The following is a 55135-nucleotide window of genomic DNA, read 5'->3' as shown; positions in this document are numbered from 1 at the left end:
CCGACCACGATCACGTCAAATTCCTGGGGGTAAACATAGGGTGAAGTCATCACACATCTTTCAATAAAGTGGCGTTCAGGCCAAGCGCTTGCGCGCCGTTGAACTGGCGAATGTCCGCCGTCACAAACAAATCCACCCCGGCCGCCAGCGCGGCGCCCACATGCATCGCGTCCATGCCGCGCATGCTGCTGACCTCGAGTGCGCGAATGGCGGACCGCTCCACATTGGCGGACAGGGGAACGACCTGCATTTCGGCAAAATTTTTCTCGATTTCGGCGCACGTGTCACGGTAAGACGCTTCGCTGGCCCGGGTTTCGCGCCGTACCCGGTTCAGCGCCGCATAAAGCTCCACCTTGCAATGCGGCGCTGCCACCACCGGCGCGGCCTGCGCCACCAGCGCCAGCACCGCGTCACGCCCGGTTTCAGGCAAATAGCGCTTGAGCAGCGCCGAGGTATCGAAAAGAATTTTCATGCCGGGATTTTTCACCACGGTGCGCTGTCGCGCTCATCAAGCAGCGCCTTGACCGCCGAATAGCCGGGTGGCAATTGCAGCAAAGGCTCGAACGGGCGCTGGTAGCTGGGCACCGGGGCAGACGGGTCGGGCTTGATGCCCACCAGCTCGGCCACCGGTTTGCCGTGGCGCAAGATGCGCACGGTTTCGCCTTGCTCGACCCGGTCGATCATGGCCGAGGCGTTGGCGCGGAATTCACTCAAGGAAATGGTGTGCATGGCTCACTTGTACAAAATAATAGTTTTGTACATTTTATGGGCTTTACCCCTGACCAGCGCCCTTCGGGGGTTTTCCTGCCGGCTGTGATGAAATCGGGCCATGAACCCATCCATACCCCGTCCCAAGCTGCTGGTGTTTGCCGGCAGCACCCGCATCGATTCCTTCAACCGCAAGCTGGCCGGCGTGGCTGCCACCCTGGCGCGTGCCAGCGGCTCCGAGGTCACGCACATCGAACTGGTGGACTTTGACATTCCGATGTACAACGCCGACCTGGAAGCGCGTGGAACGCCGCCTGACGTGATGAAGCTCAAGCAAATGATGCATGACCACCCGGCCTGGATCGTCTGCTCGCCCGAGTACAACGGCAGCTACACCGCGCTGCTGAAGAACACCATCGACTGGGTATCCAGCCCGGTCAAGGGCGATGCGCAATGGAGTGACGGCTTCAGGTCGTTCACCGGCAAGGTGGTGGGCGTGCTCAGTGCCTCGCCTGGCGCACTGGGCGGCCTGCGCTCGCAAAGCCACCTGGTGCCGCTGCTGTTCAATTCGCAATGCTGGGTGGCGCCCAAGACCTTTGCGCTGAACAACGCAGGCGCGGCATTCGATGCGCAGGGCGAACTGGTCAACGACAGCCACCGCCAGAACGTACAGGCGGTGATCGACCAGGTTTTATTCGCCGCGCAGCGGCTGGGGGCTTGACCGGAAAGACTTGGGTTGCTATATTTTTAATAGCTTTTTGCAAAGGCAGGTCGTACGTAAAAGCCTTTTTTATCTATAACTGATGCAGGTCAAGCGAATGCCTGGACCGTCTTCGCCATCAGTGCCATACTGATATTTTCCAGTTTCCGTGTCAGCCGGGCGTAGCCAAACCGGTTCACACTTCAAGCGGTTTTTTAAATACCAGGAGATATTCATGACCCGTGAAGTTGTAGTTGTCAGCGGTGCGCGCACCGCCATTGGAACCTTTGGCGGCAGCCTGAAAGACACGCCGCCCACCGCACTGGCTGCGCTGGTCGTGCGCGAGTCGCTCTCGCGTGCCGGCGTCGACGGCAAGGACGTCGGCCATGTAGTGTTCGGCCATGTCGTCAACACTGAACCGAAAGACATGTACCTGTCGCGCGTGGCGGCCGTCAACGGCGGCTGCGCCGAAGGCACGCCGGCTTTCAACGTCAACCGCCTGTGCGGCTCCGGCCTGCAGGCCATCATCTCGGCCAGCCAGTCGATCATGCTGGGCGACACCGACATTGCCATTGGCGGTGGCGCCGAGAACATGAGCCGTGGCCCTTACGCCAGCGCAGCCATGCGTTTTGGTGCGCGCCTGGGCGACACCAAGATGATCGACATGGTCGTCGGCGCGTTGCACGACCCGTTCCACACCATCCACATGGGCGTGACGGCCGAGAACATCGCGGCCAAATGGGGCATCACACGCGAAGAGCAGGACGCACTGGCCGTTGAGAGCCACAACCGCGCCCAGCGCGCCGTGGAAGCCGGCTACTTCAAGGAACAGATCGTCCCGGTCATGCTCAAGAGCCGCAAGGGCGAAGTCGCCTATGACACCGACGAGCATTTCCGCCCCAACTGCTCGATGGCCGACATGTCCAAGCTCAAGCCGGTGTTCCTCAAGGAAAACGGCACCGTCACCGCCGGCAATGCCTCGGGCATCAACGACGCGGCTGCGGCCGTGGTGCTGATGGAAGCCGGCGTGGCCCAGGCGCGCGGCCTCAAACCGCTGGCCCGGCTGGTGGCCTACGCCCATGCCGGCGTGGACCCGAAGTACATGGGCATCGGCCCGGTGCCCGCCACGCAAATGGCGCTGAAAAAAGCCGGCCTCACCGTCAATGACCTGGACGTGATCGAAGCCAATGAAGCCTTCGCCGCCCAGGCCTGCGCCGTCAGCCGCGACCTCGGGTTCGACCCGGCAAAGGTCAACCCCAACGGCTCCGGCATTTCACTGGGCCACCCGATTGGCGCAACCGGCGCACTGCTCACCGTCAAGGCCGTGTACGAGCTGCAACGCATTCAGGGCCGCTACGCGCTGGTGACGATGTGCATAGGCGGAGGCCAGGGCATCGCGGCGATTTTCGAACGGATGTAAGCGGTGGCGCATGCGCCACTGATAACTCGTCATTGAAAGCGCCCCGAGCCCGTTCCATGGGGCTCGGGGCGCTTTTTGCATGTAGTTCGTCCTTGCCTGCCCCGGGCTACGTATCGCACCGCACCGCACCGCGTGAAATTGCAACAATTGCTTTACATCAACACGGTAAAAAAGAGCCCCACTAGACTGACAGACGCATCTGGCCGCAGTCGCCAGAGCGCATTACAAGGAGACAAACCCATGCTGCCTGCCTACATCACCCACTCCGATTGCGCCCGCCACGAAATGGGCGCCCACCATCCCGAATGCCCCGAGCGCCTGGGCGCCATCAACGACATGCTGCTGGTCAAGGGCCTGCTCGACTACATGCATCCCTACGATGCGCCGCTGGCCACGCCCGAACAACTGGCGCATGCGCATTCGTCGCGCTATGTCAGCGAACTCATGGCCGCCTCGCCGACCGAGGGTTACCACAAGGTCGATCCCGACACCGACATGAACCCCTTCACCGTCACGGCCGCCCTGCGCGCGGCCGGTTCTGCGGTGCTGGCCACCGACCTGGTGCTGACGGGCGAAGCGCCCAGCGCCTTTTGCTGCGTGCGCCCGCCCGGCCACCATGCGCAGCGCGACGCCGCCATGGGTTTTTGCTTTTTCAACAACGTGGCGGTCGGCATCCGCCATGCACTCACGCAGCACGGCCTGCAGCGCGTGGCGCTGATCGACTTCGACGTACACCACGGCAACGGCAGCGAGGACATCTTTCGCGGCGACGAGCGCGTGCTGATGTGCTCGATCTTCGAGCAGGGCATCTACCCCTTCACCGGCGAAAACGCCACCGGAGCGAACATGGTCAACGTCGGCCTGCCGTCGCGCTCTGGCAGCGACAAGTTCCGCGAAGCCGTCACCACCCACTGGCTGCCCGCACTGAATGCCTTCAAGCCCGAGTTGATCTATGTTTCCGCCGGCTTCGACGGCCATCGTGAAGACGACATGGGCAACCTGGCGCTGGTCGAGGCCGACTACGAATGGGTGACCAAGCAGATCATGAAAGTGGCCGGGCAGCATTGCCAGGGCCGGGTCATTTCATGCCTGGAAGGCGGCTATGTCCTGAGCCCGCTGGCGCGCAGCGTGGCGGCCCATGTCAAGGTGCTGATTGGCGCCGACTGATGCCCTTGCCGACGCGATGCAGGCGCATCGTCTCGGTCGGAGCAGAGCGGGGCGGGCCACGGCCCATCGAATTTGAAACTAGCAATGGAACGAAAGCCCCTTATGGACAAACACTACCTCACCCCGCTGTTCGCGCCCCAGTCCATCGTCGTCTTCGCCGGCCAGGTCGATGACCCGGACAGCCTGACCTCGCGCGCCCGGGTGCTGCACCAGGCCCTGCGCGCCCAGAAATACACCGGCACGCTGCAGTTCCTGGATATCCACACCACCGGCACGCTGGCTGACCTGGCGCAGACCGGGGCCGACCTGGCGATCATTGCGCTGCCGCCGGAGGAAGTCGAAGCCGCGCTGGAGATTGCCGGGCGCATGACCTGCCGCTCGGCGCTGGTGCTCACCAGCGGCATCAATGCCGACGGTGCTGCCAGACTGAAGAAGATTGCGCGCCGCGAAGGGGTGTTCCTGATGGGGCCCAACGGCCTGGGCCTGCAGCGCCCGCACCTCATGCTCAACGCCAGCGCCGCCGGTCCGATGGCCAAGCCGGGTTCGCTGGCGCTGGTGTCGCAATCCGGCGCGCTGACGGCGTCCATTCTCGACTGGGCCAGCAAAAACGGCGTCGGCTTTTCATCGGTGGTGTCGCTGGGTCCGAACACATCGGTCGATATTGCCCAGGTGCTCGATTTCCTGGCCAACGACCGGCATACACAGAGCATCGTGATCTACCTTGAAGGCATCTCCAGCGCCCGCCGCTTCATGAGCGCGCTGCGCTCGGCCGCCAACGCCAAGCCGGTGGTGGTGCTCAAGGCTGGCCGCCGGCCGGCCGGCAACGAGGCGGCGCAAACCCACAGCGGCGCCATCGTCGGCAGCGACGATGTGTTCGACGCGGCCCTGCGCCGCGCCGGCGCGGTGCGCGTGCGCTCCTTTGTCGAGCTGTTTTCGGCCGCCAAGTGCCTGGCCTCGCGTTACCGCCCGGTCGGCAACCGGCTGGCCATTGTGACCAACGGCGGCGGTCCCGGCGTGCTGGCCGCCGACTGGGTGAATGAAATCCATCTGGAACTGGGCAAGCTGTCGCCTGAATCGACCAGCGCCCTGAAACCCTTGCTGCCCGAACTGGCGTCGCTGTCCGACCTGATCGACCTGTCCGAAGAAGCGGCGCCTGAACACTACAAGGCCGCCATCGAGGCAGCCGGCAAGGACCGGCAGATTGACGGCGTGCTGGCGATTTTCTCGCCCAAGGAAGGTATCGATGCCGCCGAGGTGGCGCGCGCGCTGGCCGAGGTCAAGCGCACCATGGGCAAGCCGCTGCTGTCGTGCTGGATGGGCGATGCGTCGGTGGTGACGGGGCGCGGCATTTTGAACGACGCGGCCATTCCCACCTTCCGCACGCCGGAATCGGCCGTCGGCGCGTTTGGCAACATTGCCTCCTTCTACAAGAACCAGCAACTGCTCCAGCAAACGCCGCCGCCGCTGTCCACGCTGGCCAAGCCCGACATCGAGGGCGCGCGCCTGATCATCGAGAACGTGCTGGCCGAACGCCGCAAGGTGCTGACCGAGATGGAATCGAAGACGCTGCTGTCGGCGTTCCACATTCCGGTCACCAAGACCATCCTGGCGCGCACAGCCAACGAGGCGATGATGATCGCCACGCAACTCGGCTTTCCGGTGGCGCTGAAGATCGACTCGCCCGACATCAGCCACAAGTCAGATGTCGAAGGCGTGGCGCTGAACATCCTGAACGCCACCGGCGTGCGCGACACCTTCACCGAGATGATGCAGACCGTGGCCCGCCTCAAGCCCAACGCGCGCATCAACGGCGTCACGGTGCAGACCATGGCGCGCGCCAAGCGCGGCCGCGAGGTGTGTGTCGGACTGGTCACCGACGATCCGTTCGGCCCGGTGATTGCCTTCGGCGCCGGCGGCACGATGATCGAGCTGATCGACGACCGGGCCATGGAACTGCCGCCGCTGAACCAGTTCCTGGCACGCCACCTGATCGGGCGCTCGCGCGTGGCCGAAACGCTGGGCGCCTGGCGCGGCGCCACCGCCGTCAACATGACGGCGCTGGAGCAGATCCTGCTGCGCGTCTCGGAAATGGTCTGCGAGCTGCCCCAGCTGCGCGAGATGGACATCAACCCGATCATCGTGGACGAATCCGGCGCCGTGGCGGTCGATGCCCGCATCGTGATCGACAATGCGCCGCAGGCCATCAACGGCCGCGCCAACACCTACAGCCACCTGTCGATCCTGCCGTATCCGGCGCGCTACGAGCAGGTCTGGCCGCTGCGCGGCGGCGGCGAATACACCGTGCGCCCCATCCACCCGGACGATGCCCAGATGCTGCAGGAAATGATGTCGCACCTGTCGCAGGAAAGCCGTTATTTCCGCTTCATCTCGTCCATTGTCGAGCTGCCGCCCAGCATGCTGGCGCGCTTCACGCTGATCGACTATGACCGCGAAATGGCGCTGGTCGCGGTGTTCAAGGAACGCCGCTCGGGCGCCAACGGCGAGGTGCCGGAAACCGAACGCATCGTCGGCGTGTCGCGCTACGTCACCAACCCCGACCAGTCAAGCTGCGAGTTCGCGCTGGTGGTCGCAGACGACTTCAGCGGCAAGGGCCTGGGCTCGCGGCTGATGCTCAGCATCATGGACGTGGCGCGGGAAAAGGGCCTGTCGGAAATCGAAGGCCTGGTGCTGGCGCAAAACCCCGGCATGCTCAAGCTCATGAAAAGCCTGGGCTACACCATCAAGCCATTTGCCGAAGACCCGGATTTCAGGCTGGTGACGCATACGCTGTAGGTGCGCTGCAGACACTTGCACAATGCTATTGTTTAAATAGCTGAAGGTGCACGTGCAGCAAGCGGGAAGGGCCGTTTTTATCAAAAAAACGTAACGGCTCACGTGAGCAGGTGGCACCTTCCCCGGTTCTGAATTCTTCTTCCCGCCTTTTGGGGGAAGGAGCCAGACGGGAAAGCCTCGGGTTCAAAGCAGCTTCATGCTCCGCGCGGCATCGCGCAGTTCGCCGCGAAAGTTGGGGTGCGCGATGGCGATCAGTGCCTCGCAGCGCTGCCGGGCGGTCTTGCCGCGCAGCTGGGCCACGCCGTACTCGGTCACCACATAGTTGATGTCATTCTTGCTGGTGGACACATGCGTGCCGGGCGACAGTACCGGCACGATGCGCGAGATGGTGTCGTGCTTCGCCGTCGAGGGCAGCACGATGAAGGCCTTGCCGCCGTTGGAGCGGTTCGCGGAGCGCACGAAGTCGGTCTGGCCGCCGGTGCCGGAGTAGGGCGTGAAACCCAGGCTTTCCGAGCCGCACTGGCCCATGAAGTCGATCTGCATCGTCGCATTGATGGCATGCAGGTTGTCGTTTTTTCCAGCCAGATACGCGTCATTGGTGAAATCGACCGGATGCATCTCGACGGCCGGGTTGCGGTGCAAAAATTCGTAGAGCTTTTTCGAGCCCAGCGCAAAGGTGGCGACCATCTTGCCGGGCAAATAATTCTTCTTGCGGTTGGTGATGGCGCCGGCCTCGACCAGCGTCATGATGCCGTCGCCGATCATCTCGGTGTGAACGCCCAGGTCGTGCTTGTGTGTCAGCTGCATCACCACCGCATCCGGAATGCCGCCATAACCGATCTGCAGCGTGGCGCCGTCCGGAATCATGTCGGCGACGTACTTGCCGATGGCTTCCTGCACCGGGCCTATTTTTGGCAGCCCGACTTCCATCAGCGCGTCTTCGCTTTCCGTCAGCGCGGTGACCTGCGAAATGTGGATGTGGCAGTTGCCGTTGGCAAACGGCACGTTCGGGTTGACTTCCAGCACCACCGCCCTGGCCTGTGCGATAGCCGCCATGGTGTAGTCGGGCGCCAGCGACAGCGAGAAAAAGCCGTACGCGTCCATCGGCGAGGCCATGGACAACACCACGTCGGCAGGCAGCAGCTTGCGGTTGAGCAGGTCGGGCAGTTCAGAGAAATTGGCCGAGATGAAATCGGTCCAGCCTTCCTGTCCACCGGCGCGTGAAATGCCGCTGAAGAAATAAGCGGCATGCCGCACATGGCCGGTGGTTTCCGGGTCGAAGTAGTCGTATTTGCGCACCGGCAGGATTTGCGAAACGGTCACGTTGCGGAACTCGCGCCGCGCGCTTGACAGCGCTGTGAGCAGGGCGGGCGGTTCGCCCACGGCGGTCGGCACCACCACCGTGTCGCCGTTCATGACGACCCCAATGGCGTCGGCGGCCGACATGCGTTTTTGCTGGTAAAGGGTCTGTACGGACATGGCTGCTTTCTGTTGGCTTCGGTCTGAATAACCATTCATTATCAAATAACACGGTACCCGAATACCTTGTTCCGTTTCTAAAACATTTCGAGATTAGGCGCGAAGCCGCAGACAGTGCTGTAGCACGGCAAGGCGAAGCAACGACATACCGGAATGATTTAAAGATGGAGTGCCAAGGATGCGCCAGGGGCCTGGCTGGCTTGAGTCGCCGCAATCGGCAGCAAGATGACCAGTGTGTCGGGTTCGGGAAGGTTGCCGCGCTGCGCAAATCCGGTAGAGCGGGCCGTTGCACAAGCCGCACTTTTGCACCTTGCCAGCTTCCTGTACACAGTGAATGCGGGCGGAACTGGTGGCAGCACCGGTAACCGCAAGCAATGCTGCCGGGCAGGTACATCCAAATCCAGGCCTCGCGGGCAGTACCTCTGTGGCCTGCAGAAACGCCACCGCCTTTCAAGCTTCTGAGGAACCCGATCATGCAAACTCCACGAGCTTTCTTCGTTCCGGCCCCGCTGGCCGTTGCCCCCCTTGACGCCTGCGGCAGCAGCGATGATGACCAGCCCGTGCCGCCCGTGGCTGTTCCCGTGGCCGTCGGCAACACCGTGGCCCTGACGGTTTCGGGCAGCGTGCTGTCCTTTGACCGGGCAACCCCCGCCACGCTCAAGGGCAGCATCGCCGTCAGCGGCCTGCTGCCGAATGAAAAACTGGTCGGCCTGCTGTATGCCCTGAGCAACCAGGCGCGGCCCTACACGCTGAACGCCGCCACCGGCGTGGCCACCTTCAAGGCCGCACTTGTTGCCGCCCCCGGAGACGACAACCCCTACACCGCACTCACGGGCAGGCAGTTCGGCGTTGACTTCAACCCCGTCGCCGACCGGCTGCGCGTCGTCAGCGACACCGGCCTCAACCTGCGCATCGACGTCACCACCGGTAACGCCATCAAGTTTTAGCAACTGCTCAGCTTCCTCCAAGCTGTTTGCATTCTCTTTTGTCATTGCGGACTTGATCCGGGGCCGGGATGACACAAGGGAACGGGGTGACAACAACACCGGTCATGCGCGCCAACCTGAAAATCGACTCAAATAGTTATTTTTTTAAGCCAAATCAGGCTTTTCCGCTCTCTGGGCGGGCACGAACAGCTATGTTTTCAGTAGCACTTAAGCATTTTCAGCTGCTCGCCCGCACCACCAGCTCGTAGCCCAGGTCAACGCAGGGCGAGGCCACAGGCTCACCGTTCATCAGCGCCAGCAGCATGCGCGCGGCGGCCGTGCCGATCTCGGCGCGCGGCGTTCGCACCGTGGTCAAGTCGCTGCCGGTCAGGTCGTTGAAGCCGGTCACCGCGACGCGCTGCGGCACGGCCAGCCCCAAGCGCAACGCGGCCAGCAAGGCGCCCTGCGCCAGGTCGTCGTTGCAAAAGAACACCGCATCCACATCGGGCTGCTTGCGCATGATCTGCCCGAACATCTGCGCACCCAGCGCCATCGACGACGGCGCCGGGTCCAGCCATTCCAGCGCCGCATCGTGCAGGCCCGCCGCGCCCAGTTCGCGGCGCCAGCCATCGAGCCGCTGCAGCGTGCGAGCATCAAGTTGCGCGGCGGCAAAGGCGATGCGCCGCCGGCCGCGTGCCAGCAGGTGCCGGGTCATCTCGGCGCCGGCTTCAAGCTGCGAAAAGCCGACGCTGTACACGCCGGGCGATTGCGACATTTCCATCAGGTGCACGCAGGGCACGCGGCTTTGCGCGATCAGCGCGCGGGCGGCGTCGCTGCGCGCCAGGCCGGTCACCAGCAGGCCGGCCGGGCGCTGCAGCAATTGCTCGCGCAGCAGCAGTTCTTCTTCGTCGAGGTTGTAGTGCGTCACGCCCATCAGCGTCTGGTAGCCGGCCGGCCGCAGGCTGCGCTGCACCGCTTCGAACACATCGACGAACAGCGCATTCGACAGCATGGGGATCAGCACCGTGACATGCGCGCTGCGCTGCGACGCCAGCGCGCGGGCCGCCGGGTCGGGCACATAACCCAGCAAGTGCGCCGCCGACCGGACCCGCTCGACCAGCGCCGGATCGACGGCGCGTTCGCCGCGCAAGGCGCGAGACACGGTGATCGGGCTTACACCGGCGGCCTGTGCCACATCGGCCAGGGTGACGCGTCCGGTGGCGCGGGAGCGAAGGGGTGCTGAAGTCATGAATCCTAGGGAAACTACTGAGAAGAGGGGGCTGATACTCGCATAGGATAGCGCTATCCCACGGTGACCGCCAGCCGGACAATCCCTGAGACGCCTTGGCAGGCGCTGATTGAAAAGATATTCCCGGCAGTCGCCTTTTATTTTGACTCGACAGGACAGCGCTGTCCAAGCGCTTTGAAAACATGACGGAATCTTTGGTGATCATGGGCGTGGCCGGTTGCGGCAAGTCCAGCCTGGGCGTGGCCGTCGCGCACGCCACCGGCCTGGCGCTGGTCGAAGGCGACGACTTCCACAGCCCGGCGAGCCGCGCCAAGATGAGCCAGGGCATCGCCCTGACGGACGCCGACCGCGACGGCTGGCTTGGCGTGCTGGGCGATCAGTTGCGCGCCCATCCGGAAGGCATGGTGCTGACCTGCTCGGCGCTGAAACGTTCCTACCGCGAGCGCCTGCGCCAGGCCGCGCCGGGCCTGCGCTTCGTTTTCCTCGACATCCCCCGCGAACAATCCCAGGCGCGGGTGTCGGCGCGGGCGCAACAGCATTTTTTCTCGACCACGCTGGTGGACAGCCAGTTCGCCACGCTGGAAGACCCCACCGGCGAAGCCGGCGTGCTGCGCGTCGATGCATTGAAACCGCTGGCCGCGCTGCAGGCTGAAGTCTGTCAATGGCTGGATGAAAAGGAGCAGGCATGACCAACGAAACCTTGATCGAAGTCCCCAAAAGCCGCTTCCAGCGCATCAGCAACATGCTGCTGGCCGGGTGCCTGGGCGTGATGGCGCTGGCGGTGTTCGTCAACGTCGTGCTGCGCTACGGCTTTGGCAGCGGCCTGCCCGCCAGCGAAGAACTGTCGCGCCTGCTGTTCGTCTGGATGGTCTTCATCGGCGCGACGGCTGCCTACCCGGCCGGCGAGCACATGGCCTTCACCAGCCTGGTCGGCATGTTGAAAAACCGGCCCGCGCTGTTCATGAGCGTGACGATCTTCATCCGCCTGCTGGTGCTGCTGGCCTGCGTGCTGATTGGCTGGGGCGCCTGGCAACAGGTGGCGGTCGGTTACGGCAGCCAGTCGGTGGTGCTGGGTTACTCGACCGCGCTGCTGCCGCTGCCGGCCTTTTTGTGCGCCACGGCCATCGGCCTGATGGCGCTTTTCGAGATCGTCCGGCGCACGCCGCTGGACCTGGGCCACAACGTGGAAGTCGAGTAACACCATGAGCAACGAAGGCCTCGCATTCATCGTTTTTTCCGTCGGCATGCTGACGCTCATGGGCATCGGCATGAACATGGGCCTGGCACTGGTGCTAACCGGCGCCGGCATGGCCTGGGTGCTGGATTTCTGGGACACCCAGCTGCTGGCGCAAAACCTGGTCGCCGGGGTGGACAGCTTTCCGCTGCTGGCCGTGCCGTTTTTCATCCTGGCCGGCGAGTTGATGAACTCGGGCGGCATCAGCCAGCGCATCATCGCCATGGCGCAGGCCTGGGTCGGCCACATTCGCGGCGGCCTGGGCTATGTGGCGATTGGCGCGTCGGTGCTGATGGCAAGCATGAGCGGCTCGGCGCTGGCCGACACCGCCGCGCTGGCGACCATTTTGCTGCCGATGATGCGCAGGCAGGGCTACCCGATGCACACCTCGGCCGGCCTGGTGGCTTCGGGCGGCATCATCGCGCCGATCATTCCGCCGTCGCTGCCGTTCGTGATCTACGGCGTGACGACCAACACCTCGATTTCGTCGCTGTTTCTGGCCGGCATCGTGCCCGGCATCATCATGGGCGTGGGCCTGATCGTGGCCTGGAAATGGGTGCTACGCAGCACCGACCTGCCCGAAGGCCAGCCGCTGCCGATGAAGGAACGGCTGCGCGCCACCGTCAAGGCGTTCTGGGCGCTCTTGATGCCGATCATCATCATCGGCGGCATGAAATCCGGCCTGTTCACGCCGACCGAAGCGGCCGTGGTGGCGGCGTTTTATGCGCTGTTCGTCGCGCTGTTCGTGCACCGCGAAATGAAGCTGCCCGAGATTCAAGGCGTGCTGGTGCGCGCTGCCAAGACGACTGCGGTGGTGATGTTTCTGTGCGCCGGAGCGCAGGTGGCCAGCTACATGATCACGCTGGCCGACCTGCCCAGCACGCTGACCGGCTGGCTCGGTCCGCTGGTGGACAGCCCGCGCCTGATGATGGCGGTGATGATGGTCGTGCTGGTCATCGTCGGCACCGCGCTTGATTTGACGCCGACCATTTTGATTTTTGCGCCGGTGATGCTGCCGATTGCGGTGAAGGCCGGCATCGACCCGGTGTACTTTGGCCTGATGTTCGTGCTCAACGGCGCGATTGGCCTGATCACGCCGCCGGTCGGCACGGTGCTCAACGTGGTGGCAGGCGTGGGCCGCATGCCGCTGCACCAGGTGATACGCGGCGTGAACCCGTTTTTGATCACCTACACGCTGATCCTGTTTTTGTTCGTGCTGTTCCCGCAGATCGTCACCGCGCCCGTTGCGTGGATGCGCTAAAAACCCTGTCCCTTTTTCCTTTTCCCATCACTCCAGGAGACTTCCCCATGACTTTTCTTCGCAGAACCCTTGTCGCCGCTGCCGCCGCCGCAACGCTGACCGCCTCGTTTTCCGCACTGGCGCAGGACATCAAGCCGCGCCTGATCCGTTTCGGCTACGGCCTGAACGAAGCCAGCAACCAGGGCCGCGCGGCCAAGGTGTTTGCCGACGCGGTGGAAAAAGCCTCGGGCGGCAAGATGAAGGTGCGCGCCATTGGCGCCGCCGCGCTCGGCCCCGACACGCAAATGCAGCAGGCCCTGATTGGCGGCGCGCAGGAAATGATGGTCGGCTCGACCGCCACGCTGGTCGGCATCACCAAGGAAATGGCGTTGTGGGACACGCCTTTCCTCATCAGCAACACGAAAGAAGCCGACATCCTGCTCGACGGCCCTATCGGCGACAAGATCAAGGACAAGCTGCAGGAAAAAGGCCTGGTCGGCCTGGTCTACTGGGAAAACGGCTTTCGCAACCTGACCAACAGCAAGCGCCCGGTCACCAAGGTCGAGGACATGGACGGCATCAAGCTGCGCGTGATGCAGAACAACGTGTTCCTGAACAGCTTCAAGACGCTGGGCGCCAACGCGATTCCGATGGCGTTTTCCGAATTGTTCGGCGCGCTCGAAACCAAGACGGTCGATGGCCAGGAAAATCCGTACAACACGATCTTGTCGAGCAAGTTCTACGAGGTGCAGAAGTACCTGACGGTGACCAACCACGTCTACAGCCCGTGGATCGTGCTGGTCAGCAAGAAGTGGTGGGACACCCTGTCGCAGGCCGAGCACAAGGTGTTGATGGATGCCGCCAAGACCAGCCGCGACTACGAGCGCAAGGACACGCGCGAAGAAGCCTCCAAGGCCATGGCCGAACTCAAGGCCAAGGGCATGCTGGTCAACGAGCTGTCGCCCCTTGAAGCCGAGCGCATGCGCAGCAAGCTGACCGGCGTGTATGCCGACATCGGCAAGGAAGTCGGCATGGACCTGTGGAACGAAACCCAGAAAGAGCTGGTGCGAATCCGCGCCGCGAAGTAACCGCCTGGACACGGTGTCAGGTGTTCCCCTCTGGTCAGGGCGGGTGCCTTGCGGATAGAGTCGCGCTTGACCTTCAGCGGGCCATTGCCTTGCGCAGCAGGAACCCTATTGATTTTCAAGCGAGTTGCTCATGAACACCCTGAAACCGAACCGCCGCGACCTGCTCAAGACCGGCGCGGCACTGGCCTCCGCCCTGTGGCTTCCCGGGTCACACGCCCAGCCGGCCTGGCCCAGCAAGCCGCTGCGGCTGGTCGTGCCGTTCGCACCGGGCGGCAGTTCCGAAATCGTCGCCCGCGCCGTCGCCAGCGAGATGGCCAAAACCATTGGCCAGAACGTGTTTGTCGAGAACAAGCCCGGTGCCGCCGGCAACATCGCCATGCAGGAAGTGGCGAACAGCACCGACGACCACACGCTGATCCTGGGGCACATCGGCACGCTGGCGGTGAACCCCTATATCTTTGCCAGGCTGCCTTACGACGCCGACAAGGACTTTGTGCCGATCACGCTGGTCTCCAAGGTGCCCAGCCTGTATGTGGTGCATCCCGACCTGCCGGTGAAAAACCTCAGGGAATTCATCGCCTATGCCAAAACCAAGCCCGGCCAGCTGAACTACGGCTCGGCCGGCAACGGCAGCGCCGGCCACCTGGCGTTTGAATACCTCAAGATGGTGAGCGAGACCTTCATGGTGCATGTGCCGTACCGGGGCACCGGGCCCATGCTGACCGACCTGATGGGCGGGCGCCTGCAGGCCGCGTCGGTCGGTGCGCCGGCGCTGCTGGCCTTCATCAAGGCCGGCAAGCTGCGCTGCATTGCCACCGGCACGGCGCAGCGCCTGCCGCAGCTGCCCGACGTGCCGACGGTCGCCGAGCAGGGCTTCAAGGGCTTCGAGATGACACAGTGGTACGGGCTGATGGCGCCAAGCAAGTGGCCCAGGGCTCATATCGCCAGGCTGGAGGACGAGGCCATCAAGGCCTCGCGCAGCCCGCAGGTCCAGGAAAAACTGGCGCAGGAAACCGCGCTGGCTGTGGGCAGCACGGGCGCGGAATTTGACGCTTTTATCAAAACCGAGCAGACGCGCTGGAAGGCAGTGATCGCCCGCGCACAGATCAAGCCCGACGGTGTGTAAAAGCTGGCGCATTTCATCACGGTCGCCGCTGGGGCCGGAAGGCGAGTCCGTGACATATTGCTACTGAATCCATAGCTGTCAGGGCAATAGCAGCCTGCGGAAACAGCTTTTTTAGCTTTATTTTGAATAGTCAGCTTGCCAAATGCAGTCCCGTTTGACGCCCTCTGCCTTTGGGAGAGGGCGGGGGTGAGGGCTACCCGATGGCGATTTTTGTGGCGGTAACCGCGCCCGCTGGCCCCCATCCCAACCTTCCCCACAGGGAAAGGAGTCATGCGGACTCGCAACCACAGATCACGGGCGATGCTGACCCGTTGTATGTGAACGGCATAAATCCCGCCCTTCAGGTCTAACCCTGTCGCCATGGCGACAACCAGGAGGCAGCCTGTCCCCAGAGATTTAGGCCATCAGTCCGGCAACCCGAAAGGCAATGCCATGCGCTTGCTGCGAAGGGACTGGCTTGTCGTGGAAACAAGCCAGCGATTGCCTTGCAGGCAGACGGGAACAAGCACTGCGGGCACCGGCCGGGAAGGGGCTTATAGTGGTATCACCTCGCGCTTGCGGCCCTGCTGTTCAACGGGCCGGGCGCGAGTTGTTTTTTTATCAGGAGTTTTTTATGTTTCCCGAATACCGCGACCTCATCACACAACTGAAAACCACGGACAACCACTTCACCCGCCTGTTCGACGAGCACAACGCCGCGGACCAGCAGATCAAGAACATGGAGTCGGGCATCGACATGGCGACACCCGACGAGATCGAAGTGCTGAAGAAGGAAAAGCTGCAGCTCAAGGACCAGCTTTACGCCATCCTGAAAAAGGCTGAAACCGAAAGCTGAAACGCAAGGCCTTGAACGGGCCGTGCGGCCGGTTCAAGCCAGCAGGGCCGTCACCTCGGCCCGGGTGGGGATGCCGGCGATGGCGCCATGCCGCGTCACCGACAGTGCAGCGGCCGCGTTGGCCCAACGCATCGCTGACGGCAGTGTTTCGCCGCGCGCCAGGGCTGCGGCCAGGCTGCCCGTGAAAGTGTCGCCAGCGCCTATGGTGTCGGCCACCGGCATCGCGCGGCCCGCCAGATTGACGGGATCCTGGCCGCTCTGGTAAAGCCGGCAGCCTGCGGCCCCCAAGGTCACCAGAACATTGCGGGTGCCGCGTGCCAGCAAGGCCATGGCAGCCGCATCGATCGACCCCGCGCAGCCGGGTCCGGCCAGTTCGAACAACTCGTTTTCATTCGGCGTCAGCACATCGACCAGCGCCAGCAGTTCCTCGGGCAGCGGGCGGGCTGGTGCCGGATTCAGCACCGTGAGGGCATTGGCCTGCCGGGCCAGCCGAAAGGCCTGCAGCGTGGCCTCGACCGGCACTTCGCACGAGGCCATCACGACCCGGCAATGCGACAGCAGGTCGGTGGCTGCCAGCGCATGCCGTGCGCCCAGACCGGCGCCGGCGCCCGGACACACCGCAATGCTGTTGTCGCCGTCGTCATAGACCAGGATCTGCGCCACGCCGCTGCGCTCGCCAGCAGCCTGCTCGACATGGTGGGTATCAATGCCTTCGGCCTTCCACAGTTCCATGCCCATGCGGCCAAAGTCATCGTCACCAATGCGTGCAATCAGCGCCACGCGGGCACCCTGGCGGGCGGCAGCGACAGCGGCATTGCTGCCCTTGCCGCCCGGGCTGATGCCAAAAGCGCGCGCCATCACCGTTTCGCCTCGCGCCATGGGCCGGGCCACATGCGACACCAAATCGGCGTTCCAGCTGGCGACGCAGACCACGTCACAGGATTCGGCCGCCATCATCATTTGCCGCCGTAGCCCATCTGGTGCGGCAGCCACAGGACGATCTGCGGAAACACCGTCATCAGCACCAGCGCCACCAGCAGCACGCCGATGAACAGCCAGGCTTCGCGGATCATGCCCTTGAGCGACACGCCGGCCAGCGCATTGATCACGAACAGCAGCATTCCGAAAGGCGGCGTGACCAGCCCGATCATCATGTTGACGGCCAGCACCACGCCAAGGTGCACCAGGTCAATGCCCAGCAGCTTGGCGGTCGGGAGCAAGATAGGCACCAGCACCAGCAGCATGATGGAGGTGTCCAGGAAGCAGCCGAGCACCAGGAACAGCACATTGACCAGCAGCAAAAAGCCCAGCGGCGACAGTTGCATGCCGGTCAGCCACGCGGCCACCAGACCGGGAACGTTTTCGGCCGTGAAAGCGTAGTTGATGACAAACGCCGAGGCAATGATCAGCGTCACCGAGGCGCTGGCCCTCGACGACTCGACCAGAATCTCGTAGAACCGCCGCCAGCTCAGCGCGCGGTAGACGATGCTCGCCAGGAACAGTGCATACAGCGCGGCCACTGACGCCGCTTCGGTCGGCGTGAAAATGCCGGTGTAGATGCCGCCGAGCAGCACGACCGGCAGCGTCAGCGGCAGGATGCCGCGCAGCAAAATGCGCGGATAGGCCTGCAGCGCAATCTTCTCGCCGCGCGGCAGGTTGCGCTTGGCGGCAACGAAGTGCACCGCCAGCATCAGCGCCACGGCCATCAGCAGACCGGGAATGACGCCGCCCAAAAACAGCGCGCCCACCGACGCACCCGACACCATGGCATAGATCACCAGCGGAATCGACGGCGGAATGATCGGGCCGATGGTCGATGACGCGGCCGTCAGCGCGCCGGCAAATTCGGCGCTGTAACCGTTTTTCTGCATCATGCGGATGCTGACAATGCCCGGGCCGGCCGCGTCGGCAATGGCGCTGCCGCTCATGCCCGAGAAAATCACGCTGACGATGATGTTGACATGCGCCAGCCCGCCGCGCAGGCGTCCGACAATGGCCAGCGCAAAGTCGAACAGCCGCTCGCTGACGGTGCCCGAGTTCATCACCGACGCGGCAAAGATGAACAGCGGCACGGCCAGCAAAATGTAGCTGTTGTACAAGCCGTTGAGCACCTGTTCGGCCACCAGCCCCAGGTCCTGGCGCTTGAACATCAGGTAGGACACGCCGCTGATCAGCATGCCAAAGCCGATGGGCAGGCGCAGCACCAGCGTCACGACCAGCATGCCGAGCAACACCATCAAGGCCTGGCTCATAGCTGCTCCCTCCAGTTGTGCCCGAGCAAACGGACAAACTTGACGACATATTGAATGCCGATGACCGCCACAAACAGGATGAAGGGCGCAAACACATAGGAAAAGGGAATGTCCAGCACCGGCGTTTTCTCGCGGTGCATGAAGCGCACATAGTCAAACGCCTCGGGCAGCATCCACAACAGCAGCCCGGCCGTCAGGGCAGCGCCCAGCAGGCCGAAAATCCGCTGGCCGCCGGGCGGCAGGGCGGCATACACCAGGTCGAGCATGACGTGTTCTTTTTCCTTGAGCAATGTGGCGGCACTCCAGAACACCATCAGGATGTACAGCACCACGATCAGCTCGTCCGACCAGGCCAGCGGCCGGTTGAACAGGAAGCGCATGCCGACCTGCACCACGAACACCCCAAAAAGCAGGGCGAAAACGGCCGCAGCCACGCCTTCGGCGATACGCCGTGAACGCTCCAGCATGGACATCTCCCTTATTTGGTCTGGTTCACGCGCTCAAGCAGCCCCTTGGGCCAGACCTTGGCGTAATCCGAGTTCTGGTAGGTGGTTTGCACTGACTTGCGAAAGGCGTCCACGTCGGGCGTGGTCACCTGCAGGCCCTGCTGCTTGAAGAATTCGACCAGCTGGCCTTCTTCCTTGAGGCGGTTGTCGTTGTTGTAGGCGGACGCGGCCTGCGCCGCTGCGATCACCTTCTGCTTTTGCGCCGCATTCATGGCGCCCCAGGCCTTGTTGGAAATGGCAATGAAGATGCCGTCCACCAGGTGGCTGGTCAGCACGATCTGCTTGGTCACCTCATAGAACTTGGCGGCGCGCACCGAAGGCAGCGGGTTGTCCTGGCCGTCGATGGTGCCGGTCTTGAGCCCCAGGTACACCTCGCCAAAGGCCAGCGGCGTGGCGGTGGCGCCCAGCGCTTCGCCCAGGAACAGCCATTCCTTGGTGCCGGGCATGCGCAGCTTCACGCCCTTGAGGTCGGCCGGCGTCCTGACGTTGCGCACTTCGCGCAGGTTGACCTGCCGGGTGCCCAGGTACACGGTGGACAGCGGCGTCACGTCCATCTTCTCCGACACGGTCTTGAACAGTTCGGTGCCGATCGGGCCGTTGAACACCTTTTGCTGGTGCTCCGGGTCGCGAATGACATAGCCCGCGGTGAAGAGCGAGAACTCGGGCACCAGCTTGGCGATGTCAAACGCGGAAATCGACGACAGCTCCAGGTTGCCGCGCGCCATGGCGGCCGGCTCGGTGCCCTGCTTGAACAGCGAGGCGTTCAGGTTGATCTGCACGTCGAACTCGCCGGGCGCGGATTTTTCCAGGTTGTCCTTGAACACCGTCCACATCTTGGCGTGCCAGTCGTCGGGCACGGCCGGGGTGGACACGCGCAGCACCATCTTGTTCTGGGCCTGGGCGGGGGACAGCAGCGCGCCCATCAGCAGGACCGCCGAAGCGCTGGCCAGCAGGGTTCGGCGAAGCAGGGAAGTTTTCATGGGGTTGTCTCCTAGTCGTTTATCGGTGGCTAACGTGTCAGAACCCGGTCCATCGGTGGGGCCGGGTTCAGTCGGATTCTGGATCAATGCCGAAATCCCGGATGGTTTTTTCCAGCCGCTGGAACTCTTCAGGCGTCAGGGCGACCAGCGGCGGGCGCACGCGCAGCCAGCCGGGCTCACCGCTGAGCATCGCCATGATGCCCTTGAGCGCCGGCATCAGCGAATAGTCGTCCAGCAGGCCGATCAGCCGGACCACACGTTCGCGTTCGGCCGGTGTGGCGGCTGCATCGGGCTGCGTGACCAAACGGTTGACCACGCGCGGCATGAAGTTGGCCAGGCCGCTGATGGCGCCGGTGCTGCCGCGCCGACCCATGTCCGGCAGGTCGGGCTCGAAGCCGACATACACCGTCAGGTCTTTCATGAAAGCCTCGGCCAGGCCGATGGAATGCGCGGTGCTGCAGGCGCTGTCCTTGATGCCCAGGATGGTGTCGGGGTACATCGCCTTGAGCGTGGCAATCACATGGTGCGACAGGCTGACGCCGGTGACCTGCGGGATGTGGTACAGGTACAGCTTGAGCTGGGGCAGTTCCTGGTCCATGCCGTCGATCACATAGCGGTAGCAGTCGATGATGCCCTGGTCGGACACGCCCTTGAGGAAAAACGGCGGCAGCATCAGGCAGCCGTGTACGCCGGCGCTGACCGCATGGCGCGTGAGTTCCAGCGTTTCGGGCAGCGCGGCGCAACTGGTGGACACCATGATGCGGTCGGCCGGAATGCCGTTGGCGATCAGCTGCTCAATCGCGTCCTTGCGCTCGGCCATGGAAAACGACGGGCCTTCGCCGGTGGTGCCAAAGGCGGTCACGCCGGGGCAGCACCGGGCGATCAGCGACTTGCAGTGCGCCGCCAGCCGGGCGTGGTCAATGCTCAGGTCGGCATTGAGCGGCGTGAGCAATGCCGGCCAGATGCCCCTGAAGGCGGCAGATTTTTGTTCAGGATTCGGGGGGGTTGTCATCCGGGCTTCTCCAAAGACCACGGCATCGCGGGCCGTGGCAGTCCAAGCACGCGAAGGTGCGCGCTTTCAATGTGGTGGCCTAGCCGCTCCAGCACGGCGTGCGCGTCGCGCCGCTTCAGGGCCTCGATAAACCAGAGGTGCTCTTCCATCGCCGGAACCAGCACCTGCGGCGACAGCGTCGAGCCTTCGAGCTTGATCAGGCGCACCCGCAGGCTGTTGATGCGGTACACCTCGGAAATCAGCTCGTTGCCCAGCGCGTCAATCATCAGGTCGTGCAGGCCCCAGTCCACCGCCGTGGCGTCCTTGAGCAGCGCATCGTCAATCGCGCCGCCGCTGCGCGCGCGCTGCACGATGTCCCGATGGCTTTGCTCGATGGCGGCCAGGTCCCGGTCGGACACCGTGGTGACGAAACGGCTGGCGGCCTCGCGTTCGAGCAGCTGGCGCAACTGGAAGGCGTTGTTGATCAGCTTCAGATCGACATGCGCGACCTGCAGGCCGCGCTGCGGCACGGTTTTCAGCAACCCCTCGGCTTCCAGGCGCGGAATCAGTTCGCGCACCGCGCCCAGCGGCATGCCGAGCAGCTGCATCAGTTCGCGCTGCGAGATGAACTGGCCGGGCCGGATGTTGGCATCGACGATCTGCTGCTGAAAGCTTTCGTAGGCCTGTGCGCGCAGGCTCAAAGGCGAGGTGTGGGGCAGGGTGCTCATGCGTTCAAGCCGCGTCGCTGGCGATGACGCCCTTGCGCAGCAAAATATTGCCGTATTTGCGCGTCTCGCCGGTGCGCAAAATCAGGAAAGCCGACTGCGCGCGCTGGTAAAAATCAAAACGTTCCAGGGTCGCGGCGGGCGCTTCGCCGGCCGCTTGCAGCGCAGCGGCGAACTCGGCCACGGGTTCGGGAATCGCATCCGCGTCGCCGACCACCTGCATGGTCCAGGCCGCTTGCGGCACGAAATCGTCGAGCGGCAGGACCTGCAGCACGGCCTTGAGCGCTTGCGTGGCGTTGGCGCCGGCCAGGTGCACCAGCCGCGCACCACCTTTGCCGGCCGTGCCGGCCGCCGGAAAATTCGCATCGACGATGGCCACGTCGTCGCCATGGCCCATGCTGGCCAGCGCATGCAGGGCATCGGGTGTGAGAAGCTGCGGGATGTTTTTCAGCATGGGGCGAGCGTGGGTTGCGGGTCGGCAGGCGTTTTTCAGTGCGTCAATGGCTTGCAGTTTGTGCTTGGAACCTCGGGATTTCCCGGTATCAGGGACTGACATGTTAGCTATACGATAGGTAAACTTTTATTGGGATTTACCCTGAAATGACTTTTTTCTTTCCTCCCTGTGCTGGCAGCGGCCTGCGGCTCGGACTGGGTGGCGCGCCGCTGGGCAACCTGTTTGAAGCGGTCAGCAATGACGAAGCCCGGGAACTGGTGGATGCGGCCTGGCACAGCGGCTGCCGCAGCTTTGACACGGCGCCGCATTACGGCCATGGCCTGTCAGAACACCGCCTGGGCGCGGCGCTGCGCGGCCAGCCGCGGGACAGTTTCGTGCTGTCGAGCAAGGTGGGCCGGCTGCTCACGCCCGATGCCGCCGCCGCTCGCACCCAGCATGGCTATGTGGACATCCTGCCGTTTCGGCAAGCCTGGGATTTCAGCGCTGCCGGCACGCGCCGCAGCGTGGAGGACAGCCTGCAGCGCCTGGGCCTGGCCCGGCTCGACGTGGCCTATGTGCACGACCCCGACGCGGCCACGCATGGCGCCCACGCGCCACGAGTGCTCCGGCAGGTGCTGGACGAAACCCTGCCGGCGCTGCGACAGCTCCAGCACGAAGGACTGGTCGGCGCCATCGGGCTGGGCACCAATGACGTGGACGTGGTGCTGCAGGTGCTCGCCGAAGCCGACTTCGATGTGCTGATGCTGGCCGGCCGCTACAGCCTGCTGGACCACAGCGCGCTGCCCGAATTGCTGCCGCAGTGCACGGCGCGCGGTGTGCGCGTGGCGCTGGGCGGGGTGTTCAATTCGGGCATCCTGGCCACCGGCACACGCGGCAGTGCGCCCACGTTCAATTACGCACCGGCGGCGCGTGAATGGGTGGAACGCACTGCGCGGATCGAAGCGGTATGCGAGAACTTTGATGTTTCTCTGCGGGCGGCGGCATTGCAGTTTCCCCTGGCGCATCCGGCGGTGGACATCGTCATGCTGGGCGCGCGCACCGTGGCGCAATGGCAGGACGCGCAAGCCATGCTGCGGCATTCAATAGCGCCTGAATTCTGGGCCGAACTAAGAGTGCAGGGGCTGATTCCTGACGCGGCACCGACACCATGAGTATCGACACCCACTTTCATTGCTGGCAACTGGCGCGCGGCGACTATGGCTGGCTCACGCCGGCACTGGCGCCAATCTACCGCGATGTGGCGGTTGATGACTGGCAGGCGCAGTCGGCGCCGCACGGCGTGACCGGCGGCGTGCTGGTGCAGGCCGCACCCACCGAAGCGGAAACCGCTTTCCTGCTGGCGCAGGCCGACGCCCATCCGGCCGTGCTGGGCGTGGTCGGCTGGGTCGATCTGGCTGCCAGCGATGCGCCTGCGCGCATTGAACAACTCGCGCGCCATCCCCGGCTCAAGGGCTTGCGCCCCATGCTGCAGGATCTGCCGGATGCCGAATGGATTTTGCAGCCCGCGCTGGCACCGGCGTTGCGGGCCATGGCCGACTGCCATCTGGTGTTCGACGCGCTGGTCAAGCCGGTGCACCTGCCCTACCTCCTGACGCTGGCCGGGCGTCATCCGGATTTGCGCATCGTCATCGACCACGCCGGCAAGCCCGACATCGCCGCCGCGCAATGGCAGCCATGGGCCGACGGCATGGCCCGCCTGGCGTCGCAGACCGGTGCCTGGTGCAAGCTCTCCGGCCTGCTGACCGAGGCGGGGCCTGCACCCGCGCCTGGTGTCGTACGGCCCTGGGCCGCGCAGGTGCTGGCCTGCTTTGGCGCCGACCGCCTGGTGTGGGGCAGCGACTGGCCGGTGCTTGAACTGGCAGGCCGCTTTGGCCAGTGGTTCGCCGAAACGAGGCACTTGCTCGCCGGCCTGAGCCCGCAGGCGCAACACGCCGTGATGGACGGCAATGCCCGGCGGCTCTACCGGCTGCCGCCGGCTTCCGATACCTGAATCCTTCCTTTCCACGCAATCACAACTTAAAAACGGAGACATCCCCATGAAAAACCCGCCTGCCACGCACTGGCTGCCTGAAGACGGACTCACCGGAACCCTGGTCGGCCGCGCGTGGGTGCCCGGCCCGGTGCCGGGGCCGTCGGTCATCGTGCTGCGACCCGACGGCGTGTACGACCTGTCGGCGCATTTCGCCACCATGAGCGACCTGCTCGATGCGGCCGATCCGGTGGCGCAGGTGCGCGCGGCCTCCGGGCGCCGGGTCGGCCGCATCGACCAGCTGATGCCCGACTCGGGGGCGCAGTCCGACGATCCGCAAGTGCTGAGCCTGCTCGCGCCCTGCGACCTGCAGGTCATCAAGGCCGCCGGCGTGACCTTTGCCGCCAGCCTGATCGAGCGCGTGATCGAGGAGCAGGCCCGGGGCGACGCCGCACAGGCGGCCGCCGTTCGCCGCCAGGTGGTGGAACTGCTGGGCGGCGACCTGGCCGCCATCCGCCCCGGCTCACCGCAGGCGATGCAGCTCAAGGCATTGCTGATCGACAAAGGCCTTTGGTCGCAATACCTCGAAGTCGGTATCGGCCCGGATGCCGAGGTGTTCACCAAGGCGCCGGTGCTCTCCAGTGTCGGCAGCGGCGCGCAGATCGGCATCCATCCCGGCTCGGCCTGGAACAACCCCGAGCCCGAGATCGTCCTGGCGGTGAACAGCCGGGGCGACACCGTGGGCGCCAGCCTGGGCAACGACGTGAACCTGCGCGACTTCGAGGGCCGCAGCGGGTTGCTGCTGGGCAAGGCCAAGGACAACAACGCCTCGTGCGCCATCGGCCCGTTCATCCGCCTGTTCGATGCCAGTTATTCCCTGGACGACGTGCGCCGCTGCACCGTCAGCCTGCGGGTATCAGGGCTTGACGGTTTCAAACTGCAGGGCAGCAGCTCGATGGCGCAGATCAGCCGCGACCCGCTGGACCTGGTGGCGCAGACACTGGGCGCGCACCACCAGTATCCCGACGGCATGATGCTATTCCTCGGCACCCTGTTTGCGCCGACGCAGGACCGGGGCCAGCCCGGCAGCGGCTTCACGCATCAGCTCGGCGACGTGGTGCATATTTCCAGCCCGCAGCTCGGCCGGCTGGTCAATGAAGTGAACCACTGCGACCGGGCGCCGCCGTGGACCTTCGGGCTGCGCGCGTTTTACGCCAATCTGTGCGCGCGCGGACTGCTGGCGCAAGCCGCTGGCTGCACGGTTCGGTAATGGGGTAACCACTGCGACATGCTCATTCTGACCCGCAAACGTGTTTTTCAGCATCAAAAAGGCTGCTTTCGCATACCACGCAAGCACAAGCAGCTATTAATTAAATAGCAAAAGTTGTCAGGCAGCTTGAACGCATGGATGGCCAGTCAAGACGATTTCACGTCAGAGCGCAATCACCCTGACTGGCAAACCTGTCACCTGGCCGGCCTGCACCAATGCGCGCCGTCATTCCTGCGAAGGCGGGAATCCACAAGCCAGGTGCCTTGGGTTGCACGACAGAAATCCAGCTGCGGGCAAGACCGGCACAGGTGCTTTCGGTTCTTTTGGGTGAACGCATGGATTTGCAAACGATGCAACGGATTGTTTGGCCATCGTCAGGGCTTGCATTGCCGGGATATGGTCGGTCCATGGGCATCACCAAGCGTTTAGAGGAATTTTTCAGGACGCGTCTGGTGCTTGGAACGGCAATCCTGGCCAAAGCACGGAACAAAGGGCGCTCGCCATTCCCCAGTGAACCGGCCAAGGCTGAGCCTGCACCACCAACCATGTCCGAGCAGGCAAAAGCCAATGCGTCATTTGCGGCATCAGCGTCTGGTCAGCCCCAGCCCGCTGCTGCGCCACCGGCGCCTGAACCAGAGCAGTCGCAAGCACTCGGTGCATCGGCCCTGCTGGACGCGTGGAAGGAACGCGAGTCCGCGTTGGGCGACACGCCTGATCCGCCGAAACCTGATGGTTTGCCGTTTGCGCAAAATCCTTCTCCATCGGCGCAAAGTGCCTCCGCCTCCAGGCCCGTTGAAACTGACCCGAGGCGACCTACGAGCTTTGCGCCCTGGTTTGTGGTCATTGCCGCGGCAGCCGGGCTGGGCGGATGGCTGTTGCTGAACACAGGCCCTTCAGACCTGTCTGGCAGGGAAAGGCCGAATGCGGCACGCACCGGGCCTGCAGAACCGGTAGCGGTGCAACTCGTCATGTGTCCGTCAGAGCCTGTGGTGCCCGTGGCAGGCGAGAAGGACGGAAAGTTTCCCATGCAGGCCGACGTGGCCGGCCTCGCAGTGTTGGACATTGCCTCTTTCGTCGTCCTGAGCATTGAAGCCTCGGCTGAAGGCCGTGCGCGCGACGCCGAGGTGGGCTTGTTGATGTCCTGCAGGATCGCCGACAAGCTCAAGGGCGCCGCTTCGGTCGAGTCCGCCGATGCAAAATACCGGCTTGGACGGCACTATGCAGACTTGAGCCTTCGGGCAAATCCTGCAGCCGCCCCGAATCGCGCCGAATGGCTGGCGCGCGCGCAAATCCTGCTGGCAGACAGCCTGCTGACGTATTCAACCCGGTTTGGCGACAACGACGACAGGTCGCGGCTTGCGGCCAGCGGGCTGGCGTCAGTCCGGCAGGGATTGGCGCAGAAAATGCAGCCGGAGCCCGCACTTGCTGTAGCGCCAGTAGCGCCTGTCGCGCCTGTCCGGGTTGTCCCGGCTGTAGCGCCGGTGCTGGCTGCATCGCCTGGTGCCAGTGGTGTTGCCGCAGCAGTCAAATTGCCCGCGCCTTCCCGGCCCGACAGGGCGGCCCAACCGCCTGCCAGGCCTTCGCCTGCCATTCAAGCCAGGGAAAAACCCCGCCCGACCCCGCCTGCCCTCAAGGAATGTCCTCCGGCTGTTGAAACGCTGGGGCTCTGCAATTGACCTTCATGAACCGAAAGGAAAACAGTATGCACAAACAGGTCTTGAGCGCCCTGCTGACAGCAGCCATGCTTTGCCACGCGTCGATGGCAGTGGGTGAAGTGAATTACAAAATCGTGACCGCCTCCGAACGCGGCACCTACATCAAGATCGGGCGCGATCTGGCGGAGTTCGTGGCGCCGGCGGCGGACATCCAGCTCGACGTGCTGCCGTCAGCCGGATCGGCCGAGAACGTCAAGCTGCTGCGTTACGAGCCCGGGGTGAAGCTGGCCCTGGTGCAGTCAGATGTCTACCAGTCGTTTCTGGACATTGCAGCAGCAGGAAATTCTGCCGCCCGCGACTTGATCAAGCCGCTGCGCGTGATCATGCCGCTCTACAACGAGGAAATCTACTTCATCGTGCGGGCAGATTCGGAGCGCGAATTCATCCACGAGATCAAAAACGCGAAGCTCAACGCAGGCGAGTCAGGAAGCGGCACGGCGCTGACATCGGCAACGCTTTACCGCCTGATGTTCAACGAGGCCATGCCCGATAGCGCAAGCTACCTTTCCAATGAGGAAGCCCTGGCCAAACTGGTCACCGACAAGACCCTTGACGTGGTCGCCATCGTGGCGGGCCAGCCTGCCAAGCTGCTGGTGGACATGAAGCCCGAGTCGCGAAAACTGATCAAGCTGCTGAAGTTCGACCCCAGCCATCCCTCCAGCGAAGCCGTTCTCAAGACCTACTTTCCAGCCAACGTGCGCGCCAGCAATTACCCCAGCCTGCTCGAAGCCGATATCCCGGGACTGGCGGTCAAGGCTTTTCTGGTGACCTACGACTTCCAGCTCAGGGACACCGAAAGCCACCTGCGCGGCATGGCGCGGTCCTTGTGCCAGAATTTTTCGGAGCTCAAGGAAAAAGGACACCCGAAGTGGGGCGAGGTTGAGCTGGCACTGCCCGAACTCGGCCGGGGATGGATCTACTACCGCCCGACGACACGCGAACTGCGGAACTGTGTGGCCGAAACCGCCAGGCCGGCAGCCGCGGTGAAATCGAGGCAGCCGGCAAGAATGTGCTCGCAGCAGGAACGCATTCTTGGCCTGTGTCCATAGCGCCCTGGTCGCCGGATCATTGAGCCGGTCGAATCAAATGCTGGCGCCAACCTTGCCGGCGGCCAGGACGATTTCCTGCCAGGTTTGAAGGTCCACCTCGATGCCGTCCTGTTCGCGCTTGAGGCGCATCGCCCGCTCGGGCTCGCCGGCAATCTGCACCGTGTCGAAACCGTCGGCAGGCGGGCTCTGGCGCAGCCAGTCCACAAACGCCCGCGCCTCGGTGTCAAACGCCGCCTGCGTGCCAAGCTTTTCCGGGTCGATCAGCACCGTCAGCATGCTGTTGAGGATGGCCCGGTTGTGGACGTTGGTGGAGTGCCAGGTGCCGCCGCCGGTCAGCGCGCCGCCCAGCAGTTCGCAGGCCACCGCCAGCCCGTAGCCCTTGTGTTCGCCAAAGGGCATCAAGGCACCAAAAAATCCGTTTGGCTGCGGCACGACGACCACGCCGGGGTCGGTGGTCGGTTGGCCGTGCTCGTCGATCAGCAGGCCGGGCTGGACTGTCTTGCCCTGGTTGTAGGCGACGCGCATCTTGCCCTGGGCCACGCGGCTGGTCGCAAAGTCCAGCACGAAGGGCGGCTGGTCTTTCAGCGGAATGCCAATGCAGCAGGGATTGGTGCCAAAGCGCCCGTCGCTGCCGCCCCATGGCGCGACCACCGCGCGCGTCCTGACGTTGACGAAATGCAGCGACACCAGCCCTTCGGCCACCGCCATTTCGGCAAAGTGGCCAATGCGCCCCAGGTGGTGCGACTCGGCCAGCGCCATGATGCAGCTGCCATGCAGCCTGGCCCTGGCCATCCCCAGCGCCATCGCCTGCTCGCCGATAACCTGGCCGTAGCCGCGCTGGCCGTTCAGGCTGAGCAGGCTGCCAGCGTCCAGCACGGTCTGCACGCTGGCGTTTGGCGTCAGGCCGCCTTCGAGCACCGCATCGACATAGCGCGGCAGCATGCCCACGCCGTGCGAGTCGTGGCCGCTCAGGTTGGCCATGACCAGGTTGGCGGCGACTTTTTCAGCCTCGGCTGTCGAACTGCCTGTTGCTATTAAAACGCTAGCGCATTGCGCCCGCAAGGTCTGCGCAGGGATCACTTTTTGCATAAAAACTTCCGGTTTACATCACCGCGCCGACCTGCCACGGCACAAACTCGTTCTGGCCGTAGCCGTGCTGCTCGCTCTTGCTTTGCCGGCCCGACGCGGTGGCCAGCACCTGCTCGAAAATGCGCTGGCCCATGTCCTGCACCGACACGCCGCCGTCGATGATCTCGCCACAGTTGATGTCCATGTCTTCTTCCTGGCGTTGCCACAGCGCCGAGTTGGTGGCCAATTTCAGCGATGGCGAGGGCGCGCAGCCATAGGCCGAGCCGCGTCCGGTGGTGAAGCAGATGACGTTGGCGCCGCCCGCCACCTGGCCGGTGGCGCTGACCGGGTCGTAGCCGGGCGTGTCCATGTAAACAAAGCCGTGGGTATTGACCGGATCGGCATATTCATAGACCGCCTCTAAATTGCTGGTGCCGCCCTTGGCCACAGCACCGAGCGACTTTTCCAGAATCGTCGTCAGCCCGCCGGCCTTGTTGCCCGGCGACGGGTTGTTGTTCATCTCGCCGCCGTTGATCTCGGTGTAATGCTCCCACCACTTGATGCGGGCAATCAGCTTTTCGGCGATGTCGGGGCGCACCGCGCGGCGCGTCAGCAGGTGTTCGGCGCCATAGATTTCGGGCGTTTCGCTGAGGATGGCGGTGCCGCCATGGGCCACCAGCAAATCGACCGCCGCGCCCAGCGCCGGGTTGGCGCTGATGCCCGAGTAGCCGTCGGAGCCGCCGCATTGCAGGCCGATGGTGATGTGCGCGGCGCTGCACGGTTCGCGCTGCACATCGTTGGCGCGCGGCAGCATCTCCCGCACCAGCGCAATGCCTTTTTCCACCGTCTTGCGCGTGCCGCCGCTGTCCTGGATGTTGAAGACGCGAAAGTTGTCGCCTTCCTTCAGCACGCTGTGTGCCAGCCAGGCATTGATCTGGTTGGCCTCGCAGCCCAGGCCGACGACCACCACGCCGGCGAAGTTGGCATGCGTGGCATAGCCCGCCAGCGTGCGCTCCAGGATCTGCATGCCCATGCCCTCGGTGTCCATGCCGCAGCCGGTGCCATGGGTCAGCGCCACCACGCCATCGATGTTAGGGAAATCCTGCAGCGCCGAAGGGTTGGTCTGGCGCGAGAAATGGTCGGCAATCGCCCGCGCCGCCGTGGCAGAGCAGTTGACGCTGGACAAAATACCGATGTAGTTGCGCGTCGCCACCCGGCCGTCGGCGCGCTTGATGCCCATGAAGGTGGCTTCACGCAGCGGGGCGGGCGGCTTCACGTCGGCGCCAATCGCGTAGTCGCGCGCAAAGTCGCCCTTGTCGGGCCCCATGTCCAGGTTGTGGGTGTGTACATGCTCGCCCGGCGCAATCGGCCTGCTGGCAAAACCGATGATCTGGTTGTAGCGCCGCACCGGCTCGCCGGCGGCCAGCGCGCGCGTGGCGACCTTGTGGCCGGGCGGGATCAGGCCGCGCACGGTGATGTGCTCGACCTGGGTGCCGCCGACCAGTTGGGCGCGGGCAATCAGCACGTCGTCGGCGGGATGCAAGCGGATAAAGGGGGTCATGGAAATAGCCTCGGCAATCGATTCATCGGGTCAATAAAACATCTTCGGCAGCCACAGCACGGCCTTGGGAAAGTAGGTGATGATGCCCAGGCTGACCAGCAAGGGAACCAGCCACGGCAGGATCGCCATGGTGGTGCGCTCGACCGACAGCTTGGCCACCCGCGCCAGCACAAACAGCACCATGCCCATCGGCGGGTGCAGCAGGCCGATCATCAAATTGAGCACCATGACCAGGCCGAAATGCACCGGGTCGATGCCCAGCTTTTGCGTGATCGGCAGCAGGATGGGCACCAGGATGGTGATGGCGGCGGTGGGCTCCAGGAAGCAGCCGACAAACAGCATCAACAGGTTGGCCAGCAGCAAAAACACCCACGCTTCCTGCGTGAAACCCAGCACCCATTCGGCAATGCCCGCCGTCACGCCGGTGGCCGTCAGCATCCAGCCGAAGATGGACGCAGCGGCGACGATGAACAGCACAGTGGCGGTGGTTTCCACCGTGTCCAGGCAGACCTTGACGAACATCCTGAACTTCAGGGTGCGGTACCAGGCAAAGCCCAGCACCATGGCCCAGACGCAGGCCGCAATCGCGCCTTCGGTGGGCGTGAAAAGCCCGGTGGTCATGCCGCCAATCAGCAGCACCGGCGTCATGATCGGCAGCACCGCTTCAAAGCTGAAGATCTTGTCGAGCACGAAGAGCGCCACCAGACCCAGAAAGACGGTGAGCTGCGGCGGTGCGCCGGCCTGGATCAGCCCCCACAGCGCCAGCGGCCAGCCGGCCACCACGGCCAGTTCGACCAGCGCCTTGCCAAAGCGGCTGCCGGAAAAATGGATGTCGCCGCCCCATTGGTTCTTGTGCGCAAAGTACGCCACCGTCAGCATCATCAGCAATGCCAGCATCAGACCCGGCAACAACCCGGCCAGGAACAGCGAGCCGATGGACACATTGGCCATCATGCCGTAGATCACAAAGGGCAGGCTGGGCGGAATGATGGGGCCGAGCGTGGCCGATGCCGCCGTCACGCCGACGGCAAATTCGGACGAATAGCCGTGTTCCTTCATCGCCTTGATCTCGATGGTGCCCAGCCCGGCCGCATCGGCAATCGCCGTGCCGCTCATGCCGGCAAAGATCACCGAGCCGACGACATTCACATGGCCCAGGCCGCCCTTGAGCCAGCCAACCAGCGCCAGGGCGAAGTTGTAGATGCGCGTGGTGATGCCGGCGTTGTTCATCAGGTTGCCGGCGAGGATGAAAAAGGGCACGGCCAGCAGCGGAAAGCTGTCAATGCCCGAGACCATGCGGTGAATCACCACAAACGGCGGCAGGCTGCCGCTGAACAGGATGTACACCAGCGACGCGCCGGCCATGGCGATGGCCACCGGAATGCCGGCGCCCATGAAGATCAGAAAGAAAATTTTCAGCATGTAGGGACCTGTTGGATGACGGGGTTTTTACCGGTCCTGCATGGTGGCGTCGGGCCGTTCCAGCACGCTGTAGCCGCGCCGGTAATGAATCACGGCGACCTGCACCGAGCGCAGCAGCATCACGGCAAAACCCAGCAGGCACAGCGCATAGACGATGTTCATCGGCAGGTCCACCACCGTAATGCGCGTCTGGTTGCCGATCTTGAGCATCATCTGCACCGTCATGACCACGGCGGCGGCAAAGAAGGCGATACGCACGAGATCGACGAAACCCGACATCAGCCTGCCCAGGCGCGCCGGCATGTGGCGGTAAAAGAAATCGACCTGGATGTGGTTGTTCTTGACCACACCGATGGCCGCGCCGATGAACACCACCGCGATCAGCTGGTAACGGGCAATTTCCTCGGTCCAGGCGGCCGAATCGTTGAACACATAGCGGGTGATGAACTGGTAGAACACCGTCAGGCCCAGCAGCCAGAAAAAGGCCAGCGCCAGCCAGGCCTCGGGTGTGGTGGTGGACAGGTCGAATTCCTCGTCCTCGGTGTGGAATTCGCCGTCATCGCTGATGATTTTGTCGCTCATGGGCACTCCGCAAACAGTCAATCGGGTCACAAGACGGGCCGCCAGGCCCGAAAGCAAGGCGGCCAGCGGGCATCCACTACTTCAGCGCGGTGATGCGGTCGTAGTCCTGCTGGCGGTAACCGTGGTCGGTCGGCTTGGTGTTCTTCAGCACCGCTTCGCGAAAGGCGGCCTTGTCCACCGTGATGACGTTGTTGCCCTTTTTCTTGAACTCCTCGACCAGGCGGATTTCAGAAGCGATGATCTCGCGACCGGTCTTCTCGGCAGCTTCCTGCATCACGTCCGAAAAAATCTTTTTCTCGTCGGCCGACAACTTGCTCCACAACTGGCCGGAGGTGATGGTCAGCAGCGAGTCGATGATGTGGCCGGTCAATGAAATGTTCTTTTGCACCTCGTAGAACTTCTTGGCCTCGATGGTCGGCAGCGGGTTTTCCTGCGCATCGACGGTGCCGTTTTGCAGCGCCAGGTAAACCTCGGCAAAGGCAATCGGCGTGGCATTGGCGCCCAGCGCCTTGGGAAACGCCAGATAGGCCGGCGCGTCGGGCACGCGGATCTTCAGGCCCTTCATGTCCTCGGGCTTGGTCACCGGCCTGGCGGCGCTGGAGGTGACGTGGCGCGCGCCGTAGTAGTTGAGCGCGGTGATGTGGTTGCCGCTCTTGTCGTCGTAGCCCTTGGCGAGTTCCTTGAAGACATCGCTCTTGGCATAGCTCAGCAGGTGCTCGGCGTCGCGGAAGATGAAGGGAAAGTAGGTGACGGCCAGCGGCTTGTAGGTGTTGCCGGCAAAGCTGGCGCCGCTCAGGATGATGTCCACCGAGCCCAGCGTCAGGCCCTGGTTGATGTCGGCTTCCTTGCCCAGCGTGGAGGCCGGGAACACCTGCACCTCGTACTTGCCATTGGTGCGCTTCTTGATCTCGTCGCCGGCCCAGACCGACCATTTGTGAAACGGCTCGGAGGTTTCATAGACATGCGCCCATTTCAGCTTGGTTTGCGCCGATGCCATGCCGGATAGGCCCATTGCGCCCGCCAGCAGGGCGCAATACGCTATGGTTTTGAGAGTGCTTCGCTTGTTCGGATGGTTCATGATGTCTCCTCTGTGGGTGGGTTGCTGGCTTTGCCGGGGGCGGGCGATGCACACGCCAGTCGTGCACCGCTTGTGGGGTAGGCGGCTACCTGGGCTTTTGCGCCTGCCGCCAGCTCACGCTGAAACGGGTGTGCGAGTTGTCCATGTGCTGGTGCATGGCCAGCCGGGCAGCGGCCGGGTCGCGGCTGCGGATGGCCAGCAGGATCGCGTCATGCTCGGCAATGGCGGCGCGCCAGGAATCCAGGGTTTCAAAATAGCCTGTCAGCCGCTCGAACAGCGGCCCGCGCCGCGAGTCCCAGAAGCGCTGCACGGTCTCGATCAACACCACATTGCCGCAGGATTCGACGATGGCGGTGTGAAAGTCGCGGTCGCCTTCCAGCGGCAGCACGTCCTGGTCGGCGTCAAGTTGCATCCGGGCCAGCGCCTGGGTCATGGCCGCGATGTGCCCGGGCCTGGCCTCGCTGGCGGCGAGGGCGGCGGTTTCGCCTTCCACGACCCGGCGGGCGCGGATCAGCTCCAGCGGCCCCCATTCGTCGGCCGGAATCTGCGGCTGGCGGGCGGCCACGCGGCTGGCCGGGCTGCTGCGGTCCAGCACATACACGCCCGAGCCGGTGCGCACCTCGACCCAGCCTTCGACTTCCAGCGCAATCAGCGCCTCGCGCACCGACGGCCGGCTCACACCCAGTTGTTTGGCCAGGTCGCGCTCGGCCGGCAGGCGGCTGCCGACGGCCAGTTCACCTGCGCTGATCAGTGTGCGCAACTGCGCGGCTATCTGCCGGTACAGGCGCTGGGGTTCGACGGTTTGAAGAAGGGACATGCGCAAAAAGCTGAAAACTCGAATTAAGGGTTAGCCAGAATTGGCCAAGTGGTAAGGCCAATTAATAATCCCATGAAACAGGTGCCCCACCCATCCGGCAAAACCCTGCCCTGGCGCCTGCGGCTGTGCGGATCGACAACCCCTCCCAAGGAAACAAGATGAGACTCGAAGGAAAAACCGCGCTGGTGACCGCCGCCGGACAGGGCATCGGCAAGGCCAGCGCGCTCGCCATGGCGGCCGAAGGCGCGCAGGTCTGGGCCACCGATGTCAATCCGGCGCTGCTCGCCAGTTATGACGGCGTGCCCAATGTCCGCACGGCAGTGCTCGATGTGCTCGACAAGCAGGCTATTCAAACGCTGATGAATGACTTGCCGCCGCTCGATGTGCTGTTCAACTGCGCCGGTTTCGTGCATGCCGGATCAGTCCTGCAGGCGACCGATGCCGAATGGGAGTTTGCCTTTCAGCTCAATGTGCGCGCGCAGTTCTGGATGATCCAGGCGGCGCTGCCGAAGATGCTGGCCAACCAGGGCGGCAGCATCGTCAACATGGCCAGCGTCTGCGGCTTCAAGGGCCTGCCCAACCGCTTCCTGTACGGCGCGTCCAAGGCCGCCGTCATCGGGCTGACCAAGAGCGTTGCCGCCGACTATGTGGGGCAGGGCGTGCGCTGCAATGCGGTCTGCCCCGGCACGGTGGACACGCCGTCGCTGCAGGAGCGCATCAATGTGTTTGACGACCCGGTCGAGGCACGCAAGGGCTTTGTCGCGCGCCAGCCCATCGGCCGGCTGGCGCAGGCGCATGAAATTGCGCCGCTGGTGGTGTTTCTGGCCAGCGACGATTCGGCCTTTGTCACCGGCCAGGCCTACAACATCGACGGCGGCATCACGATCTGACGCCGTTGACTGAAGATGAACTGATTCACCCCCCAAAAGAAAAAGGAAACCTCATGAAACTCGTTCGCTACGGCCACCCCGGCCAGGAAAAACCCGGCCTCATCGACGCGGCCGGCCAGCTGCGCGACCTGAGCAGCCTCGTCGGCGACATCGGGCCGGACCAGCTGGGCGATGCGGCGCTGGAGTCACTGCGCCAGCACGACACCAGCACCCTGCCGGCGGTCGAAGGCTCGCCGCGTTTGGGCAGTCCGCTGACCGGCACCCGCAAGTTCATCGCCATCGGCCTGAATTACGCCGACCATGCCGCCGAATCCGGCTTGCCGATTCCTGCCGAGCCGGTGGTGTTCATGAAAGCCACCAGCTGCATCCAGGGGCCGAACGATGCGGTCATGCTGCCCCGGGGTTCGGTCAAGACCGACTGGGAGGTCGAGCTTGGCGTGGTCATCGGCACGCGCGCACGCTATGTGGCGGAAGGCGAGGCCTTGAGTCATGTCGCCGGCTACTGCACCATCAACGACATCAGCGAGCGCGAATACCAGATCGAGCGCGGCGGCACCTGGGACAAGGGCAAGGGCTGCGACACCTTCGGCCCGCTTGGGCCCTGGCTGGTGACGCGCGACGAGGTACCAGACCCGCAGAACCTGGGCATGTGGCTGGATGTCAACGGCCGGCGCATGCAGACCGGATCGACCCGGACGATGGTGTTCAGCGTCGCCAGGATCATCAGCTATGTCAGCGAGTTCATGACGCTGGAGCCGGGCGATGTCATCACCACCGGCACGCCCCCAGGCGTCGGCCTGGGCATGAAGCCCCCGGTCTACCTCAAGGCGGGCGACACCATGGCACTGGGCATCGAGGGGCTGGGCGAGCAGCGGCAGGTGGTGGTCGCTTTCCAGCGCTAGGCGAAGCTTTCCCGGAAAATCGATAAAAACCCTGCTTTCCGCACTGCCCACGGGCGATATTAGCTATATTTTCAATAGCAATTGATCCAGGTTTCCCCTGGCTCCCAAGTCGGGCCGGGGCCAGCGGTGTCGCGCGGGAAACAGCGGTGCGGACGCCAGGCGTTGTAGGCTGACGGCCCCCACCACGCATATTCCAGGAGTCACCCCATGAACATTCCTTCCCTGCAGAGCACGGTCAGCGCCGAAGAATGGCAGCTGCGCTGCGACCTGGCGGCCTGTTACCGGCTCGTGGCGCTGTACGGCTGGAGCGACCTGGTGTTCACCCACATCAGCGCCAAGCTGCCCGAGTCGGTCTCCGGCGCCAGCGCGCACCATTTCCTGATCAACCCGTATGGGCTGATGTTCGACGAGATCACCGCGTCCAGCCTGGTCAAGGTCGACGAGCAATGCCACAAGGTCATCGAGTCGCCATTTCCGGTCAACCCCGCCGGCTTTGTCATCCACAGCGCCGTGCATGAAGCCCGGCCGGATGCAGCCTGCGTGCTGCACACCCACACCCGGGCCGGCGTGGGCGTCAGTGCGCAGGCCGGCGGCATCCTGCCGATCAGCCAGCAATCGACCTTCGTGCTGGCGTCGCTGGCCTACCACGACTACGAAGGCGTGGCCTTCAGGGACGCTGAAAAGCCGCGCCTGCAGGCCGACCTGGGCCGCGCCAATTTTCTGGTGCTGCGCAACCACGGCCTGCTGGTCGTCGGCAAGTCGATTGCCGATGCGTTTCTGAGCATGTACATCTTTGAGACCACCTGCCGCATTCAGGTGGATGCGCAGGCCGGCGGCGGCGCGCTGACGACGGTCAATCCGCTGATCGTCCAGGGCGTGTCCGAAGCGATGCGCGTGCAGACCGGGGGCCTGGGCGGCGCCTTTGCCTGGCCGTCGCTGGTTCGCAAGCTGGAGCGGCTAGACACCAGTTACCGGACCTGACCAGCGCCCATCAGGCGCGTGGAGAATTTAGCGACGGGCCGGCGTTCAGAAACCCGCCAGGCCCGGCGAGGCTGCAGTCGCAGGCTCTGCGTCGCTGCCCTGGCCATCGGCGGGCATTTCGCCCTCATCGACGGTGATTTCCTTGCGCAGCATCTTCACATCGCCAAAAATCGTGGCAAAGGCCACGTCCTTGGCATCGCGGCCGGTGCCGATGCGCACCAGCCGTTCGATGGGCGCCATGCGCGTGGCGTCGAACAGCACCCAGCGGCCGTCAAGCCAGGCCTCGAACACGGCGTGAAAGTCCTGCGGCGGTTCGGCAAATTTCACATAGCCCACCACCAGCCGCGCCGGAATGTTCAGCGCCCGGCACAGCGTGATGCCCAGGTGCGCAAAGTCGCGGCACACGCCCACGCGCTGGACGAACACGTCCTGCGCCGTGGTGGTCGGCTGGGTGACGCCGGCCTGGTAATCAACCGATTCGTGAATCCAGCTTTCCACCGCGCGCACCCGGCTCGTGCCCGGCGGCAGGTGGCCGAACAGCTGCTGCGCCACGCGGCGCAGCGAATCCGATTCGCAGTAACGGCTGGGCATCAGGTAACGCAGCACATCGTCAGGCAGGGCGCTGACGGGCGTCTCGTCCAGCTGCAGCGGCTGCGCGGACGGATGCAACTGCACCCGGGCGTGGTAGTTGACCGACAGCACGCCCTTGGGCGCGTCCAGGCGAATGAAGCGGTTGCCGCTGCGCTCGTCCGAAAAATGCCGCACCTTCATGCTCGGCGTGATGGTCAGCCTCTCCTCGACAACTTCGTGGCCAGGATCAAACGCGGCGCCGATGTTCAGCAGAAAATGCGCCGGGCTGCTCACTTCGTATTCGAGCAGGCAGTCAACCAAAGAAGTGTGCATGAAGGGGTGGCTCCTGTAGAGGAAAAACAAAGAAGGGCAGCGGCGTGGCAAGCCGGCCGGCTAGTCACGCCTGCGCGGCGGGGGAGTGGGCGAATCGCTGCCGGCAAACCAGTTCTTGCAGGTCACGAACACGACGCGGACGGCGCGCTCGAGCATGTCTGCGGACAGCGCGGAACGACGGCGGGCCCTGAGCCTGAACACCAGCAGGAACTCGGCAATCCTGGAGGGAAACCCGACCTGGCGCTGAGGCGGGATGGCCGGCACCGGGTGGCGCTTCGTTTCAGCGGATTCCTCCCGGGAAGACCAGCCCTGAAAAATACGGTCTTTCAAGCGTGACACCGCCGATGCGGGCGGCTTGCTGTCGGCAGGCTCCATCACTTCATCATTTTCTTGGCAGCGCCCACGCCCAGCGCCGCCAGCACGATGAAAATCAGTGCCAGGATCAGGAACAGACCGAACAGGATCTTTGCAATGCCTGCCGCACCGGCAGCAACGCCGCTGAACCCCAGGGCGCCGGCGATCAGTGAAATGACCGCGAAAATAATTGCGTACTTGACCATTTTTATTTCCCTTCAATGCCTTGGCCACAAGCCCGGGCACAAGTCAGTCATAGACAACCATTCGCAAGCAGATGACTTGTATCGTAAAAGAGCATGCCGGTTTTCAGAATAAGCACTGCCCTTTGCGCCTTGTAGGACAGCGCCTTGCCCGTCGCGCAAGTACCGCAAGCCTGCCGGTCAGAGTGTCCTATCGTGACATGGTTCCATGACCGGGGAATGACGTACTTTCCATGCCATTATGGCCCGATGGTCAAACCGGCAACCTCGGGCAAAAGCGGGTGGCCTTGAGCAGAATCAAAAAGCTTCGGCTGGCCTGCACCGCACGCCCCGGTTCATAATTGGCAGACAGTTCTGGCAACGCTTCCCATGCGCCAGACAGCCCGGACAAGCCGATCCGGTGCAGCACGCCTGTGGTTCAGTTCTGGCCGGCGGCATGCCTTTTCACACCAGAACCAGGAAATCCCATGTCTTCTTTATTCGACACCGTCCAGGCCGGCGATCTGCTGCTGGCCAACCGCATCGTGATGGCGCCGCTGACCCGCAACCGCGCGCCCGACGCCATTCCCACGCCACTGATGGCCGAGTACTATGCCCAGCGCGCCACGGCCGGTCTGCTCATCACCGAAGCCACGGCCATCAGCCACCAGGGCCAGGGGTATGCCGACGTGCCCGGCCTGTACGGCACCGAGCAGCTCGACGGCTGGAAACATGTGACCCAGGCGGTGCATGACGAGGGCGGCAAGATCGTGGTGCAGCTCTGGCACGTCGGCCGTGTCTCGCATTGCGAGCTGCAGCCGGACGGCGGCCAGCCAGTCGCGCCTTCTGCCATCACCGCCAAGACCAAGACGGTGCTGATCCGGGACGGCGTGCCGACCTTCGTGGCCACATCCGAGCCGCGCGCTCTTGACGCCGGGGAACTGCCCGAGATCGTGCACACCTACCGGGCGGCAGCGCTCAATGCGGTGGACACGGCCGGTTTCGACGGCGTGGAAATCCACGGCGCCAACGGCTATCTGCTCGACCAGTTCCTGAAGAACGGCTCCAACCAGCGCACCGACGACTACGGCGGCCCCATCCGGAACCGCGCGCGCCTGATGCTGGAGGCGACCCGCGCCATCGTGGACGCGATTGGCGGCGGCCGCACCGGCATCCGGCTGTCGCCCGTGACGCCGGCCAACGATGCCTTCGACAGCGACCCGCAGCCGCTGTTCGAGTACGTCGTCAAGCAGCTGGCCAAGCTGAACCTGGCGTATGTACACCTCATCGTCGGCGCCACCGGCGGCCCGCGCGAGATGCCCGAGCGCCCGTTCGACTATGCGGCGCTGAAGGCGGCCTACCGCGCGGCGGGCGGCAAGGGCGCCTGGATGGTCAACAACGGCTACGACAAGGCGACGGCCGAGCAGGCGCTGAAGGATGGCGCCGACCTGGTCGCCTTCGGCAAGCCCTTCATTGCCAATCCGGACCTGGTCAGGCGGCTGCGCCTGGATGCGCCCCTGAACGAGCCCGACAAGGCAACCTTCTACGGCGGCGGCGCCGAAGGTTACACCGACTATCCTGTGCTATCGAATGAATAGCTGAAAATGCCCGCGCCACCTGCGCAAGAAGATGTTTTGATACCTGAAATGGTGGTAGGGACGCTTTTCAGCCGGCGGCCAGCCGCATGCCGTCCAGTGCCGCCTTATGCGGGTCGGCCGCCAGCGTCACCGCGCTGACCACTGCCGCACCGTCGTTGCCGCCACCCAGGCAGGCCAGCACGCCAGGCAGGCGCTCCAGCGAGATGCCGCCAATCGCCACCACCGGATACGGCGCGGCCAGCGTGGCCCATTGCTTCAACTGCACCAGCCCGACCGGTTGATACGGCATGACCTTCAGCGTGGTCGGGTAGATCGGGCCAATCGCCAGGTACGACGGCTGCACCGCCCTGGCGCGCGCCAGTTCGGCCGGCGTGTGCGTGCTCAGGCCCAGCCGCACACCGGCGCGGCGCAGCGCGTCGATGTCGGCAATGTCCAGGTCTTCCTGGCCCAGGTGTACGCCGTAGGCACCGGCGGCCAGCGCGAGTTGCCAGTGGTCGTTGATGAACACCTGCGCACCCTGCACGTGCTTGCCCGCTTCGACGGCGGCGAAAACTTCGCGCTCGATTTCGGCGGCGGTGTGGCCGGCGGCCTTGAAGCGCAATTGCACCGTGCGCACGCCCCAGTCGAGCAGGCACTGCACCCAGGCGGCGTCATGCACCACGGGGTAAAAACCGATGGGGCCGGTCAGGGAAGGGAAAGGCGTGGCGGATGTATCAGTCATGGCAGTGATTCCTTGGAGTTTTTTTATGGCAAGCCCATCGGCCAGGTCAGGCGGGACAGCTTGTGCCTTGGGGTCTTTCTCCCTCTGCCGCTTGCGCAAGTGGGCGGGGGTGGGGGTTGGGCACAGGCATACAAAGCCGGGGAACCCTCACCCCTGCCCTCTCCCAAAGGGAGAGGGAGAAAGAAAAAATTCGGAAAGCCGTAAAGCCGGCTTGCCTCAACCGGCATGCCAGAACGGAACGCCGACGGTCGAGGTCGAGGCCTGCGCCGCGGCGTGCTCGGGCATGGGCGTCGATTCATATGCGGCGCGGCCGGCCGCCACGCCATCGGCAAAGGCCCGCGCCATGCGCACCGGGTCGCCCGCCTGCGCCACGGCGGTGTTGAGCAGCACGGCGTCAAAGCCCAGTTCCATCACCTGCGCGGCATGCGACGGGCGGCCGAGTCCGGCATCGACGACCAGCACCGCGTCGGGCAAACGCCGGCGCATGGTTTCCAGCGCGTAAGGGTTGAGCGGCCCGCGCCCGGTGCCAATCGGCGCGGCCCAGGGCATCACCGCCGCGCAGCCTGCCGCGTGCAGGCGCTGCGCCATCACCAGGTCGTCGGTGGTGTAGGCGAACACGGCAAAGCCGTCTTTCGCCAGCGTGGTGGCGGCTTCCAGCGTGGCCACGGTGTCGGGCTGCAGCGTGTAGTCGTCACCGATGACTTCAAGCTTGATCCAGGTCGTGCCGAAAATCTCGCGCGCCATCTGCGCCAGCGTGATGGCTTCTTCAGCGCTGTGGCAGCCCGCTGTGTTGGGCAGGATGTGGCAACCGAGCGCCTGGATTCGCTGCCAGAAACTCGTGCCGCCACCGGTTTCAGGCTGCAGCCGGCGCAGGCCGACCGTGAGCACTTCCGTGCCGCTGGCGCGCACCGCGTCACCCAAGACCTGCGGCGACGGGTAATGCGAGGTGCCAAGGAAAAACCGGCTGGACAGCGTCGTGCCGGCGACGGTCCAGGGATTGCCGTGGGCGATGGATGAATTTATGGGATTGCTCATGCTTAGCCTCCGGTGATCGGCGTGACCACATCAATTTTGTCGCCGCCCTGCAAACTGCGTTCCGGCCATTGCGGGCGCGGCACAAAGCCGCTGTTGATGGCGCAGGCAAAAGCGCTTTTCAGGTCGTAGCCGCGCTCCAGCAGCAGGCCTTGCAGCGTGGCGGCTTCGGTAGCGATGCGTTCGCCGTTCAGGGAAATTTCAAAATTGCTCATGTTGCCTCCGTGCTGTCAGTGCCCAGGAGTTTATGGGCCAGTTCATCGACCACGGCCGGCGCGCACAAATAGCCATGACGGTACAGGCCGTTGATGTGCCAGACGCCGCCCCGCAGCACCACGGCCGGCCGGTGGTCGTCCAGCGCCGGACGCAATGCCGCCGACAACCGCAGCACCCGCGCCTCGCCAAAGGCCGGGTGCAGGCTGTACAGCGCACTGCCCAGTTCCAGCGTCGAGCGCAGGGTGACCGGGCCGGTGTCTTCCGATTCCAGCTCGGTCGCGCCGACGACGAACTGGTGGTCCGGCCGGGGCGCCACGTACAGCGCGTAACGCGGGTGCATCAGCCGCACCGGGCGCTGCAGGGTGACGCCATGACATTCGACCCGCAGCACCTCGCCGCGCACGCCGCGCACCTCGGGCCACTGCGCCTTGCTGCCGACGCCGCGTGCATCGACCGCCACATCGACGGCGTGCGTGGCATCGGCGCAAACGATGCGGCCTTCTTCCAGCCTTTCCACCGCCTGGCTTTCATGCCACTGCCCGCCGAGCCGGTCGATCTCAACAGCCAGCGCAGCCATCCACTGGTCGTTGGCCAGCTGGCCTTCGCTGTCCAGGAACAGCCCGCCGCCAAAGCGCCCGGCCAATGCCGGCTCCTGCGCGGCCAGCGCGGCCGCATCGAGCGTGTGAACCTGCGCGCGGCATGATTCGGGCAGCTTGTGCTGCAGCAGCCGGGTGAAATGTTCCAGCGACGACTGGTCGGGCGCATGTGCCACGACCAGCGTGCCTTTCTGGCGAAAGTAAACCGGCGCGCCGCCGCCTTCGGCCAGCTCGTCAATCCAGCGCGGCCAGAGCACCATCGAGCGCTGGCCCAGCGCGAATACGGCGTCGTCCGACACGGCCAGTTCGGCCAGCGGCGACAGCATGGCCGCCGCCGTCATGCTGGCCGTGTCCAGCGCAGCGCGTGGGCGTGAATCAAACAAAGAGACGCGGCAGCCAGCGCGCAGCAGCCGCCAGGCCAGCGTGCGGCCAGCCAGGCCGGCGCCGGCGATACCGATGTGAAGGGAAGTCATGGTAAAAATTTGGAAATAGCGGGGTTGAATGAACTGCAAGGGTAGCGGGATGGCGATGACGGCAAGGTTTCAACGCCTCCTTCTTCCTCCCTCTCCCTCCGGGAGAGGGCTGGGGTGAGGGTTAGCGATGCGCGCAATCGTGGACGAGAAAATATACTGATAAAAGTCACTAGATTTCAATAAAAAGTGCGGCTTTCGCAACAGGGACGGGCGCAAGCAGCTATTTTCTTGATAGCAAATTTGCTATTTCTGAAGGGTGCGGAGAGCCCTCACCCTAGCCCTCTCCCGGAGGGAGAGGGAACAAGGCGGGGCGGTTCAGCGTCAGGAATAAATCTCGCTGCCGCCCTTGCGGAATTCCTCGGCTTTTTCCTCGAAACTGGTTTCGACTTCGACCGCGATTTGCTTGATGGCAATCACGCCCGAAGCCTTCGCCAGCGTCGTCGTTTCCGGGTTCAGCCGCGCAAACTCGCGCACCTCCTGCGAGATTTTCATCGAACAGAACTTCGGCCCGCACATCGAGCAGAAATGCGCCACCTTGGCGTTTTCCTTGGGCAGCGTTTCGTCGTGATAGGCCATCGCCGTATCCGGGTCAATCGCCAGGCGGAACTGGTCTTCCCAGCGGAATTCAAACCGCGCCTTGCTGACCGCGTTGTCCCACATCTGCGCGCCCGGATAGCCCTTGGCCAAATCGCCCGCGTGGGCCGCAATCTTGTAGGCAATCAGGCCCTGTTTCACGTCGTCGCGGTTCGGCAACCCGAGGTGCTCCTTCGGCGTAACGTAGCACAGCATCGCGGTGCCGTACCAGCCAATATTGGCCGCACCCATCGCCGACGAAATGTGGTCGTAGCCGGGCGAGATGTCGGTGATCAAGGGGCCAAGCGTGTAGAACGGCGCTTCAAAACAGGCCTCTAACTGCTTCTCGACGTTTTCCTTGACCAGTTGCAGCGGCACATGGCCGGGACCTTCAATCATCACCTGCACATCGTGCTTCCAGGCGATCTGCGTCAGTTCGCCCAGCGTGTGCAGTTCGGCGAACTGTGCTTCGTCATTCGCGTCGGCAATCGAGCCGGGGCGCAGGCCGTCGCCCAGCGAGAAGCACACGTCATAGGCCTTCATGATCTCGCAGATGTCCTCGAAATGCTCGTACAGAAAGCTTTCCTTGTGGTGCGACAGACACCATTTCGCCATGATGGAGCCGCCGCGCGAGACGATGCCCGTGAGCCGGTTCGCCGTCAGCGGCACATAAGCCAGGCGCACGCCGGCATGGATGGTGAAGTAGTCGACGCCCTGCTCGGCCTGCTCGATCAGCGTGTCGCGGAAGATTTCCCAGGTCAGGTCTTCGGCCTTGCCGTTGACTTTTTCCAGCGCCTGGTAGATCGGCACCGTGCCGATCGGCACCGGCGAATTGCGCAGAATCCATTCGCGCGTTTCGTGGATGTTCTCGCCGGTGGACAAGTCCATCACGGTGTCGGCACCCCAGCGGATCGACCAGGCCAGCTTGTCCACTTCTTCCTCAATGCTCGACGTGACGGCCGAGTTGCCGATGTTGGCATTGACCTTGATCAGGAAGTTGCGGCCAATGATCATCGGCTCGGTTTCGGGATGGTTGATGTTGTTCGGAATCACCGCACGGCCGCGTGCCACTTCGTCACGAACGAATTCGGCCGTGATGTCTTTTGGAATCGACGCGCCGAAGGAATGGCCGGTTTTCGGTACGCGCTCGGTCGCCAGACGCTCGGCCAGCTGGGCGCGCACCAGGTTTTCACGGATGGCGATGTATTCCATCTCGGGCGTGATGATTCCCTTGCGCGCGTAATGCATTTGCGACACATTGGCGCCCGCCTTGGCACGGCGCGGCAGGGGCGCGTCGCTCATGCGCAAGGCCTTCAGGGCCGGGTCGTTCAGGCGTTCGCGGCCGTAGGCGCTGGTGATGCCGGGCAGGGCGTCGGTGTCACCGCGCTCGGCAATCCAGGCGGCGCGCAGGGCCGTCAAGCCGCGCGTGATGTCAATGGTGGCCGTCGGGTCGGTGTAGATGCCGGACGAGTCGAACAGGCGCAGTGGGGGGTTGGCTTCACGCCGGGTTTCACTGCCTTCGGCGACCAGCGTGTCGGTCAACGTGACTTCGCGAAACGGCACGCGAATGTCGGGCCGCGAGCCTTCGATGTAGATCTTGCGCGAGCCCGGAAAGGGCGTGCGGGTGATGCGGCTGGTCAGGTCTGCTGCATCGACGGAAAGAGGGGTCTTGGCCATGGTTGTCTCCAGAAGGTAGTGGGTGCCTGCCTGGGGAGCCGGAGATGTTGCCGTGAAACCACCGCGTGAAGCGGTGAAAACGGAGTACCGGAGCCAAAGTGCCTTGTTTCCTACGCGGGGATGATCCCGATCAGGTTCAGCGGGTCTCGCAAAATTGCGATCTCAGCCTCGGATGTAAACATCCTTGGCACCCCGACAAGCTGCGGCGATTGTAAGCACAGTGGCCGGCGGCGGGCAAGACCCGAGCCGTCAGCAGTTGTACGTTTCAGCCGAAGCGGCTGGGCTGGCCGACCAGTTTTTTGGCCAGTTCATCCAGTAGCCTGGCGTTGAACTGCGCCGCCGGATAGGTGGGGTTGAGCACGCCAAACCCACCCACGTTGGTCACGCGACAGGCGATGCGGCCGGCGTCATGCTCGGGCGTCAGCGTGATGAAGGCGCGCGACTCGGTCTGGTAGTCGAATTCATAGGCCAGCAGCTTGCCGCTGTCGGGGTGGCGCAAGTCCTTGCGTTCATGCTGGATCTGGCCGACCGACAGGCGGTTTGTCACGCGTTCCAGATCGGGCAGAAAGTTGACGGTGACGGTATGGGTCGCTACCTGCCCGGTGGCAGGCAGCAAGTCCCAGCCGACGCCGATGTAGTCGAAAACCTCCGCATTGCGCAACATCTTGCGACGCGCATCGCAGCGGAAATTGCGCTGCACCAGATCGGGAAACGGCGCCTTGCCGTCCAGGCTGTAAGCGCCGGCTGCAGGCGGCTGAATGACGTTGAGCTGGGCGCACAAATCCTGCAGATAGGCCAGCGCCGTCCGGCAGGCCTTCTCGCAGGACTCGGTGCCGGCCATGAGGTCGCGCTGCGCGCCGAGTTCCAGGCCTTGCAACGCATTCGCACGACTTTTCAGTTCCGATAAAAAACTCATGGGCGGCCCGGTTCCTGTTGCATTTTGAGGACAAAGCATAGCGCAAGCTGGGTGGCCGGATGGGCGCACCCGCCGTGCTTGCAGAACGTCCGGGCGGCCGCGCGCAGGCCGGGAAAGCCGGCGGCCGCAACACGGCTTTCATGCAACTTTACAAACCATCACAACGGCGCAATGGCGGCGATACACAGGCGCGCCACACTTGCCTCCAAGCTGTCGCCAATTCCTGGTGCCAGACCTTTTTCATCCAAAGGAAGCTTCCATGAAATTCGCACTCAAGTCACTCAACGGCCTGATCCTTGCCAGCCTGCTGGCCACCACTGGCGCCGCCATGGCGCAAGGCACCGACGCGGCGCCCGCAGCGCTGAAACCCGGCACGTCGGCAACCGCAGCCCAGAACGCCAGGCAGAACCATGCCGGCGAGCACTGGATGGGCCGCCAAGACCCCGCCAGGATGCAGGCCTGGATGGCCAAGCGCCAGGCCGAGTTGAAAGCCACGCTCAAGATCACGCCGGCCCAGGAAGGCGCATGGACCAGCTTCACCGCTGCCATGCAGCCGCCGGCCCGCATGATGGGCGGCGAACGTCCCATGGCCGCGCAGCGCGCCGAACTCGACAAGCTGACCACGCCCGAGCGCATTGACAAAATGAAGGCACTGCGCACCCAGCGCATGGCCGAAATGAACGCCGAGATGGACAAGCGCAGCGAAGCCACCAAGGCCTTTTACGCCGCCCTGAGCCCCGAGCAGCAAAAAACCTTTGATGCCGAGCACAGCCGGATGGGAAAAATGGGCCGGCACGGCGGCCCCGGCCACCATGATGGCGGCATGATGCATCGCCGGGGATAAAACCCGCCAGCGTTGCCGGACCCCTTGAAAACCCGTTCGGGTTGCGCTTGCGAGCGCGGCCCGTGCGGTTTTTTCATGTCCGCATGCAATCGCTGATTTGCTATGTTTTAAATAGCTGTCTACGCAGTTGCGTATTGCGCAAACCGTGGATTTCATAATTTTTCATGGTGCCAACATTTCTCAAGCTGTTGTAGGGCGAATGCCGTCATCATCGTGACGCCGGTGTACTGGTACCAGCCGCCCAGCCCGCTCAAACTCATGATCGACCGCTTGGTGTGCTCCGACGTTGACAATCCGGACTCCACCAGCACACACGGCAAAAAGCCCGGGGAAGCCAAGGCAAGGCGCTGGAAATGAAGGGATGGGACTATCCCAAAAACCTGGCCGGCCGTGTTTACGGCCTGGTGGTGCATGGCGACGTCGCCGGCATTGAAGGCTCCCGGCGGGGCTTGTCGGACTGGCTGGACTGGATGGGACTGATCGACGCGGGCAGCAAGGCGCGCCTATACCGCTTTCACGGGGCCCTTTTTACGCGCCAGGAGTGTGGGCGACCGAATGTTTTTCGAGTGAAAAGAACCTTGTTGGCTCGGGAAAAATTCGCGGTTTGGCGCCAGACCTTCAAGTTTTGAAGCCCAAAGAAACCTGCATCGGTCGAGCAAGCGCAGCGATGCAGGTTTTTTGCATCGCGGACTGGGTATTGTTGCTATTTTTTGTATAGCTGAAAAGCATTGCCGGACTTGCGGCAAGCCTTTATTTGATACTTTTTTTAAATTTTCAAGCGCTGCGATCTGGACAATCCACGTATTTGCAGCGCATGGCCCATTACAGGCCTTGCAGCAAGTGGCGACCGGAATGAGCAGCGTGCCACAAGGGCAAGCCGCTCATAACCTGCGCGCCTTACCCGGTTTTAGCGGGTCTTGCCTGCACCCGGACCAGAAGCATCCGGCGAGCCCTGAACGCCTGATCCCGTCATGGCCGAGCCACTACCGGTGGAGCCGGAGCTGTTCATGCCCTTGCCGGCTGCGGCAGCCTTCTTGCTGTTGGCCATGCCTGTGGCCGAGCCAGAATTATCTGGCGAGCCGCTTGCGCCTTTGGCAGCCTTGGTCCCGGAATGATTCATGCTCTTTTTGTGAGTTGCCGCAGCTTTCTTCTTGCCCATGCCCGCGCCGGGGCCGGAAGCGTCTGGCGAGCCCTGCACGCCTGAGCCGGTCATGGCCGAGCCGCTGGCACCTGTGGTGGCCGAAGGGGTCATGCCCTTGGTCATTCCGGCAGCACCCTTGTTGCCCATGCCCGCGCCGGGGCCGGAAGCGTCTGGCGAGCCCTGCACGCCCGAGCCGGTCATGGCCGAGCCGCTGGTACCCGAACTGCTGGTCTGCGCCTGGGCCATACCGCCCATCATCAACGCTGCCGTGACCGCAAGGGTCAACGGAATAAATTTCATGGATGACTTTTTCAACATAAAAACTCCTTTAAATCGGGATAAAAATGCGCTCGCCACTTGAGGGCCAGCGAAAGCACTCGGCCAGTCTATTGCTCACGCCGGAGCACTTTTGCCAGAGATACACATTTCCCGCTGTAGGACGCTGACCTTGCGCAGCATGGCGCTTGCACGGTGTTTTCTGGAACTGGCTCATGCGCTGGACTGGGTGCTTTGCTTCGTCCTGGCTGCGCGTTCCTCGACATCGGTCCCTTTTTCCTCGTCACACGTGTGCCTGACCAGGAACTGCCGGACACCGCATGAAAGTCAGCAAGCCAGAGCCAAGGTTTGTATCAGACACGCCCGCACAGGCACGCAAGAAGCGCCTGTCTTGCCGATGCGGTCTGGCGGTCTGGCTTGTGGCCAGGCGATCGGGCCAGTGGATCCGGACAAGCTTGACTTTCAAGGCGCGCCAGCCGGCCCGGCAGAAATAAGTTACCGTCCTACAGTGCTGAATACGCCGCCGGACAACAATCATGCTTCGTCAAGCTTGGCCGGTTTGCGGTCTCCCGTCGCCGCCAGATTGTTGCCCCTTTTTCCTCCAACACCGCGCTGCTGCCGGCAATCCTTGACCCAGCGTCCGAGAACCTCATGCCCCACAAAATCAAAACACTTCATGCCCAGCCCCGTGCAAGGCGTCTTGCGGCCAGCGCCGGCCCCACAGCAGACGAGCAACTCACCGCAAGTGCCGACCCGGCATCTTCCTTCAAGGTGCTCACGGTCAACATCCACAAGGGCTTCACTTTCTTTAACCGCAAGTTCATCCTGTCCGAATTGCGCGACGCGGTGCGCACCGTGGGCGCGGACGTGGTGTTTTTGCAGGAGGTGACCGGCAGCCACCTCAAGCATTCGGAAAAGTTCGACAACTACACCGACCAGCCGCATTACGAATACCTGGCCGACAGCATCTGGGACCAGTTTGCCTATGGCCGCAATGCGGTCTATACCAACGGCCACCACGGCAATGCGCTGCTGTCCAAGTTTCCGATTGTCAAATTTGAAAATCGCGACATTTCCATCAGCGGCCCGGAGCGGCGCGGCATGCTGCATTGCGAATTGCAGGTGCCCGGCCAGAGTCACACGGTTCACGCCATCTGCGTGCACCTGGGGCTGGTCGAAACCCACCGCACCCAGCAGATGAAGCTGCTGTGCGACATGGTGCGCAAGGAAATCCCGGCGCGCTCGCCTGTCGTGGTGGCGGGCGACTTCAACGACTGGCGCCGTCGTGCGCATGCGCAAATGGCCAAGGACGCCAACATGCACGAGGTGTTCGTGCAGGCCAACGGCCATGCGGCGCGCACCTTTCCGGCCCGGTTGCCGCTGCTGCAGCTGGACCGCATCTATGTGCGCAATGCAGTTGGCCATTCGCCCATCGTGCTGCCCAGCCATCCGTGGTCGCACCTGTCCGACCATGCGCCGCTGGCGGCCGAGATCAGGCTTTAACCGGTTCTTGCCATGCCGCCTCACCACGCCGTTTCCCGATCATTTCAGGGCCAGTCTGCCCGCCCGGAAAAGGCATGACGCGCTGGGTCGGCGGCAACCGCTTTCACTTGCTGGAAAACGGCGAGGAATTTTTTCCGCGCGTTTTTGAATCGATTTCCGGCGCCGGCCACGAGGTGGTGGTGGAAACCTTCATCTTGTTCGAGGACAAGGTCGGGCTGGCGCTGCACGCGGCGCTGCTGGCGGCGGCCTCGCGCGGCGTGCAGGTCGACTTGACGATTGACGGTTTCGGCTCGCCCGACCTGTCGCCCGGCTTCATCTCGGCGCTGACGCAGGCCGGCGTTCGGGTGCATGTGTTCGATCCGGCACCGCGCCTGTGGGGCTGGCGCACCAACCTGTTCCGGCGCATGCACCGCAAGATCGTGGTGGTGGACGACCAGCGTGCCTTCATTGGCGGCATCAACTATTCAGCAGACCACCTGGCCGACTTCGGGCCTGAAGCCAAGCAGGACTATTCGGTCGAGATCGAAGGCCCCATCGTCTCGGTGATCCATGCGTTCGTGCACAAGGCGCTGGCGGCCGGGCAGCACAACACCGGCAGGAGCCTGGCAGGCCAGCTGCGCGAGCGCATCACTGACCGGGCGCATCTGCTGACGAATCGCTGGCGCGCAGACCCGGCGCCGGCGGGCGAGGCAGCGGCCATTTTTGTCACCCGCGACAACCGCTTGCACACCACCGACATAGAGCGGCATTACCGTATCGCCATCCGTGCCGCCCGGCACCGCGTGGTGATTGCCAACGCCTACTTTTTCCCCGGCTACCGGCTGCTCAGGGAAATGCGCCGGGCCGCCCGGCGCGGCGTCCAGGTCCGGCTGATCCTGCAGGGCGAACCCGACATGGCGATTGTCAAGATCGCCGCCAACATGCTGTATGGCCACCTGCTGTCGGCCGGCGTGCAGATCTTTGAATATTGCGAGCGGCCGCTGCACGGCAAGGTGGCGGTGTCGGACGACACCTGGTCCACGGTCGGTTCGAGCAACCTGGACCCGCTCAGCCTGTCGCTGAACCTGGAGGCCAACGTGATCATCAAGGACCGCGCCTTCAACCAGCACCTGAGCGAGCGGCTGGACGACCTGGTACACAACAGCTGCAAGCAGATTCACGTGACTGATCTGACGGAATGGAGCTGGTGGCGTTCGCTGCGCAGCTTTTTCGTCTTCCACCTGCTCAGCCGCTACCCGGCATGGGCAGACTGGCTGCCGGCGCACAAGCCGCGCCTCCTGCCGGCGAAAGTGGCCGACACGACGCTCGAAAGTGCGGGCGCTGACCGGGTCAGCCAGGCCGACGCGGCATGAGGCACCCATGAGCGACAGCCTGCAATCTTCAGCGCGCCCCGGCAGTCCGCCAGGCGTGCGGCGCAAGCTTGCCGACCGGGCCTGGTGGCCATGGCTGCGGCGCGCTGCCACGACCTTATTCTTCGGCCTGGTGGCCTGGCTGCTGGTCTCGCAGGCACGCACCATCGAATGGGGCAGGGTGCTGTCATCGCTGCAGGACTATCCGCTGTCTGCCTCCTGGGGCGCGGTGGCGCTGGCCGTCGCCAGCTACGGGCTTTACAGCTGTTTTGACCTGCTCGGGCGCCACTACACCGGCCACCCGCTGCGCGCTTTCACCGTGATGCAGCTGACCTTTGTCAGCTACGCCTTCAACCTCAACCTCGGCTCGCTGGTCGGCGGCATTGCCTTTCGCTACCGGCTGTATTCGCGGCTCGGGCTGGCCATGGGCACCATCACCCGCGTGATCAGCTTCAGCATGCTGGCCAACTGGATGGGCTACCTGCTGCTGGCCGGGCTGGTGTTCAGCCTGCAGCCGCCAGCCTTGCCGCCCGGCTGGAAAATCGATGCGTTCCAGTTGCGGCTGATCGGCTTTGCGCTGCTGGGACTGGCACTGGCCTACCTGGCCGCCTGCGCCTTTTCCAGCCAGCGCAGTTTCAGCCTGCGCGGCCACGACATCGAGCTGCCTTCGCTCAGGCTGGTCGGGCTGCAACTGGCCATGGGCGCGGGCAACTGGCTGCTGATGTCGGGCATTGTCTTCATCCTGCTGCAGCAGCGCATCGATTTTTTCAGCGTTGCCAGCGTGCTGCTGCTGGCGGCGATTGCCGGCGTCATCACCCACATTCCCGGCAACCTGGGCGTGCTGGAGGCGGTGTTTGTCGCGCTGCTGTCGCACCGCCTGCCGGAGCATGAACTGCTGGCCGGCCTGATCGCCTACCGGGTGGTGTATTTCCTGGTGCCGCTGCTGGTGGCGGCAGTGATCTACCTGGTGATGGAAACCCGGGCCCCGAAAGCAGCGCTGCCCCGGGCCTGAAGCCCCGACCCCATTGCGGCCATTGCACCGGCCCCGATGCCCATCTGGCTCAAACACTGTATATTATTACAGTGTCACATCCTACCCTTCAGTACAAGCTGGCCATCCTGGCCGATGCCGCCAAATACGATGCGTCGTGCGCCTCCAGCGGCACCGGCAAGCGCAATTCCATTGGCGGCCGGGGCATTGGCTCGACCGAAGGCAGCGGCATCTGCCACAGCTATGCGCCCGATGGCCGCTGCATCTCGCTGCTGAAAATCCTGCTGACCAATTTTTGCACCTACGACTGCCTGTACTGCGTCAACCGGGTCAGCAGCAATGTGCCCCGGGCGCGCTTCACGGTCGATGAAGTGGTGGGGCTGACACTCGATTTTTACCGGCGCAACTGCATCGAGGGCCTGTTCTTGTCCAGCGGCATCATCCAGAGCCCGGACTACACCATGGAGCAGGTGGTCGAGGTGGCGCGCCGGCTGCGTGAAGACCATGACTTCAGGGGCTACATCCACCTCAAGACGATTCCCGACGCGTCGCCCGAGTTGCTGGCCCGCGCCGGCCTGTATGCCGATCGCCTGAGCATCAACATCGAGCTTCCCACGCAGGGCAGCCTGCAGGCGCTGGCGCCTGAAAAGGACGGACCGGCGATAAGGCGCTCGATGGCGCGGCTGCGCGGGCATATCGACGACGCCAAAGGCGCTGCGCACGACCAGTCGCGCATTTCAATCATCTCGCTGCCGCAGTCGCGCCGTGCAGGGCGCAGCGCCGCACCGCTTTTTGCGCCGGCCGGGCAAAGCACGCAGATGATCGTTGGCGCCGATGCGACCGACGACCGCACCATCCTGGGCGCCAGTGCATCGCTGTATGACGATTTCAGAATGCGGCGGGTGTATTACTCGGCCTTCAGTCCGATTCCGGATGCGTCGGCGCGACTGCCCCTGAAGGCGCCGCCGCTGATGCGCGAACACCGGCTTTACCAGGCCGACTGGCTGATCAGGTTCTACGGCTTCACCCATGACGAGATCGTTCCCGCAAACCCTGCCGGTAGTGCGGCCGACTTGGCGCCGGCCAGCGGCATGCTGGCGCTCGACATCGACCCCAAGCTCGCCTGGGCGCTGGCGCACCGGGCGCAGTTTCCGGTCGATTTGAACCGGGCGCCGCGCGAAATGCTGTTGCGCGTGCCGGGCCTGGGCGTCAAGGCCGTGGTGCGCATATTGCAGGCACGGCGGGTGCGCGATGTGCGCGCCAGCGACCTGCTGCGGCTGCATGTGCCGCTGGCCAAAGTCTGGCCTTTCGTGCTGCTGCCCGACCACCATCCCGGCGCCACGCTGGATGCCGCCAACCTGGCGACTCGCCTGCGGCCCGCACCCGCACAGGCTGACCTGTTTGATGAACCGCAGGTGGCAGAACCCCTGGCGGCAGCAAAACTGCCCGTCCTGAATCCTCTGGAAAGGACACCTGCATGCACCTGAAAAATGACCGCCTGACCAGCGAGTTGTTCCCGTCCACGCTCACACCCGTGATGCTGCACGGTCCCGCCGACCTGCAAGGCTTTCGACGGGCGGCCCGCAGCCTGCTGGCCCGGCAGGTGCCCCCCGAACAGGTGTCCTGGCACACCAGCAACGCGCCGGTCCAGGACCTGTTCTCAACGCCGGATTTGACGGCTGCAGCGGGCAATGCCGAGGCATTCAGTGATGCACCGGCGGTGAAAGTGCCGGCCGAATTCATGGCGCTGTGCGAAAGCGTCATCCTGCACCGCGACCCGAACCGCTTTGGTTTGCTGTACCGTATTTTCTGGCGCCTGGCGCATGAGACCGGCCTGCGCCACGACCCGCTCGATCCGGACCGGCTACAGGCTGCGCACATGGCGCAGGCGGTGCGGCGCGACCTGCACAAGATGAAGGCATTCGTGCGTTTTCGCTCGGTGCAGGACGAGCGTTTCAGGGCGCATCCCGAAGACGGCCCGCTGCATGTCGCCTGGTTCGAGCCCGAACACCACATTGTCGAAGCCGTGGCGCCGTTCTTTGCACGCCGCTTCACGCAAATGCGCTGGGCCATCCTCACGCCCGACTGCAGCGTCGAATGGGATTGCAGCCGCAGCCCGTTGGCCACCGCATTGCCGCCCCGCACAGCGGCGCAGCCGGTTCAACCGGAGCCTGCCGCCATGAAGGGCCAGCTGCGTTTCGGCCCTGGCGCGAAAAAAAGCGATGCGCCGCCTGCCGATGCCGGCGAGCAGCTCTGGCTTACCTACTACCGGCACACCTTCAATCCGGCGCGCCTGAAGATGAAGGCGATGCAAAAGGAAATGCCGCGCAAATACTGGCGCAACCTGCCCGAGGCCGCATTGATCGGACCGCTGGCGGCCATGGCGAACGAGCGCAGCCTGCACATGGTCGCGCAGCCAGCCAGCGTGACTCGGCGGCGCCTGCCGGTGCGCAAGGAAGGGCTTGTTTCCAGGCCTGGAAACTATGATTTTGATAGCTGAATTCGCTTGACAGTCGTGCGCTAGCGAATGATTTTTCTTGTAATCGGGTGGTTTTTTCGTGGTAGGGCTGGCCGCCCCCCCCCCAGGCCAGCAGGCATAACCGCGTAAACCCA

The 55135-nt window shown here is 63.9% G+C and carries 54 protein-coding genes, 1 pseudogene and 1 riboswitch (1 of these 56 cut by a window edge); of the genes and pseudogenes, 27 read left to right on the top strand and 28 right to left on the bottom strand.

All coding sequences use genetic code 11. The annotated features are described in order from the left end of the window. The 3 genes in view from mnmG to GZ092_RS01750 are tightly spaced (at most 11 nt apart) and all read right to left on the bottom strand, a layout consistent with a single transcriptional unit that may run on beyond the window. Positions 1–50: the start of a tRNA uridine-5-carboxymethylaminomethyl(34) synthesis enzyme MnmG gene (mnmG, locus tag GZ092_RS01760; protein WP_293633999.1), read on the bottom strand. It extends 1969 nt beyond the left edge of the window; the window shows 50 of its 2019 coding nt (coding positions 1–50); its start codon is at positions 48–50; its stop codon lies beyond the left edge, outside the window. After that, on the bottom strand, positions 50–472 hold the full coding sequence (locus tag GZ092_RS01755; RefSeq protein ID WP_293633997.1) for a type II toxin-antitoxin system VapC family toxin: 423 nt from the start codon (positions 470–472) through the stop codon (positions 50–52). Before GZ092_RS01755 ends, mnmG begins: the two co-directional genes overlap by 1 nt. A gap of 11 nt (positions 473–483) precedes the next feature. Then, entirely contained in the window at positions 484–729 is a 246-nt protein-coding gene (locus GZ092_RS01750; RefSeq protein WP_293633995.1) for a type II toxin-antitoxin system prevent-host-death family antitoxin, read from the bottom strand. A 100-nt stretch (positions 730–829) separates the two neighbouring features. Between GZ092_RS01750 and GZ092_RS01745 the strand changes: the two genes are divergently transcribed. From GZ092_RS01745 to GZ092_RS01730, 4 genes are all read left to right on the top strand, one after another. Beyond that, on the top strand, positions 830–1429 hold the full coding sequence (locus GZ092_RS01745) for an NAD(P)H-dependent oxidoreductase (protein WP_293633993.1): 600 nt from the start codon (positions 830–832) through the stop codon (positions 1427–1429). Positions 1430–1643: 214 nt separating this feature from the next. Next, a complete protein-coding gene (bktB, locus tag GZ092_RS01740) occupies positions 1644–2828 on the top strand; it encodes a beta-ketothiolase BktB (RefSeq protein ID WP_293633991.1) in 1185 nt (394 codons plus the stop codon). Positions 2829–3068: 240 nt separating this feature from the next. Further along, positions 3069–3995: a histone deacetylase family protein gene (locus GZ092_RS01735; protein WP_293633989.1), complete on the top strand. Its 927-nt coding sequence runs from the start codon at positions 3069–3071 to the stop codon at positions 3993–3995. 102 nt (positions 3996–4097) lie between these two features. Next, positions 4098–6788 carry a bifunctional acetate--CoA ligase family protein/GNAT family N-acetyltransferase gene (locus GZ092_RS01730; protein WP_293633987.1) on the top strand — a complete coding sequence of 897 codons (2691 nt, stop codon included), beginning with the start codon at positions 4098–4100 and terminating at the stop codon, positions 6786–6788. Between the two features lie 183 nt (positions 6789–6971). Here GZ092_RS01730 and GZ092_RS01725 read toward each other — a convergent pair whose 3' ends face one another. Further along, positions 6972–8267 (bottom strand): acetyl-CoA hydrolase/transferase C-terminal domain-containing protein, encoded by a 1296-nt coding sequence (locus GZ092_RS01725; RefSeq protein ID WP_293633985.1) that lies wholly within the window; start codon positions 8265–8267, stop codon positions 6972–6974. Between the two features lie 473 nt (positions 8268–8740). Here GZ092_RS01725 and GZ092_RS01720 point away from each other — a divergent pair, with 473 nt between their 5' ends. Further along, positions 8741–9214: a DUF4394 domain-containing protein gene (locus tag GZ092_RS01720; protein WP_293633983.1), complete on the top strand. Its 474-nt coding sequence runs from the start codon at positions 8741–8743 to the stop codon at positions 9212–9214. A 217-nt stretch (positions 9215–9431) separates the two neighbouring features. Here GZ092_RS01720 and GZ092_RS01715 read toward each other — a convergent pair whose 3' ends face one another. Next, positions 9432–10442, bottom strand: a complete 1011-nt coding sequence (locus tag GZ092_RS01715; protein ID WP_293633981.1) for a LacI family DNA-binding transcriptional regulator — start codon at positions 10440–10442, stop codon at positions 9432–9434. Between the two features lie 182 nt (positions 10443–10624). Here GZ092_RS01715 and GZ092_RS01710 point away from each other — a divergent pair, with 182 nt between their 5' ends. From GZ092_RS01710 to GZ092_RS01685, 6 genes are all read left to right on the top strand, one after another. Then, positions 10625–11131, top strand: coding sequence for a gluconokinase (locus GZ092_RS01710; protein WP_293633979.1), 507 nt, complete (start codon positions 10625–10627; stop codon positions 11129–11131). Then, positions 11128–11640 (top strand): TRAP transporter small permease subunit, encoded by a 513-nt coding sequence (locus GZ092_RS01705; RefSeq protein ID WP_293633977.1) that lies wholly within the window; start codon positions 11128–11130, stop codon positions 11638–11640. The genes GZ092_RS01710 and GZ092_RS01705 overlap by 4 nt, the downstream gene beginning before the upstream one ends. Positions 11641–11644: 4 nt before the next feature. Continuing rightward, positions 11645–12937 (top strand): TRAP transporter large permease subunit, encoded by a 1293-nt coding sequence (locus GZ092_RS01700; RefSeq protein ID WP_293633975.1) that lies wholly within the window; start codon positions 11645–11647, stop codon positions 12935–12937. 47 nt (positions 12938–12984) lie between these two features. Beyond that, positions 12985–14004: a TRAP transporter substrate-binding protein gene (locus tag GZ092_RS01695; RefSeq protein WP_293633973.1), complete on the top strand. Its 1020-nt coding sequence runs from the start codon at positions 12985–12987 to the stop codon at positions 14002–14004. Between the two features lie 130 nt (positions 14005–14134). Continuing rightward, a complete protein-coding gene (locus tag GZ092_RS01690; protein WP_293633971.1) occupies positions 14135–15130 on the top strand; it encodes a tripartite tricarboxylate transporter substrate binding protein in 996 nt (331 codons plus the stop codon). A 613-nt stretch (positions 15131–15743) separates the two neighbouring features. Further along, entirely contained in the window at positions 15744–15965 is a 222-nt protein-coding gene (locus GZ092_RS01685; RefSeq protein ID WP_293633969.1) for a YdcH family protein, read from the top strand. A gap of 33 nt (positions 15966–15998) precedes the next feature. Here GZ092_RS01685 and GZ092_RS01680 read toward each other — a convergent pair whose 3' ends face one another. The 7 genes from GZ092_RS01680 to GZ092_RS01650 form a co-directional block, all read right to left on the bottom strand. Then, positions 15999–16919: a ribokinase gene (locus GZ092_RS01680; RefSeq protein ID WP_293633967.1), complete on the bottom strand. Its 921-nt coding sequence runs from the start codon at positions 16917–16919 to the stop codon at positions 15999–16001. 2 nt (positions 16920–16921) lie between these two features. After that, positions 16922–18217: a TRAP transporter large permease gene (locus GZ092_RS01675; protein WP_293633965.1), complete on the bottom strand. Its 1296-nt coding sequence runs from the start codon at positions 18215–18217 to the stop codon at positions 16922–16924. Then, on the bottom strand, positions 18214–18684 hold the full coding sequence (locus GZ092_RS01670; protein ID WP_293633963.1) for a TRAP transporter small permease: 471 nt from the start codon (positions 18682–18684) through the stop codon (positions 18214–18216). Before GZ092_RS01670 ends, GZ092_RS01675 begins: the two co-directional genes overlap by 4 nt. Positions 18685–18695: 11 nt before the next feature. Continuing rightward, positions 18696–19703: a sialic acid TRAP transporter substrate-binding protein SiaP gene (locus GZ092_RS01665; RefSeq protein WP_293633961.1), complete on the bottom strand. Its 1008-nt coding sequence runs from the start codon at positions 19701–19703 to the stop codon at positions 18696–18698. A gap of 67 nt (positions 19704–19770) precedes the next feature. Next, complete coding sequence (locus tag GZ092_RS01660) at positions 19771–20715, bottom strand: dihydrodipicolinate synthase family protein (RefSeq protein WP_293633959.1); 945 nt, start codon at positions 20713–20715, stop codon at positions 19771–19773. After that, the gene (locus GZ092_RS01655; protein ID WP_293633957.1) at positions 20712–21422 is read right to left on the bottom strand and encodes a GntR family transcriptional regulator; all 711 of its coding nucleotides are present in this window, start codon (positions 21420–21422) and stop codon (positions 20712–20714) included. The genes GZ092_RS01660 and GZ092_RS01655 overlap by 4 nt, the downstream gene beginning before the upstream one ends. A 4-nt stretch (positions 21423–21426) precedes the next feature. Beyond that, positions 21427–21873: an RbsD/FucU domain-containing protein gene (locus GZ092_RS01650; RefSeq protein ID WP_293633955.1), complete on the bottom strand. Its 447-nt coding sequence runs from the start codon at positions 21871–21873 to the stop codon at positions 21427–21429. Between the two features lie 146 nt (positions 21874–22019). Between GZ092_RS01650 and GZ092_RS01645 the strand changes: the two genes are divergently transcribed. From GZ092_RS01645 to GZ092_RS01625, 5 genes are all read left to right on the top strand, one after another. Continuing rightward, positions 22020–23024, top strand: a complete 1005-nt coding sequence (locus tag GZ092_RS01645) for an aldo/keto reductase (protein ID WP_293633953.1) — start codon at positions 22020–22022, stop codon at positions 23022–23024. After that, positions 23021–23863: an amidohydrolase family protein gene (locus GZ092_RS01640; protein ID WP_293633951.1), complete on the top strand. Its 843-nt coding sequence runs from the start codon at positions 23021–23023 to the stop codon at positions 23861–23863. The genes GZ092_RS01645 and GZ092_RS01640 overlap by 4 nt, the downstream gene beginning before the upstream one ends. Positions 23864–23909: 46 nt before the next feature. After that, positions 23910–25112 carry a fumarylacetoacetate hydrolase family protein gene (locus GZ092_RS01635; protein WP_293633949.1) on the top strand — a complete coding sequence of 401 codons (1203 nt, stop codon included), beginning with the start codon at positions 23910–23912 and terminating at the stop codon, positions 25110–25112. Positions 25113–25657: 545 nt separating this feature from the next. Continuing rightward, on the top strand, positions 25658–26788 hold the full coding sequence (locus GZ092_RS01630) for a hypothetical protein (RefSeq protein WP_293633947.1): 1131 nt from the start codon (positions 25658–25660) through the stop codon (positions 26786–26788). Positions 26789–26814: 26 nt separating this feature from the next. After that, on the top strand, positions 26815–27876 hold the full coding sequence (locus tag GZ092_RS01625) for a TAXI family TRAP transporter solute-binding subunit (protein WP_293633945.1): 1062 nt from the start codon (positions 26815–26817) through the stop codon (positions 27874–27876). A 33-nt stretch (positions 27877–27909) separates the two neighbouring features. On the opposite strand, the gene GZ092_RS01620 is transcribed toward GZ092_RS01625, so the two are convergent. From GZ092_RS01620 to GZ092_RS01595, 6 genes are all read right to left on the bottom strand, one after another. Then, positions 27910–28965 carry a malate/lactate/ureidoglycolate dehydrogenase gene (locus tag GZ092_RS01620; protein WP_293633943.1) on the bottom strand — a complete coding sequence of 352 codons (1056 nt, stop codon included), beginning with the start codon at positions 28963–28965 and terminating at the stop codon, positions 27910–27912. Positions 28966–28978: 13 nt separating this feature from the next. Then, complete coding sequence (locus GZ092_RS01615; protein WP_293633941.1) at positions 28979–30505, bottom strand: altronate dehydratase family protein; 1527 nt, start codon at positions 30503–30505, stop codon at positions 28979–28981. Between the two features lie 30 nt (positions 30506–30535). Further along, positions 30536–31927, bottom strand: a complete 1392-nt coding sequence (locus GZ092_RS01610) for a TRAP transporter large permease (RefSeq protein WP_293633939.1) — start codon at positions 31925–31927, stop codon at positions 30536–30538. 27 nt (positions 31928–31954) lie between these two features. Then, positions 31955–32509, bottom strand: coding sequence for a TRAP transporter small permease (locus GZ092_RS01605; RefSeq protein ID WP_293633937.1), 555 nt, complete (start codon positions 32507–32509; stop codon positions 31955–31957). Between the two features lie 76 nt (positions 32510–32585). Further along, positions 32586–33587 (bottom strand): sialic acid TRAP transporter substrate-binding protein SiaP, encoded by a 1002-nt coding sequence (locus GZ092_RS01600; protein ID WP_293633936.1) that lies wholly within the window; start codon positions 33585–33587, stop codon positions 32586–32588. Positions 33588–33672: 85 nt separating this feature from the next. Beyond that, complete coding sequence (locus GZ092_RS01595; RefSeq protein WP_293633934.1) at positions 33673–34404, bottom strand: FadR/GntR family transcriptional regulator; 732 nt, start codon at positions 34402–34404, stop codon at positions 33673–33675. Between the two features lie 158 nt (positions 34405–34562). Here GZ092_RS01595 and GZ092_RS01590 point away from each other — a divergent pair, with 158 nt between their 5' ends. The 3 genes from GZ092_RS01590 to GZ092_RS01580 all read left to right on the top strand — a co-directional run bounded on the left by GZ092_RS01590 (position 34563) and on the right by GZ092_RS01580 (position 37177). Continuing rightward, a complete protein-coding gene (locus GZ092_RS01590; RefSeq protein ID WP_293633932.1) occupies positions 34563–35294 on the top strand; it encodes an SDR family oxidoreductase in 732 nt (243 codons plus the stop codon). A 53-nt stretch (positions 35295–35347) separates the two neighbouring features. Beyond that, positions 35348–36196 (top strand): fumarylacetoacetate hydrolase family protein, encoded by an 849-nt coding sequence (locus GZ092_RS01585; RefSeq protein WP_293633930.1) that lies wholly within the window; start codon positions 35348–35350, stop codon positions 36194–36196. Between the two features lie 207 nt (positions 36197–36403). Next, positions 36404–37177, top strand: coding sequence for a class II aldolase/adducin family protein (locus GZ092_RS01580; RefSeq protein ID WP_293633928.1), 774 nt, complete (start codon positions 36404–36406; stop codon positions 37175–37177). Positions 37178–37222: 45 nt separating this feature from the next. On the opposite strand, the gene GZ092_RS01575 is transcribed toward GZ092_RS01580, so the two are convergent. From GZ092_RS01575 to GZ092_RS01565, 3 genes are read right to left on the bottom strand one after another with little or no spacing between them, the layout of a single operon-like run. Beyond that, positions 37223–38080, bottom strand: a complete 858-nt coding sequence (locus tag GZ092_RS01575; protein ID WP_293633926.1) for a transglutaminase family protein — start codon at positions 38078–38080, stop codon at positions 37223–37225. Positions 38081–38140: 60 nt separating this feature from the next. After that, positions 38141–38455: a hypothetical protein gene (locus GZ092_RS01570; RefSeq protein WP_293633924.1), complete on the bottom strand. Its 315-nt coding sequence runs from the start codon at positions 38453–38455 to the stop codon at positions 38141–38143. Further along, positions 38455–38640 (bottom strand): DUF1328 domain-containing protein, encoded by a 186-nt coding sequence (locus GZ092_RS01565; RefSeq protein WP_293633922.1) that lies wholly within the window; start codon positions 38638–38640, stop codon positions 38455–38457. The genes GZ092_RS01570 and GZ092_RS01565 overlap by 1 nt, the downstream gene beginning before the upstream one ends. Before the next feature lie 464 nt (positions 38641–39104). Between GZ092_RS01565 and GZ092_RS01560 the strand changes: the two genes are divergently transcribed. Continuing rightward, a complete protein-coding gene (locus tag GZ092_RS01560; RefSeq protein ID WP_293633920.1) occupies positions 39105–40214 on the top strand; it encodes an alkene reductase in 1110 nt (369 codons plus the stop codon). Positions 40215–40281: 67 nt separating this feature from the next. Here the strand turns inward: GZ092_RS01560 and GZ092_RS01555 are convergent, their stop codons facing one another. The 6 genes from GZ092_RS01555 to GZ092_RS01530 all read right to left on the bottom strand — a co-directional run bounded on the left by GZ092_RS01555 (position 40282) and on the right by GZ092_RS01530 (position 46418). Further along, on the bottom strand, positions 40282–40935 hold the full coding sequence (locus GZ092_RS01555; RefSeq protein ID WP_293633918.1) for a thiamine phosphate synthase: 654 nt from the start codon (positions 40933–40935) through the stop codon (positions 40282–40284). A 216-nt stretch (positions 40936–41151) separates the two neighbouring features. Further along, a complete protein-coding gene (locus GZ092_RS01550) occupies positions 41152–41970 on the bottom strand; it encodes a thiazole synthase (RefSeq protein WP_293633917.1) in 819 nt (272 codons plus the stop codon). A gap of 2 nt (positions 41971–41972) precedes the next feature. Continuing rightward, positions 41973–42182, bottom strand: coding sequence for a sulfur carrier protein ThiS (gene thiS / locus GZ092_RS01545; protein WP_293633916.1), 210 nt, complete (start codon positions 42180–42182; stop codon positions 41973–41975). Then, a complete protein-coding gene (gene thiO / locus GZ092_RS01540) occupies positions 42179–43252 on the bottom strand; it encodes a glycine oxidase ThiO (RefSeq protein ID WP_293633914.1) in 1074 nt (357 codons plus the stop codon). Before thiO ends, thiS begins: the two co-directional genes overlap by 4 nt. Before the next feature lie 321 nt (positions 43253–43573). Further along, positions 43574–45502 (bottom strand): phosphomethylpyrimidine synthase ThiC, encoded by a 1929-nt coding sequence (thiC, locus tag GZ092_RS01535; RefSeq protein WP_293633912.1) that lies wholly within the window; start codon positions 45500–45502, stop codon positions 43574–43576. 90 nt (positions 45503–45592) lie between these two features. After that, positions 45593–45707, bottom strand: a riboswitch (TPP riboswitch). A gap of 60 nt (positions 45708–45767) precedes the next feature. After that, entirely contained in the window at positions 45768–46418 is a 651-nt protein-coding gene (locus GZ092_RS01530; protein WP_293633910.1) for a hypothetical protein, read from the bottom strand. A gap of 259 nt (positions 46419–46677) precedes the next feature. Between GZ092_RS01530 and GZ092_RS01525 the strand changes: the two genes are divergently transcribed. Both GZ092_RS01525 and GZ092_RS01520 read left to right on the top strand, forming a co-directional pair. Then, positions 46678–47262: a Spy/CpxP family protein refolding chaperone gene (locus GZ092_RS01525; protein ID WP_293633908.1), complete on the top strand. Its 585-nt coding sequence runs from the start codon at positions 46678–46680 to the stop codon at positions 47260–47262. A gap of 195 nt (positions 47263–47457) precedes the next feature. Beyond that, positions 47458–47800: pseudogene (locus tag GZ092_RS01520) on the top strand (NAD(P)H-dependent oxidoreductase); the annotation flags it as partial. A gap of 369 nt (positions 47801–48169) precedes the next feature. On the opposite strand, the gene GZ092_RS01515 reads toward GZ092_RS01520, so the two are convergent. Beyond that, a complete protein-coding gene (locus tag GZ092_RS01515) occupies positions 48170–48703 on the bottom strand; it encodes a hypothetical protein (RefSeq protein ID WP_293633906.1) in 534 nt (177 codons plus the stop codon). Between the two features lie 627 nt (positions 48704–49330). Here GZ092_RS01515 and GZ092_RS01510 point away from each other — a divergent pair. From GZ092_RS01510 to GZ092_RS01490, 5 genes are all read left to right on the top strand, one after another. Continuing rightward, positions 49331–50182: an endonuclease/exonuclease/phosphatase family protein gene (locus GZ092_RS01510; RefSeq protein ID WP_293633904.1), complete on the top strand. Its 852-nt coding sequence runs from the start codon at positions 49331–49333 to the stop codon at positions 50180–50182. Between the two features lie 74 nt (positions 50183–50256). Beyond that, positions 50257–51534, top strand: a complete 1278-nt coding sequence (clsB, locus tag GZ092_RS01505; RefSeq protein WP_293633902.1) for a cardiolipin synthase ClsB — start codon at positions 50257–50259, stop codon at positions 51532–51534. A gap of 7 nt (positions 51535–51541) precedes the next feature. Continuing rightward, positions 51542–52543 (top strand): YbhN family protein, encoded by a 1002-nt coding sequence (locus GZ092_RS01500; protein ID WP_293633900.1) that lies wholly within the window; start codon positions 51542–51544, stop codon positions 52541–52543. A gap of 71 nt (positions 52544–52614) precedes the next feature. Continuing rightward, positions 52615–54009 carry a putative DNA modification/repair radical SAM protein gene (locus GZ092_RS01495; RefSeq protein WP_293633898.1) on the top strand — a complete coding sequence of 465 codons (1395 nt, stop codon included), beginning with the start codon at positions 52615–52617 and terminating at the stop codon, positions 54007–54009. Next, positions 54000–55022, top strand: a complete 1023-nt coding sequence (locus tag GZ092_RS01490) for a TIGR03915 family putative DNA repair protein (protein ID WP_293633896.1) — start codon at positions 54000–54002, stop codon at positions 55020–55022. The genes GZ092_RS01495 and GZ092_RS01490 overlap by 10 nt, the downstream gene beginning before the upstream one ends. The last annotated feature ends 113 nt before the right edge of the window (positions 55023–55135 follow it).

This window comes from Polaromonas sp. (genome assembly GCF_010365105.1).
In the GTDB taxonomy this organism is placed as follows: domain Bacteria; phylum Pseudomonadota; class Gammaproteobacteria; order Burkholderiales; family Burkholderiaceae_C; genus Polaromonas.
Note: the sequence above shows the minus strand (reverse complement) of the source record. Positions and strands in the feature narration are given on the sequence as shown.

Bases quoted from the DNA above. Each gene is read 5' to 3' on its own strand.
- GZ092_RS01755 (WP_293633997.1), bottom strand. From the start codon at position 472: ATGAAAATTCTTTTCGATACCTCGGCGCTGCTCAAGCGCTATTTGCCT.
- GZ092_RS01750 (WP_293633995.1), bottom strand. From the start codon at position 729: ATGCACACCATTTCCTTGAGTGAATTCCGCGCCAACGCCTCGGCCATG.
- GZ092_RS01745 (WP_293633993.1), top strand. From the start codon at position 830: ATGAACCCATCCATACCCCGTCCCAAGCTGCTGGTGTTTGCCGGCAGC.
- bktB (WP_293633991.1), top strand. From the start codon at position 1,644: ATGACCCGTGAAGTTGTAGTTGTCAGCGGTGCGCGCACCGCCATTGGA.
- GZ092_RS01735 (WP_293633989.1), top strand. From the start codon at position 3,069: ATGCTGCCTGCCTACATCACCCACTCCGATTGCGCCCGCCACGAAATG.
- GZ092_RS01730 (WP_293633987.1), top strand. From the start codon at position 4,098: ATGGACAAACACTACCTCACCCCGCTGTTCGCGCCCCAGTCCATCGTC.
- GZ092_RS01725 (WP_293633985.1), bottom strand. From the start codon at position 8,267: ATGTCCGTACAGACCCTTTACCAGCAAAAACGCATGTCGGCCGCCGAC.
- GZ092_RS01720 (WP_293633983.1), top strand. From the start codon at position 8,741: ATGCAAACTCCACGAGCTTTCTTCGTTCCGGCCCCGCTGGCCGTTGCC.
- GZ092_RS01715 (WP_293633981.1), bottom strand. From the start codon at position 10,442: ATGACTTCAGCACCCCTTCGCTCCCGCGCCACCGGACGCGTCACCCTG.
- GZ092_RS01710 (WP_293633979.1), top strand. From the start codon at position 10,625: ATGACGGAATCTTTGGTGATCATGGGCGTGGCCGGTTGCGGCAAGTCC.
- GZ092_RS01705 (WP_293633977.1), top strand. From the start codon at position 11,128: ATGACCAACGAAACCTTGATCGAAGTCCCCAAAAGCCGCTTCCAGCGC.
- GZ092_RS01700 (WP_293633975.1), top strand. From the start codon at position 11,645: ATGAGCAACGAAGGCCTCGCATTCATCGTTTTTTCCGTCGGCATGCTG.
- GZ092_RS01695 (WP_293633973.1), top strand. From the start codon at position 12,985: ATGACTTTTCTTCGCAGAACCCTTGTCGCCGCTGCCGCCGCCGCAACG.
- GZ092_RS01690 (WP_293633971.1), top strand. From the start codon at position 14,135: ATGAACACCCTGAAACCGAACCGCCGCGACCTGCTCAAGACCGGCGCG.
- GZ092_RS01685 (WP_293633969.1), top strand. From the start codon at position 15,744: ATGTTTCCCGAATACCGCGACCTCATCACACAACTGAAAACCACGGAC.
- GZ092_RS01680 (WP_293633967.1), bottom strand. From the start codon at position 16,919: ATGGCGGCCGAATCCTGTGACGTGGTCTGCGTCGCCAGCTGGAACGCC.
- GZ092_RS01675 (WP_293633965.1), bottom strand. From the start codon at position 18,217: ATGAGCCAGGCCTTGATGGTGTTGCTCGGCATGCTGGTCGTGACGCTG.
- GZ092_RS01670 (WP_293633963.1), bottom strand. From the start codon at position 18,684: ATGCTGGAGCGTTCACGGCGTATCGCCGAAGGCGTGGCTGCGGCCGTT.
- GZ092_RS01665 (WP_293633961.1), bottom strand. From the start codon at position 19,703: ATGAAAACTTCCCTGCTTCGCCGAACCCTGCTGGCCAGCGCTTCGGCG.
- GZ092_RS01660 (WP_293633959.1), bottom strand. From the start codon at position 20,715: ATGACAACCCCCCCGAATCCTGAACAAAAATCTGCCGCCTTCAGGGGC.
- GZ092_RS01655 (WP_293633957.1), bottom strand. From the start codon at position 21,422: ATGAGCACCCTGCCCCACACCTCGCCTTTGAGCCTGCGCGCACAGGCC.
- GZ092_RS01650 (WP_293633955.1), bottom strand. From the start codon at position 21,873: ATGCTGAAAAACATCCCGCAGCTTCTCACACCCGATGCCCTGCATGCG.
- GZ092_RS01645 (WP_293633953.1), top strand. From the start codon at position 22,020: ATGACTTTTTTCTTTCCTCCCTGTGCTGGCAGCGGCCTGCGGCTCGGA.
- GZ092_RS01640 (WP_293633951.1), top strand. From the start codon at position 23,021: ATGAGTATCGACACCCACTTTCATTGCTGGCAACTGGCGCGCGGCGAC.
- GZ092_RS01635 (WP_293633949.1), top strand. From the start codon at position 23,910: ATGAAAAACCCGCCTGCCACGCACTGGCTGCCTGAAGACGGACTCACC.
- GZ092_RS01630 (WP_293633947.1), top strand. From the start codon at position 25,658: ATGTCCGAGCAGGCAAAAGCCAATGCGTCATTTGCGGCATCAGCGTCT.
- GZ092_RS01625 (WP_293633945.1), top strand. From the start codon at position 26,815: ATGCACAAACAGGTCTTGAGCGCCCTGCTGACAGCAGCCATGCTTTGC.
- GZ092_RS01620 (WP_293633943.1), bottom strand. From the start codon at position 28,965: ATGCAAAAAGTGATCCCTGCGCAGACCTTGCGGGCGCAATGCGCTAGC.
- GZ092_RS01615 (WP_293633941.1), bottom strand. From the start codon at position 30,505: ATGACCCCCTTTATCCGCTTGCATCCCGCCGACGACGTGCTGATTGCC.
- GZ092_RS01610 (WP_293633939.1), bottom strand. From the start codon at position 31,927: ATGCTGAAAATTTTCTTTCTGATCTTCATGGGCGCCGGCATTCCGGTG.
- GZ092_RS01605 (WP_293633937.1), bottom strand. From the start codon at position 32,509: ATGAGCGACAAAATCATCAGCGATGACGGCGAATTCCACACCGAGGAC.
- GZ092_RS01600 (WP_293633936.1), bottom strand. From the start codon at position 33,587: ATGAACCATCCGAACAAGCGAAGCACTCTCAAAACCATAGCGTATTGC.
- GZ092_RS01595 (WP_293633934.1), bottom strand. From the start codon at position 34,404: ATGTCCCTTCTTCAAACCGTCGAACCCCAGCGCCTGTACCGGCAGATA.
- GZ092_RS01590 (WP_293633932.1), top strand. From the start codon at position 34,563: ATGAGACTCGAAGGAAAAACCGCGCTGGTGACCGCCGCCGGACAGGGC.
- GZ092_RS01585 (WP_293633930.1), top strand. From the start codon at position 35,348: ATGAAACTCGTTCGCTACGGCCACCCCGGCCAGGAAAAACCCGGCCTC.
- GZ092_RS01580 (WP_293633928.1), top strand. From the start codon at position 36,404: ATGAACATTCCTTCCCTGCAGAGCACGGTCAGCGCCGAAGAATGGCAG.
- GZ092_RS01575 (WP_293633926.1), bottom strand. From the start codon at position 38,080: ATGCACACTTCTTTGGTTGACTGCCTGCTCGAATACGAAGTGAGCAGC.
- GZ092_RS01570 (WP_293633924.1), bottom strand. From the start codon at position 38,455: ATGGAGCCTGCCGACAGCAAGCCGCCCGCATCGGCGGTGTCACGCTTG.
- GZ092_RS01565 (WP_293633922.1), bottom strand. From the start codon at position 38,640: ATGGTCAAGTACGCAATTATTTTCGCGGTCATTTCACTGATCGCCGGC.
- GZ092_RS01560 (WP_293633920.1), top strand. From the start codon at position 39,105: ATGTCTTCTTTATTCGACACCGTCCAGGCCGGCGATCTGCTGCTGGCC.
- GZ092_RS01555 (WP_293633918.1), bottom strand. From the start codon at position 40,935: ATGACTGATACATCCGCCACGCCTTTCCCTTCCCTGACCGGCCCCATC.
- GZ092_RS01550 (WP_293633917.1), bottom strand. From the start codon at position 41,970: ATGAGCAATCCCATAAATTCATCCATCGCCCACGGCAATCCCTGGACC.
- thiS (WP_293633916.1), bottom strand. From the start codon at position 42,182: ATGAGCAATTTTGAAATTTCCCTGAACGGCGAACGCATCGCTACCGAA.
- thiO (WP_293633914.1), bottom strand. From the start codon at position 43,252: ATGACTTCCCTTCACATCGGTATCGCCGGCGCCGGCCTGGCTGGCCGC.
- thiC (WP_293633912.1), bottom strand. From the start codon at position 45,502: ATGGCCAAGACCCCTCTTTCCGTCGATGCAGCAGACCTGACCAGCCGC.
- GZ092_RS01530 (WP_293633910.1), bottom strand. From the start codon at position 46,418: ATGAGTTTTTTATCGGAACTGAAAAGTCGTGCGAATGCGTTGCAAGGC.
- GZ092_RS01525 (WP_293633908.1), top strand. From the start codon at position 46,678: ATGAAATTCGCACTCAAGTCACTCAACGGCCTGATCCTTGCCAGCCTG.
- GZ092_RS01515 (WP_293633906.1), bottom strand. From the start codon at position 48,703: ATGAAATTTATTCCGTTGACCCTTGCGGTCACGGCAGCGTTGATGATG.
- GZ092_RS01510 (WP_293633904.1), top strand. From the start codon at position 49,331: ATGCCCCACAAAATCAAAACACTTCATGCCCAGCCCCGTGCAAGGCGT.
- clsB (WP_293633902.1), top strand. From the start codon at position 50,257: ATGACGCGCTGGGTCGGCGGCAACCGCTTTCACTTGCTGGAAAACGGC.
- GZ092_RS01500 (WP_293633900.1), top strand. From the start codon at position 51,542: ATGAGCGACAGCCTGCAATCTTCAGCGCGCCCCGGCAGTCCGCCAGGC.
- GZ092_RS01490 (WP_293633896.1), top strand. From the start codon at position 54,000: ATGCACCTGAAAAATGACCGCCTGACCAGCGAGTTGTTCCCGTCCACG.